Here is a 56,331-nt window from a genome sequence, read left to right as displayed (position 1 = left end):
GAAACAGCGTATCCGCGGCGGCGAGGACCTTGGCCCGGTTGCGTGCGGCATCGGCCCGCTCGCCGGATACCGGCACTGGATTCAGCAGGTCGGGGCGCTTGTCCATGCGCACCACTGTAATGCGTTCGGAGGAAGGTGGACAGTATGTCCACATTGGTTCTATGCTCATCATCAAGCGGACATGATGTCCACTTGATTGGAGATTCGGATATGCCCACCCTGCTGCATTTGGACGCCAGCGCCCGCCGCCACTCGATCAGCCGCGAACTCGGCGCGGCCTTCGCCGAGACCTGGTACGCCGAACATCCGGACGGCGAGCTCCGCTATCGCGATCTGGCGGCCGATCCCGTACCGTTCATCGGCGAGGGCTGGACCGAACTCTGCGATGCCGTACTGGCCTGCGCACGAACCGATCTGGACCGACTGCCCGACTTGGCGCGCACCGACGCCCAGCGCGCGGCGTGGTCGATCGTCGAACCCCTGCTCGCCGATCTGCGCGCCGCCGATGTCGTGCTCATCGCCACGCCCATGTACAACTACTCGATCCCGGCGAGTCTGAAGGCCTGGCTGGATCAGGTGACCTTCCCGCGAATGTCGCTGCCGGACAAGCGTTTCGTGGTCGCCTCGGCGCGCGGCGGATCCTACACCCCGGGCGCGCCCAAGGCCGCCTTCGACTATCAGGAGCGTTATCTGCGCGACTTCTTCGCGGGCCATTTCGCCGTCACCGACACGGTTTTCGTACACGCCGAACTGGCGAACTCCCGCACCGATCCGAACCTTGCCCACCTGCGCGAGGCCTATGCGAACTCCTACGCGCACGCCCTCGAGACCGCGCGGCGACTGGGAAAGGAATACTGAAATGGGCTGGCCGCTACTGGCTTTCGCGGGCCTGATCGAGATCGCCTGGTCGCAGAGCATCAAACCGACCCAGGGCTTCACCCGCCCGCTGCCCACCCTGCTGTGCTTCGTACTCGCCGCCGCCGCGGTGTATCTGCTCTCACTGGCCATGCAGACCCTGCCGGTCGGCACCGCCTACGCCGTATTCACCGGCATCGGCGCGATCGGCGCGATCGGGCTCGGCATCGTGGTGCAGAAGGATCCGCTCAGCGCCGGCCGGGTGCTGGCGCTGACCCTGATCCTCGGCGGCATCGTGCTGGCCCGGGTCACCAACCCGGAGTGAGGAAATCGAACGGGTGGGGCGGGCGCGGCGCGAGACGGTAGGTTCGATCGCGACGGCGACCTATTCCTACTGTGAAAGGACAGTGATGCCAACACGTACCGCGCGCACCGCTTGGACCGGCGGCCTGCAGGACGGATCCGGACAGGTCGAGCTGACCAGTTCCGGCGTCGGCAAATACGATGTGTCGTTCCCCAAGCGCAGCGCCGACAACGCCGACGGCGCCACCAGCCCCGAGGAGCTGATCGCGGCCGCGCATTCGTCCTGCTACGCGATGGCGCTGTCGGCGCAGATCGGCAATGCCGGGGGTACCGTGCAGAGTCTGGATGTGACCGCCGATGTGACCCTGGGTCCGGATCCCGCGGGCGGCTTCCGGATCAGCAAGATCAAGTTGACCGTCCGGGGCAAGGCCGACGGTATCGATGCCGCCGCGTTCCAGCAGGCCGCCGAGGGCGCCAAGGCCGGCTGCCCGGTCAGCAAGGCCCTGGCCGGTGTCGACGATATCGAGCTGGACGCCAGCTTCGAGGGCTGACGAATCGGCGACGGGGCGTCGGCGCGGTGCGTGACCAGCACCGCGCCGACGCCTGGTCCGGCCGTATCTCCCCGTCCGCCAAGGCCGTAGACCGCCGCGCGAATTCATGTGGAAGTAAGCCCGGTACGCTGCCCCTGTGGCGTCCGAAGCGCGACAAGTCTTCGGCGGTCGTACGCGGCTGCTGATCGGTATCGTCGCGGCCGTGGTCATCGCGCTGGTGGCCGCGCTCGTCGTGGTCGTACTGCGGTCGGGCGGCGGCCATCCGGCGCAGGCGCAGCCCTGTCCGGGCGACAGTATTGCCGGACAGGCGGAATGGGCGCCGCATTCGGATTCCTTTGCCGCGACCTATGATCGGCATCCGGTCGTGGGCAACGGCTATCTCGGCCTGCGGATCCCGCCCGCGGGGACGGGCTATGTCGAAACCGGCGAGCGTACCGGATGGCCGCTGTACACCCCGCGCTACGACGGCGCGTTCGTGGCCGGACTGTACGGCGCGCAACCGGATCTGGCCGACGGTCGCATGGTGGCCGCCGCCCTGCCCAACTGGTCCACCCTTCAGGTTGGGGTGGGTGACGAAACTTTCAGCCCCGCAACATCTCCCGATCAGGTCGCCGATTTCCGGCAGACCGAGTATCTGCGCTGTGGCCTGGTGCGCACGACGCTGACCTGGACCACGCGCGACGGCCGGGCCACCGATCTCGAGTACGACCTATTCACCGACCGCGCCGACCAACACGCCGCCGCGGTCCGTGTCACCCTCACCCCGCACTGGAGCGGGCAGGCCACCGTCACCGGTCTGCTCGATATGGCCGGGGCCCGTCGCCTGGACCAGGTTTCGCTCACCGACCCGGCGGCCGACACCCTCGACCTCGAATTCCGTACCAGGACAACCGATGTGGCGGGGCATGTGGTCTCGGTCCTGTCCGCGGGCGACGCGCAGGTGCGACGGCAGGACGCGGGTCAGCGGGTGAATCTGACCGTGGCCCCGGACAAGTCGTACGAGGTCACCAAGTACGTGGGTGTCGATACGAGTCTCACCGCGCCCGATCCGGCTCGCGCGGCCCGCGAGGCCGCCCAGCGGGCCGCCGAGCGCGGCTGGTCGGATCTGCTGGCCGAACAGGCGCGGCAGTGGCAGTCGCTGTGGGCCGCCGATATCGAGGTGCCGGGCAGGCCGGATATTCAGCGCTGGGTGCGTGGGGCGCTGTACTCGCTGTATTCGGCCTCCAATCCGCAACAGGACAACAGTATTTCGCCGACCGGACTCAGCAGCGACAACTATGCGGGGCTGGTGTTCTGGGACGCCGATATCTGGATGTATCCCGGGCTGTTGCAATTGGCGCCGAGCCTGGCCCGATCGGTGGTCGACTATCGCTTCAAGACCCTGCCCGCGGCGCGGGAGAATGCCCGGCGGCTCGGATTGCCCGGCGCGTTCTATCCGTGGACCAGTGCCGCCACCGGCGATCTGAATACCGATTGTCACAGTTGGTCACCGCCGCACTGCCTGACCCAGATTCATTTGCAGGGCGATATCGCACTGGCCGCCTGGCAGTACTACCTGGCCACCAAGGACCTCGGCTACCTGCGCGAGCGCGGCTGGCCGATATTGTCGGCGCTGGCCGAATTCTGGGCCGCGCGGGTCACCGCGAATCCCGACGGCAGCTATTCCATCCGCGATGTCGCGGGCCCGGACGAATACAGCAATGGCGTCGACGACGCCGTCTACACCAATGCCGTTGCGGCCGAGGCCCTGCGCGATGCCACCGCCGCGGCGGGTCTGATCGGGCAGCCCGCGCCGCCGCAGTGGAATGCGATCGCCGATCATCTGCGCATGCCCTTCGATTCGCTGCACGGTGTTTTCCTGCAGTACGAGGGTTATCGCGGATCGCAGATCAAACAGGCCGATACGGTGCTGCTGCAATATCCGCTGGAATGGCCCATGTCGCCGGATACGGCCGCGAAAACACTCGACTACTACGCCGAACGCACCGATCCCGACGGCCCGGCGATGACCGATTCCGTCCACGAGATCGACGCCGCCGCCAATGGCGAGCCGGGCTGTTCGGTCGGTACCTATCTGGATCGGTCCGCGCGGCCGTTCGCGCGCGAGCCGTTCGGCCAGTTCTCCGAGGCGCGTGGCAACAAGGCGGGCGCCAATGATCCGCTCGCGGGTTCGCCCGCCTTCGACTTCACCACGCTCGCGGGCGGATACGTGCAGGAATTCACCAACGGCCTACTGGGACTGCGGTTCCGGGCGGACCGGATCCAGTTGAATCCGCTGCTGCCGCCGCAATTGGCACAGGGCATCACCGTGCGCAAATTGCATTGGCAGGGACGGATTTTCGATATCGCGGTCGGGCCGGAACGGACCACCGTCACGCTGCGCTCCGGTGATCCGCTGCCGATCGACGCCGGATCGCAGACACGCCAACTGGATTCGGGTCGCTCGCTGGATCTGACCACCCGCCGTCCCGATCTGACCGAGACCGTCGACGCGGCCCGCTGCAAACCCGCCGCGGCCAGCAGCGAGCAGGCCGGGGACTACGCCGCGGCGGCCGTGGACGGCGATATCGCCACCAGTTGGCGGCCGGATGCGGCCCAGGCGGATCTGACCGTCGACCTCGGCTCCGAGACGACCCTGGCGCGGATCGCCCCGCGCTGGACCGAACCGGCCCCGGTCACGTCGTCGATCGCGGTATCCGCCGACGATCGCACCTGGTCGACGGTCGTGACCGCGCCGAACGGCGATCTGCTCGAACCGATCACCGCCCGCTATGTGCGCATCCACGTCGACGGCGGCGATCCGACCGCGCGGCCCGGAATTCGCGAGGTCGACATCGCCGCCAAGGGGCGCTGAACGAGTTAGTTCGCGGCCTTGCCGGTGACGTCCAGCACGACCTCGAATTCGAGCAGCGAAGCGCCCGTGGCTACCGGCTTACGCGCCTGACCCGCATGCGCCTCTTTGGCCGGGCCGTCCCGCCACGCCGCGAAGGATTCCTCCGAATCCCACTGCGTCACAACGAAGTACCGGTTCTCACCGGCCACCGGGCGCAGCAACTGAAAGCCGAGGAAGCCGGGGGAGTTCTCCACCGCGTGAGCGCGTGCGGCGAACCGCTTCTCCAGTTCGGGGCCCGCGCCCTCGGGGATCTCGATCGCATTGATCTTCACAACTGCCATGACCTCCAGGCTAGGCCAGCGAGCGGGCGCGGGTCGCGGACCACCCGTATCGTCGGGGGCGATGCTGTACGACGAGGGTGGCGCCGGGGTGCCGATACTGTTGCTGCACGGGCTGATGGGCAGCGCGCGGACCTGGCGTGACCACCTGCCGTGGCTGCGCGAACTGGGGCATGTGTTCACCTTCGACGCGGCGGGTCACGGGCGAGCGGCTCCGGAGGAGTTGAGCACCGAGGCGTTCGTGGCCGATCTGGCGACCGCGACCGCGGCGATCGCCGAACCCATGATCGTGATCGGCCACTCCATGGGTGGCCTGCACGGATGGGTATTCGCGGCCGAATATCCGGATCGGGTGCGGGGATTGGTCGTGGAGGATATGGCGCCGGATTTCCGTGGGCGCACCGCGCGCGATTGGGCGACCATGATCGCGGCGTGGCCGCAGCCGTTTCCCGACGCCGAGGCCGTACTGGATTTCTTCGGTCCGGTGGCGGGACGCTACTTCCTGAACTCCTTCACCGCGGGGCCCGACGGCTATCGCCTGCACGGTGAGGTCGAGACCTTCCGCGATATCTCCGAGGAGTGGGGCACCCGCGATTTCTGGCCGCAGTGGAACGAGGTGCGCGTGCCGGTGCTGCTGATCGAGGGGGAATACAGCATCACTCCGCCCGGTCAGATGCGGGAGATGGCCGCGGGGCATCCGAATGCGCGGCATGTGCTCGTCCACGAGGCCGGACATCTGATCCACGACGACCGGCCCGAGGTCTACCACGCGCACGTCGAGGGATTTCTGCGCGCGATCCGCGAGCACGCCATTTGACGGCAGCCGCCTTCAGTTCCGGGCGCGGCTCGTCGTATGCTCGCGGGACCAAGGTGGTCCCCGCGGACCATTGGCGAAGCTGAAGGGTGTCCCGATGATCGACTTCTCGTTGCCCGCCGACCTCGAGGCCGAGCGCGACCGGATCCGCCGGTTCGTCATCGACAAGATCGTTCCCTACGAGCGCGATCCGCGACTGACCTCGCACGGCCCCAACGACGAGCTGCGCCAGGAACTGGTCGAACTGGCCCGCGCCGAGAAACTGCTGACCATCCAGGCCCCCACCGAACTCGGCGGGCGCGGTCTCACCCATGTCGAACAGGCCGTGCTCTACGAGGCCGCGGGCTGGTCCACCCTCGGCCCGGTCGCCATGAACTGCGCCGCCCCCGACGAGGGCAATATGTTCCTGCTGTCCAAAGTCGCCAACGCCGAACAGATCGACCGCTATCTGATGCCCGTGATCACCGGTCGCCAGCGCTCGGTCTTCGCCATGACCGAACCCGACGGTGCGGGATCCGATCCCGATCAGCTCGCCACCACCGCGACCTTCGACGGCGAGAACTTCACGATCAACGGCCGCAAGTGGCTGATCACCGGTGCCGACGGCGCGAAGACCTGGATCATCATGGCCCGCCTGGCCGCCAATCCGCATCTGCCCGAAGGCCCCACGCTGTTCCTTACGGATGGCGACGTTCCCGGAATCGTCATCGAACGCACCATGAACACAATGGATCGCAACTACGTCGGCGGCCACGGCGTGGTCCGCTTCGACAATCTGACCCTGCCGCGCGAAGCGGTCCTCGGCGAAACCGGTCAGGCGCTGCGGTACGCGCAGCTGCGGCTGGCTCCGGCTCGGCTCACGCACTGCATGCGCTGGCTCGGCGCGGCCGAACGCGCGCAGAGCATTGCCGTGGAACACGCCCGCACCCGCACCGCCTTCGGCAAGACCATCGGCGAGCACGAGGGCGTGTCGTTCATGTTGGCGGACAACGAGATCGCGCTGCATCAGTGCCGACTGACCATCTGGCACGCCTGCTGGCTCATGGATCAGGGGCACAAGGCCCGGCACGAGAGTTCGATGGCGAAATCCTTCGTCTCCGAGGAGCTGTTCCAGGTCGCCGACCGCTGCGTGCAGGTCCTCGGCGGCATCGGCATCAGCGATGAGACCGTGGTCGAGATGATCTTCCGCGATATGCGCGCCTTCCGGCTGTACGACGGACCGACCGAAGTCCACAAATGGGCGATCGGCCGCAAGGTGTTGCGCCGATAGGCAGATCGCCCGTCTACGTCGGGTTCGGTTGCGGGATTGCGCCCGGCTGTGTTCTGCTCGTTCGCGTACCAGGGCACGACCCGCGCACAGAACTAGGATTTCGTCGCATGAGTTCGGAACTGCACGTCGATGTTTCCTCCGGAGTCGCCGTGCTGACGCTGCATCGTCCCGCGCAGCAGAATGCCTTCACCCCGACGATGGCCTCCGAACTGGGTGCGGCGCTGAGCCGCTGTGATACCGAGGACACCATCCACGCGGTGGTCGTCACGGGTACTCCGCCCGCGTTCTGCGCCGGCGCGGATCTGTCCGGCGTCGGGGACGTCACCGCCACCATCGACCCCGCGCCCTGGCGCATTCGCAAACCCGTGATCGCCGCGGTCAACGGGCATGCGGTCGGCCTCGGGCTGGCGCTCGCATTGCAGTGCGATCTGCGCTACCTGGCGCGCGATGCGGTCTACGGGCTCAACCAGGTTCGGCGGTCCGCGCTGGCCGACGGCTATGCGCACTGGCTGCTGCCCCGGCTGGCCGGAATGGCCACCGCCGCCGACATCCTGTTCACGGGACGCACCTTCGACGGCGACGAGGCCAAGGCAATGGGTCTGGCCAACGCCAGTCTCGATGCCGCCGAGGTGCTGCCGACCGCGCTGTCGGTCGCGCACGATATCGCCACCGGCTCCGCGCCGCTGCCGGTGGCGCTGTCCAAGCGGCTGCTGTGGGAGGGGCTCGGCATGGGCCCGGACTCGGTCGCGGCGCTGGAATCGCAGCTCAATACCTATGTCGCCGACAGCGTCGACGCGGGCGAGGGGATGGCCGCGCTACGCGACCGCCGTCAGCCGCGCTGGACCGGGCGCGTCAGCGCCGAATGGCCCGCCTGGGACGCGCCCGCCGACAAGGAGCGTCCGGGCCTGGACTGAGTCCGGATCAGCCGTGCCCTCCGATCAGGACCAGCAGGAACAGGATCGCCACGAGCACCATCAGAATCGTGCCGATGATGCCGAGGATGTAGCCCACCATGACCTGTGCCCGGCCGCCGTACGCGCCGCCGGAGTACTCGATCTGATCCAGCGCCCGCTTACCCATCGCCCACGCCACCGGACCCAGTGCGCCGCAACAAAATACGCTCAGGGCCCCGAGTAACAGCACGGTGGTGGCGTGCGGATGTTCGACCGGCTGGCCGATCGGCTCATCGGGGAAGTACTGGGGCGGGTAACTGGCCACCAGCCAAGTCTATGGGGGCTCGCGCCGCGAAAGCTCGCTGACGCGCTCGGTTTTCCGGGTCAGGCCCGGCGTTGGCGCGCGATATCCGCGAGTACGACACCCGCGGCTACCGACGCGTTGAGCGATTCGACCTCGCCCGCCATCGGAATGCTCAGGATGCTGTCGCAGGTCTCGCGAACCAGTCGCGACAGACCCTTGCCCTCGGATCCGACCACGACGACGGTCGGCGTGGTGGCCTCGAAATCGTCGAGCGAGGTGTCGCCGCCCGCGTCCAGGCCGACCACCTGCAGTCCGGCGTTGGCCCAATCCTTCAGTGTCCGAGTGAGATTGGTGGCCCGCGCGACCGGTAGCCGGGCGGCCGCACCGGCGCTGGTGCGCCAGGCCACCGCCGTCACGCTGGCGCTGCGGCGCTGCGGAATGACCACGCCGTGGCCGCCGAAGGCCGCCACCGAGCGGATCACCGCGCCCAGATTGCGTGGATCGGAGATATTGTCCAGCGCCACCAGCAGCGGGGGAGTGCCCGAGGCGAGCGCGGATTCGAGCAGATCCTGCGGATGCGCGTAGCGGTACGGCGGCACTTGCAGCGCGAGCCCCTGATGTAAACCGTTGGAGCTCATCCGATCCAGATCGGTGCGCGGCACCTCCAGGATCGAGATGCCGGTATCGGCCGCGATCTTGACGGCCTCGGTGAGCCGCTCGTCGTTCTCGGTGCCGTTGGCCACGTACAGCGCGGTCGCGGGGACCCCGGCGCGCAGGCATTCCACCACCGGGTTGCGACCGAGCACCAATTCGGGGCCGTCGTCGCCCTTGCGGGTGCTCGGACGGCCCGCGGGCCGCCGGGTGGTCTGCTGGGTGGCGGCGGCCTTCTTCGCCGCGGCCGCCCGCTTGGCCGCGGGATGGTACTTGCGCATCTCGGCGGGCGGGGTCGCGCCGCGACCCTCCAGCGAGCGTCGCCGCTGACCGCCCGATCCGACCGTCTGGCCCTTCTTGGTGCCGGACTTGCGGATCGCGCCGCGACGTTGTGAATTGCCTGCCATCAGTTGGCCTTTCCGCTCAGGCTCCACTCCGGGCCGTCCGGGGTGTCGGTGACTTCGACACCGGCCGCTATCAGCCGATCCCGGACCGCGTCGGCGGTCGCCCAGTCCTTGCTGCCGCGCGCCTGCTGCCGCAGCTCCAGTTCGGCCCGCACCAGGACGTCGAGCGCGTCGAGGGCCGCGGAGGAGTCCGCGGGGGCGGCCCAGTGCGGATCCAGCGGATCCACACCCAGAATGCCGAGCATCGCGCGCACCTGACCCGCCAGTTCCCGGGCGGTGTCGATGGCGCCGGATTCCAGCGCTTTGTTGCCCTCGTGCACCACGGCGTGAATCTCCGCCAGCGCCCTGGGAATTCCGAGATTGTCGTCGAGGGCCTCGGCGAACGCGTCGGTCCACTTGCCGATCGTGCTGTCGCCCGTACGCTCGGCGGCGCGGTGTACGAAGGCCTCGATCCGCTGATAGGTCTGGGCCGCGTCGCGCAGCGCCTGATCGGAGTACTCCAGCATCGAGCTGTAGTGCGCGCTGCCCAGATAGAACCGAAGTTCCACGGCCCGAACGTTTTTCAGCACATTGGGTACCGACAGGGTGTTGCCGAGCGATTTCGACATCTTCTCCCCGCCCAGGGTCACCCAGCCGTTGTGCAGCCAGTACCGGGCGAATCCGTCACCGGCGGCGCGGGACTGGGCGATTTCGTTCTCGTGGTGCGGGAACACCAGATCCATACCGCCGCAGTGGATGTCGAATTCGGGGCCGAGGTAGAACTCGGCCATCGCGGAGCATTCCAGATGCCAGCCGGGCCGCCCGGGACCCCACGGCGAGGGCCAGGTGGGCTCGCCGGGCTTGGCGGCCTTCCACAGCGTGAAATCGCGCGGATCCCGCTTACCCTCGCCCGCGTTCTCGCCCTGGTGCACATCGTCGAGCCGATGGCCGGACAACTTGCCGTAGTCGGGGTAGGAGCGCACATCGAAGTAGACGTTGCCGCACGAGGCGTAGGCGTGGCCGCGGTCGATGAGCCGCTGCATCATCTGGACCATCTGGGTGATGTGCCCGGTGGCGCGCGGTTCGGCCGAGGGCGGCAGTACGCCCAGCGCCTCGTAGGCGCGGTCGAAGGCGCGCTCGTGCGTCGCGGCCCACTCCCACCACGGGCGGCCCGCCGCGGCGGCCTTGTTGAGGATCTTGTCGTCGATATCGGTGACGTTGCGGACGAAGGCCACATCGGATCCGTTGGCGGTCAGCCAGCGTCGCAGCACGTCGAAGGCGACGCCGCTGCGCACATGTCCGATATGGGGTTCGCCCTGCACGGTGGCGCCACACAGATACACCGATACACGGCCGGGGACCAGAGGCGTGAAATCACGCAGGGTCCGCGTCTCGGTGTCGAACAGGCGCAGAGTCACGACCAGCCATCCTAGCTGTTGAGAATTTGCAGAGTACGAGGCGGTTTACTGCTGGCTACAACAGTGCAACAGCGCTGTCGCCACCGCCGCGATCCCCTCACCGCGTCCGGTCAGCCCCAGACCGTCGGTGGTCGTACCCGAAACCGAAACCGGTGCGTCGAGTAATTCTCCCAGGACCTGTTGGGCCTCGCCACGGCGTGGACCTATTTTGGGACGATTCCCGATCACCTGGACGGCGGCGTTCACGATGGTGAAACCGGCCTCGTCGAGCAGGCGGCGGACCTCTTTCAACATGGCCGCCCCGGACACGCCCTCCCATTCGGGGCGGCCGGTACCGAATACCGCGCCGACATCGCCGAGTCCGGCGGCCGACAGCAGCGCGTCGCAGAGCGCGTGCGCGGCCACATCGCCGTCGGAATGGCCCGCGCAGCCACTGTCGCCCTCGAACAGCAGACCGGCCATCCAGCAGGGACGGCCGGGTTCGACGGGATGGACGTCGCTGCCGATGCCGACGCGCATATCGGGTGCGGTCATCGCGCCACCGCCCGCGCCGCGGGGCGATCGGCGAGCAGCTCGTCGGCCAGGCGCAGATCGAGCGGGGTGGTGATCTTGAAAGCCATTGGATCGCCGGGGATCACGTGCACGCGCGCGCCGAGGCGTTCGACCAGTCCCGCGTCGTCGGTGGCGGGAAGGTCGAGCGCGTATGCCTCGCGCAGCAGCTGTGCCTCGAAACCCTGCGGGGTCTGGATCGCGCGCAGACCGCCGCGATCCGGGGTACCGGTCACCACACCGTGGGCGTCGACCGATTTGACGGTGTCGGTGACGGGCAGGCCGGGGACGACCGCCCGCTGTCCGGTGCGTAATGCGGCCACCACCCGCGCGATCAGCGACGGCGGCGTCAGGGCGCGGGCCGCGTCGTGCACGAGGATATGGGTGGCCTGCGGCGCGGCCGCGAGTCCGGCGCGCACGGAGTCGATGCGTTCGGCGCCGCCGGCGACCACGCTCACCGAGTTCCGGTCGGCGACCAGAGCTCCGGCTCGCTCGATCAACTCGGCGGGCACCATGATCACGATGTGGTCCACGACCCCGGACGCGATCAAACCGTCGACGGCGAGCGTGAGCATGGGGCTGCCGCCGATCGGGACGAAAGCCTTGGGCATCGACTCACCCAGGCGTACGCCCTGACCGGCGGCAGGCACCAGCGCCACGACACGACTTGCGTCGTGTGAATTGTTCACGGTCAGGAAGCCGCGGCGAGAACCTCGTCGAGCAGGGTCTCGGCCTTGACGTCGTCGGTGCCCTCGGCGAGCGCGAGCTCACCGACGAGGATCTGGCGAGCCTTGGCCAACATGCGCTTCTCGCCGGCGGACAGGCCGCGGTCCTGCTCCCGGCGCCACAGATCCCGCACGACCTCGGCCACCTTGTTCACATCGCCGGAGGCGAGCTTCTCGAGGTTGGCCTTGTAGCGGCGAGACCAGTTCGTCGGTTCTTCCGTATGCGGCGCGCGTAGCACCTGGAAGACGCGATCGAGACCTTCCTGTCCCACGACGTCGCGGACGCCGACGTATTCGGCGTTCTCGGCGGGAACCCGAACGGTGAGGTCACCCTGGGCGACCTTCAGGACCAGATACTCTTTCTGCACGCCCTTGATGGTGCGAGTCTCGATTGCTTCGATCAGCGCCGCTCCGTGGTGGGGGTAAACGACGGTGTCTCCGACCTTAAAAATCATGTGTCCCGTGCCCCTTTCGATGTTCACAGTTTAACATGCGACTCGGTAACGGCGCGATCAACGACGCAGGTCAGGGCCACAACGAGGCGGCGGCGGGGGTTGACAGAACGCCCACGGTGTGCATCCCGTTGTGCCAGAAGGAGTTACGGGTGAGCCCGCTTTCCGCGTACCGAATGGTACTGCGCGTCCGTAGTTGAGCGTACAAGTCCCCTACCCGACACGGGGGGCCGTGGGGCGACTACTACGCTCCCTACTACTACTCTCCATCGTGGAGTGAGCCGGTCGACATGGAGGACAAGCCCGTGACTGCCCTGAAAGCCACCACAGCGTCGAAGGCGCGCCGCCACGCCGTGACCGTCGCCGCGCTCGCCGCGGGCGCGGTGCTCGCGCTGTCGGGGTGCGGCGCCGGTCAGATCTCGCAGACCGCCCAACAGGTCGCGGCCGTGAACGGTAACAGCGCCAACGTCGGCCGGGTGGCGCTGCGCGATGTGCGCCTGCTGCTGCCGCAGTCGGAGGAGTACAACAACGCCAAGGGTGGTAAGGCCGTCCTCGCGTTCAGCGCGGTCAACGCCGGTTCGGCCAAGGCCGACGAGCTCACCAGCATCACCACCGATCTGGGCACGGTGAAGATCTCCCCGGCCAACCCGCAGCTGCCCCCGAATCAGACCCTGGTCGCGTCCGCGCCCAAGCCGGGCTCCCACCCGGCCGCGGCGACCAGCGCCCCGGCCGCCCCGACGAGTTCGGCCGCGCCGACCAGCTCGCCCGCCGCGTCCACCGCCGCCGCGTCGACGGCGTCGGCGAATCACGCCGAGAACCCGGAGTCGGGCGATCTGGCCGCGCAACCGCTGCTGGTGGAGATCACCGGCCTGACCAAGGACGTCAGCGCGGGCCTGACCTACCAGGTGACCTTCAACTTCAAGGACGCCGGCACGGTCGCGGTGAGCGTTCCGGTCGACGCGGGCCCGGATCTGCCCCGCAAGGAGGGCGAGAAGGCCGCAGAGCATTCCGGCCACTGAGTTCGCGCCGTTGCCCGGTCCTGTCGGACCCGCTCTCTAGGCTGCGCACGTGGCCAAGGTGAAATCGCAGTACCGCTGTTCCGCATGCGCGCACGAGGTCGCCAAATGGGTCGGCCGGTGCCCGGGCTGCGGTGAATGGGGTTCGATCGATGAGATGGCCGCCGCGCCCGCGGCGGCGTCGACCGGTCGCCGGGCCCTGCTGCCTTCCACCGCGGCGGCCCCGATCTCGGAGATCGACTCGAAGGTCAGCCGTGCCCGGTCGACCGGTGTGAGTGAACTCGATCGGGTGCTCGGCGGGGGCATCGTGCCCGGATCGGTGGTGCTGCTGTCCGGCGAGCCCGGCGTCGGCAAATCGACGCTGCTGCTCGAGGTCGCGCACCGGTGGGCGCGCGGGCGCGAGGAGCGCGCGCTGTACGTGACGGCCGAGGAGTCGGCCGGTCAGGTCCGGCTGCGCGCGGATCGCACCGGCGCGGTGCACGAAAGGGTCTATCTCGCGGCCGAATCCGATCTGTCGACCATTCTCGGCCATGTCGAGCAGGTGCGCCCCACGCTGCTGGTGGTGGACTCGGTGCAGACCATGCTGGCCGCCGATGTCGAGGGCGTGATCGGCGGCGTGACCCAGGTCCGCGCGGTGACGGCCGCGCTGACCTCGCTGGCCAAGGCGAGCGGGATCGCGGTGCTGCTGGTCGGCCACGTCACCAAGGACGGCCATCTGGCCGGACCGCGCACGCTGGAACATCTGGTGGACGTGGTGCTGCAGTTCGAGGGCGACAAACATTCCACGCTGCGTATGGTGCGCGGTATCAAGAACCGGTTCGGCAGCGCCGACGAGGTGGGCTGTTTCGAGATGCGCGACAACGGGATCGCGTGCGTGGAGGATCCGTCCGGGCTGTTCCTGCACCATCGCGCCGACACCGTGCCGGGTACGGCCGTGACCGTCGCGATGGACGGTAAGCGCCCGCTGCTGGGCGAGGTGCAGGGGCTGACCGTGGAGACCCAGGCGGCCATGCCGCGTCGGGCCGTCAGCGGTCTGGACAACAATCGGGTGTCGATGGTGCTGGCGGTGCTGCAGAGCCGCTGCGGGCTGTATCTGGGCAAATACGAGGTGTACGCGGCCACGGTCGGCGGGATGCGTTTGACCGAGCCGTCCGCGGATCTGGCCGTGGCCCTGGCCATCGCCAGCGCCGAGCGCGGTCGCCCGCTGCGGCCGGGGACGGTCATCCTCGGCGAGGTCGGACTGGCCGGTGAGGTTCGTCGCGTTGCCGGGGTCGGTCGTCGCCTCGCCGAGGCCGAGCGGCTAGGTTTCACCCAGGCGCTGGTGCCGCCGGGGGCCGAATGCTCCGGACTCGGTATCAAGGTGCACGAGGTGACGGATGTTCGTGCGGCGCTCGCGCTGACCGGTTTGTCGAAGCGCGGACAGGCACGTCTGGAGGCTGTCGAATGAATTGGGTCGCCAACCTGCTCGGCAAACCCGCGGTGAACCCGCTGCCCGAGGTCGCTCCCGCCCCCGCGCCCCGGCCGGAGATCGCGGCGAGTTCGCCCGCCCGGGATGTCGTGGCCCGGCTCGTACCCGGAACCGATCTGCGCGACGGGATCGATCGCATCCTGCGGGCGCGTACGGGCGCGCTGATCGTCCTGGGCTACGACGAGTCGATCGAGCAGATCTGCGACGGCGGCTTCGACCTGGATGTGGAATTCTCCCCGACCCGGCTGCGGGAACTGTCGAAAATGGACGGCGCGGTGGTGCTGTCCGGCGACGGCGGGCGCATTCGGCGCGCCAATGTCCACCTGGTCCCCGACCCGCTGGTGCCGACCACCGAAACGGGCACCCGGCACAAGGCCGCCGAGCGTACCGCGGCGCAGATCGGCTGCCCGGTGGTATCGGTGAGTCGGTCCACGGGCATCGTGACCGTCTACGCGCACGGCTCCCGGCATCTGATCCAACCCTCGGAAACCATTCTGGCGCGGGCCAATCAGGCCATGGCGACACTCGAGCGCTATCGGTCGCGCCTGGACGAGATGCTGCGGCAGCTGTCGGTGGTGGAGTTGGGCGATGTGGTCACCGTGCGCGACGTGCTGACCGTGGTGCACTGCCTCGAGTTGGTGCGTCGAGTGGCCCACGAGATCCGCTCCGATGTCGGCGAACTCGGTGTCGACGGCCGTCAGCTGGCCTTACAACTGGCCGAGGTGGTGGGCGATACCGACGATGTGCGTCGATTGATCGTGCGCGACTACGTCAGGCCGGTGTCACCGGGCGGGGTCGAGGAGGCGCTGGCCGACCGCGCCTTGGACGCGCTGGATCAGCTGCTCGAGGTGGAACTGCTGGAGTTGACGAATCTGGCCCAGCCGCTGGGCTTTCCGGCCGCCCTGGAGGCCCTGGACACCGCTACGGCCCCGCGCGGCTACCGACTGCTCGAGGAGATCCCGCGGGTGCCTCGTCAGCAGGCGCGCGGACTGGTCGCCGCCTTCGGGTCGCTCACGGCCCTGCTCGACGCCGACGTGGCCGATCTGGCGGCCGTGGAGGGTATCGACGACGATCTGGCGCGGCGAATCCACGAGGCGCTGGCGCGCCCGCACTGATTCAGGCGATATTGAACGGCTCCGGTGAGCTGCGCACCGAACCGAACTGCGCCACAACGGCATAGCCTCCCGGCGGCACCGGCACCCGCTCACCCGCGCAATTGGCCTGCGAGGTGGTTCCCGACCAGGTCAGGGTGAATTCCGCCTGCTGCCCGCCGCCCAGGGTGCGCAGATCGGCCGGACCGCCCTGATCGCAGTCGGTGCTCGACCATAATTTGCGCTGCCCGTCGAGGGACTGCACCCACACCTGTTGCAGCCCCGAACCCATATCCCGGGTACAGGACGCGGTGGAGATATTGGTGACCACGATATGGAACACCGGCTGCTCGCCCGATTTGTAATTGGGCTGGGCCACCGAGACCTTCACCGCCAGCGACTGATCCGGGCACGGCGCGGGCGAACCGCTGGCCGCCGCGTTCACCGAGGCGCTGGCCGAGACCGTCCCCGAGGCCGATGTTCCCGCGGCCGCCGTGCCCGAGGAGGTCGCCGCGGGCTTGGCGGCCGTGGATCCGGATGTCGAGGCCGCCGCGGCGCTGTCGTCCTTACCGCCCTTGTGCAGCAGGAAGAACGCCAGCGCGATCACCACCACGAGCGCGATCACCAGCGCTGCGATGGCGAGCAGGCGACGCCGCCAGTAGATCTCGGGAGGCAGTGGTCCAGTCGGTTCCAGCACGGCAACAACGGTAAGCGCCCGATCGAGCCGGTCCGGCTCAGGGGCACGGCGTGTCGACCGGCCTCAGGCCACTTCGCCGATGTTGCCCACCGCGCGATGCAGCTGCACCCTGCCGTCTTCGAGTTTGTATGTGACGCAGGCGATCGCGCATTCGCCGGTGGCCACCCGCTGGGAGATGATCATCGAACGCTGCATGAGCAGCCGCGCGGTCTCCACCACGTGCCGGGCCTCGAGCTCGTCGACCCCGGTGAGGCCCTCGCGCCGGCCGACCAGAATGGACGGGGTGACCCGTTCGACCACGCTGCGGATGAAGCCGCCGGGGACGTCACCGCCGTCGAGGGCGTCGATGGTGGCCCGCACCGCGCCGCAGCTGTCGTGGCCGAGCACGATGATCAGCGGTACGTGCAGGATCTCCACGCCGTATTCGATCGAGCCGAGCACCGAGGCGTCGATGACATGGCCCGCGGTGCGGACCACGAACATATCGCCGAGGCCCTGGTCGAAGATGATCTCCGCGGCCACCCGGGAGTCACCGCACCCGAACAGAATCGCTGAAGGCTGCTGGCCGCTCACGAGCTTGGCCCGGTCGGCGGCGCCCTGGCTAGGATGCTGCAGCGTGCCACTGACGAACCGCTCATTGCCCTCGCGGAGGGCCTTCCAGGCACTGATCGGGTTTGTTTGAGGCATGTGTCCCATTTTCCACACGGGCCGGGTTACCGGCGAGTCCGTCAAGTTACGACCGGGCAAATGATCCGTACCGGGGCGTGGTGAGTGTACGGAGCGAACCGGCATCGCGAGGGCAAATAGGAGAGGACGAATACGCGCGTGAGCATCGATTCCGATGCGCTGATCGACTGGTATGCCGAGACCGCTCGCGATCTGCCGTGGCGTCGGCCCGGGGTGAGCGCCTGGCAGATCCTGATGAGCGAGATCATGCTGCAGCAGACCCCGGTGGTCCGGGTCGAACCGATCTGGCGGGAGTGGGTGGCGCGCTGGCCGGTGCCCTCGGCGATGGCCGCGGCCGCACAGGGTGAGGTGCTGCGAGCGTGGGGCAAACTCGGCTATCCGCGCCGTGCGCTGCGCCTGCACGAATGCGCCCAGGTGCTGGCCGCCGAATACGGCGACCAGGTGCCCGCCGATGTCGACGTGCTGCTGGGACTGCCCGGTATCGGGGCCTATACCGCCCGCGCGGTGGCCTGCTTCGCCTACGGGCAGCGAGTTCCGGTGGTGGACACCAATGTTCGCCGGGTGGTCGCCCGCGCCGTACACGGCCGCGCGGACGCCGGTAATCCGGCCGCCCGCGATCTGCGCGAGACCGAGGCGCTGCTGCCGGGCAGCGTCCCGCGCGCCGCGCGCTTCTCCGCGGCCCTCATGGAATTGGGAGCGCTGATCTGCACGGCCCGCACTCCGGCCTGCGATCTGTGCCCGCTGCCGCGCTGCGCCTGGGTCAGCGCGGGCCGCCCGGCCTCGGACGTGGTCCGCCGCACTCAGAAATACGACGGCACCGACCGCCAGGCTCGCGGCCGCCTGCTCGACGTCCTGCGCGCGGCGGCGGGCCCGGTGGAACGTTTCGCCCTCGACCTGGCCTGGACCCGCGATCCGGGCCAGCGCGACCGCGCCCTGGATTCCCTGCTCACCGACGGCCTGATCGAGCAGACCTCGGACGGCCTGTTCGCCCTGGCGGGCGAGGGCGGGCACTGACCTCGCGCACCTCGGGAGTGCGGCGATCGATCAGGCGGGAACGGGAATCGGGCTCGGGCGACGTGTGCGCGTGCGGGCGCCGATGACGCGGCAGGCCAGATAGATGGCGAAGGACAGGGCGGTGACGAACGTCGATACCGGGACGCCGGGGGCCAGGGACAGCACGATGCCGCCGACGGCCGAGATCTCGGCGAAGACGACGGCCAGGATGGTCGCGCGCACCGGGTCGGCCGTGAGCTGGGCGGCCGCGGCGGCCGGCGTGATCAGCAGTGACAGCACCAGCAGCGCGCCGACGATCTGCACGCCGAAGGCGGCGGTGACGCCCAGCAGGACCGCGAAGATGATCGACAGAGCGCGTACCGGAACTCCGCGCGCCACAGCCACTTCCGGATCGGTGCTCGCGAACAGCAGCGGCCGGTAGATCAGCGCCAGCACCAGCAGGACGCCGATCGTGCACACGCCCAGTGAGGTCAGCCCGCTGCTGCCGACGCTGACCACCTGGCCGGTCAGCAGCGAGAACTTCGAGCCCGCCCGCGTCGGCCCGAGCCACAGGAACAGCACCGACAGTCCGAGCCCGAACGACAGCACCACCGCGATCGACGAATCCCGCTGTCGCGCACGCGCACCCAGCACGCCGAACAGCACCGCCGCCACCACCGATCCGGCGATGGCCCCGAACCCGACGCCCACCCCGGCCAGCAGCGCGGCCGCGGCCCCGGTCAGCGACAGCTCGCTGGTGCCGTGCACCGCGAACGACATCTGGCGGCTCACGATCAGCGGCCCGATCAGCCCGGACAGCAGGCCGAGCAGCGCCGCGGCCAGGACCGCCTGCTGAACGAAGTCGTAGGACAGCAGATTCACGGTGGTGTGGACGTCGAGCAGTTTGGTGAAAACATCGGCCAGCTTGTCGTTCACAGCGCGTCCTCCCCGGCTCCCACGACCACCAGACGCCCGCGTACCCGCAGCACATCGATCTGCGTGCGGTACAGCTCCGAGAGGACCTCCGAGGTCATCACCTCGTCCGGCGTGCCGATCCGGAACTTCCCGTCGACCAGATACAGCACCCGATCCACCAGCGGCAGTACGGGATTGATCTCGTGGGTCACGAACAGCACGGCCGTATCGTGAGCACGGCGGCGCGCGTCGATGAGTTCGGACACCAGTCGCTGATTGGCCAGATCCAGGCTCAGCAGCGGTTCGTCGCACAGCAGCACCCGGGGATCCCCGGCCAGTGCCTGCGCCACCCGCAGCCGCTGCTGTTCGCCGCCGGACAGCGCGTCCAGCGGCGCGTACGCGAACCGCTCGGCGCCGACCTGGGCGATGGCGTCGGATACCTTGCGCCGCCGCTCCTTTCGGCCACGCCAGCCCAGACCCCAGCAATGCCCGTCGACGCCGAGGCCGACCAGATCCACCCCGCGTAACTGCACGCCGGGCTCGAACGTCTTCTGCTGCGGAACATAGCCGATATGCGGATTGCCCAGGCGCGCGGGCGAACCCGCGATCTCGACGCTGCCCGCGCTGGGCGCGATCTGGCCGAGCAGCATGCGCATCAGCGAGGTCTTGCCCGAGCCGTTCGGGCCCAGTACGGCGACGAATTCACCGGGCGCGATCTCCAGATCCAGTCCCTCCCAGAGGGTCCGCTCGCCGAAGCTCAGGCGCGCCTCGCGCAGCCGGACCGCGGGCTCGACGGACGCGGGCGCACAATCCGGATCGAACGGGCAGTCCGGCGCGGTGTGGACGGATTCGAGGTCCGGGGTCACTGACACACCGGTTGCAACACGTTCGCTGGTATCGACGTTCCCGGACATCGCAGTTTCCCCTCGTCAGCCCAGGGCCTTGGCCAGCGCCTGGGCGTTGTCGATCTGCCACCGCAGGTAATCGGTATCCACCGGCAGGGTCTCGGTTACCTCGACCACCGCCACACCGGCCGCGCGCGCGACGGCAGCCAACTCCCGGGTGGCCTTGTCCTCGGTTTGCTTGTTGTAGACCAGCGCTCGGACCCGCTTGCCGCTCAACAGATCACGCACGGCCGCGACATCGGCGGGCGCTGGATCGGTGCCCTGTTCGATCGCCTCCTCGAAGGCGTGCGGCGTGCGGTCCTCGGCGTCGGCGGCGAGCAGCAGATAATGCGCGATCGGCTCGGTCTGCAGCACCGGAGATTTCGGATGTTCGGCGGCGATCCTCGCTGTCACCGCGGTGATCTCGGCCAGTTTCGCGCGGAACGCGCTCGCGCGGTCGGTGTATCCGCGGGCGTGGTCGGGATCGATCGCGCCCAGTTCGGCGGCGATCTTGTCGGCCACCGCGCCCACGGTGTTCACGTCATACCAGATGTGTTCGTTGTCATCGGATTTCGCCGCACCCGTGCGCAGGTCGAAGGCGTTCACGGTGGGCTTGCCGCGACCCTCGACGGCCTTCTCGGCGAATTCGTCGTAGTGGCCGCCGTTGACGATCACCAGCGCCGCGTCGCGCAGCTTGGCCGCGTCCGACGGATTGGTCTGGTACTCGTGCGGATCGTCGGTGGGCTTGCTGATGATGGATTCGACGGTCATATCCGGCCCGGCGACCGCGGCGGCGACACTGCCCCAGGCGCTGGTGGAGGCGACCACGGTATGCCCGCCCGACTCACCGGTCGAACCCCCGCACCCCGCAAGCGCCGCCGCGCTCGCGATCCCCAACGCCGCGGCGGCTGATCGAACGACATAACTTCTGGTCACGCGGGGTACTCCTGCACAGCACACTTAACGGAAACGATTTCCATTTAAATGTAGCGTACGTGTCCATGTCCAGTGGCATCGATTCGCCCGATTTGCCCTGTGGGGCTGGACACGGAACGGGCCCGCCCTCTGATCTCCCGGCGAAAAGCGTGCCGGGAGATCAGAGGGCGGGAAGTCAGAGGGCTGCCCGGCAGGCCGGAGGGCGGGAAATCGGGGGGTGGCCGGGAGGTCGGAACTTCAGGGAGGGCTGCCCGGCCAGTGTGGAGCCCGGGCGGGCAGCCGAATTCCCTACTGCACCAGCGCCGGAACGGGCTGGCTGAGCAGTTGCGCGCAGCGCAGCAGGCCGAGGTGGCTGTAGGCCTGGGGGTGGTTGCCCAGTGAGCGCTCGGCCACCGGGTCGTACTCCTCGCTCAGCAGTCCGGTCGGTCCGGCCACATCCACCAGCTGGGCGAACAGGGCCTCGGCGTCGGAGCGCTTGCCGATCAGCAGGTACGCCTCGACCAGCCAGGCCGCGCAGAGGTGGAAGCCGCCCTCACCGCCGGGCAGGCCGTCGTCGTGGTGGTACCGGTAGACGGTCGAACCGCTGCGCAGTTCGGCCTCGGTGGCCACGACGGTCGCGGCGAAGCGCGGATCGGACGGATCGATCAGGCCGCTGAGCCCGATGTGCAGGGTGGCCGCGTCCAGATCGGTGCCGTCGTAGGCCGCGGTGTAGGACTGGACCTCGTCGTTCCAGCCCTTGGTCTTGACCTCGTCGGCGATGGTGTCGCGCAGCTCGGCCCAGGCCGTGTCCACCCGGCGGTCGAATCGCTCCGCCAGCTTCAGCGCGCGATCGATGGTCAGCCAGCCCATCACCTTCGAGTACACGTGATGGCGCGGATTGCCGCGGATCTCCCAGATGCCGTGGTCCGGTTCGCGCCAGCGCCGCTGCACCGCGGAAACCATGGCGTGCACCAACTCCCAATCCCGATCCGGCAGGGCCTTGGCGGGATCGGAGATGCCCTTGTGCTCGCGGGCCTGTGCCAGGGCGGCGATCAGATCGACGATCGGACCGAACACGTCCAGCTGCACCTGCATATTCGCCGCGTTGCCCACGCGCACCGGCCGCGATCCGGCGTAGCCCGGCAGCGAATCGATGACCGCCTCGGGCGGCAGCGTCTCGCCGTAGAGGGTGTAGAGCGGATGCAACCGCTCCGGCCCGGCCAGCGTCTCCAGCACCCGGTGCACCCAGGCCAGGAACTCCTCGGCCTCCCCGAGGGAGCCGAGAGTCACCAGCGCGTGCGCGGTCAGCGAGGCGTCGCGCAGCCAGCAGTAGCGGTAGTCCCAGTTGCGCACGCCGCCGATGTCCTCCGGCAGCGAGGTGGTGGCCGCGGCCAGAATCGAACCCGAGGGCTGATGCACCAGACCGCGCAGGGTCAGCGCGGAGCGCTTCATCAGATCGGGTTTGAGCGGCGGCAGCTCGAGCGTCTCGGCCCAGTCCCGCCAGTACCGCTCGGCCTCGCGGCGGCGCTCGACCTCACCGACCATGGCCGGGGCCAGGTCCGAGGTGCCGCAGCGCATTTCGAGTACGACCGGACCGAGTGAGGGATCGATCACCGCGTGCGCGGAGTGATGGATACCCTCCTCGACGATCTCCCACCGCACCCCGGGCGAGCGCAGCACGATCGGATCATTGGTGCCATGCACGCGCAGGCCCGCGGCCTCCTGGTGGATGGTCACCGGCACCTGACCGAATTCCGGTCGCGGCGCGAAGGTCACCACCGCGCGCGCGTCACCGGTGATGACACGGGTCAGATCGGTGCGCTCGGGCGAGACGTCGTGCGGCAGATAGTCGACCACTTGCAAACTGGACCAGCGGGTTTCGACGGTCATGGTGCCGTCGACATAGCGCTGGGACAGTGGCAGGCCGGGCCGCTCGGGCGAGATGGTGAAATGTCCGGCGGCCGGACCGCCGAGTAGATGGGCGAATACCGCGGCCGAATCCGGCTCCGGATGGCAGAACCAGGTGACCGTACCGTCCGGTGTGACAAGGGCTTTGGTGCGCGGGCTGGCCAGCATGGTCAGCCGCTCGATTCGGGGGGCGGAGGCGCCGGCCAACCAGGTGCGCCGCTCCTCGAGCAGGAACGCCAGGGCCTTCGCCACCTCCTCGGTGCTGCCCACGCGATATCCGGCGAGGCTCTCGCCCTCGCCCACCTTGATTCCGACGTCCGGACCCGCCAGCCGGGCGAAGGCCTTCTCGTCGGTCACGTCGTCGCCGAAGAAGACCGCCGCGGACGCGCCCTCCTGATGGCGAATGAGGTCCAGCGCATCGCCCTTGTCGGTCTGGATGACCGCGAGTTCGATAACCGCCTTGCCCTCGGTGACCTGCACGCCGACCCAGCTGGCCGGGCCGAGGCGGGCCTGCTGCAATGCGCGCCTGCCCACTTCGGGCGCGGCGTTGCGCACATGCAGTGCGACGCTGGCGGGTTTGATCTCCACCGCGGCGCCCGGATTGTCCTGAGCGATGCCCGCGAGAGAGTTCTGCACTTCCTGCAGTAGCTGTTTGGCGTCGTTATCGATGGCGTGTACGAAGCCGACGTCGAATTCCGAACCGTGGCTTCCGATCAGCTGCACCTCGACCGGTAGCCGGGACAGCGCCGCGAGATCGCGCAACGCCCGGCCGGAGATGACGGCCGCCGTGGTGGCGGTGAGGCCGGCGAGGGCGCGCAGCGCGCTCACCGATTCCCTATGGGGATAGGCCTTCGTCGGGTCGGAGACGATGGGCGCGATCGTCCCGTCGTAGTCCGAGGCGACCAGTAGCCGCGGCATGCGGGCAACGGCCGCCAGGGCGCGGCGAAGTTCCTGTGGCAAATCCTGTGCGCTCACGCATCCAACCTAGTGATCGGAGGAGAAATGTCAGGGCGCGAGAAACTCTACTGGGTCAGGTTTGCTCGCATGTTCGCGCAGTGATACGAGACGTTTACGTACGCCTCGCCGTGCGCATCCCAGATTGTGCGGTCTCCTGCCGTACGTTAGCTGGTTTGCCACGCGGAACGGTGGGCAAACTTCTCAGGATTTATCGCCCAGCAGCAGGTCGACGGTCAGTTCGAGGCGCTCTGTGACATCGGTCGCGGAGGCCCGTCGGGTCAGCCACGCCACCAGGTTGGACAGCCACACATCACTGATGACGCGAGCGATGGCGAGATCGCGATCGGTCGGTTCGCCGTCCTCGATGGCACGGGCGAAGAAGCGGTCCATCACGCGTCCGACCCGGTCGACCTCGGCCGCGGCCGACGCGTCGGCGAACATGAACGCGCGCGTCATGGCCTCGGTCAGCAGCGGATCGCGCTGCATGGCGCGGGTCACCTGGGTGAGCAGCAGATGCATTCGTTCGCGGGGAGTTTGCCCGGCCACCGGTTTGCGTTTGCTCTCGAACTGTTCGAACTCGCGGGCCAGCGCCGAAACCAGCAGATGCACCTTCGACGGGAAATACCGGTAGAGCGTGCCGACGGCCACATCCGCGCGCTCGGCGACCGCACGCATCTGCACCGCGTCGTAGCCGCCCTTGGAGGCCAGGGCGAGGGTGGCGTCGAGGATCCGCTTGCGCCGCTCCCGCTGCGCGGCCGAGCTCAGCTCGTCCTCGCTGAGCGTGCTGACCGGCGTGGCCCGGGGGCGATTGCCGTTCGGCGCACCCGAGTCGGCTGCCTGCTCTCGGGAGGGACTGGCCATCGGTGAAAGTCCTTTCCTGCAAACGTCGTATCTGCGGCTGAGGTGCGTCGCTGCCCGGAGCGGGATCATCTCTTGACTTCCGCCCGGCTCGAATATTAGAACATGTTCTAGGTGTGGGAGTCACGCCGGAAAGGCGGTATGCAGTGTGAGCATCGCCACCACTGACGAGCATAAAGCCGTCCAGGAGTCGATGCGCGGATGGGCCGCGTCGATCCGACCGATTGCAACCATGCGCAACGGCGCGTCCGACCACTGGCGCTCGTACTGGCCGAGTCTGGTGGGCCTCGGCGTCTTCCGGGTGGCCGTGCCCGAGGCCGCCGGGGGTGCGGGCGGATCCGTGGGCGATCTGGCCGTCCTCATCGAACAGGCTGCCCACGATCTGGTCGGCGGACCGGTTCTGGCCACCGCCCTGGCGGGCCTGATCACCGGCGGAGCGCTCGACGAGGATACCCCGTGCGGTGTCGCGCTGGGTGAGCCGGTTGCGCTGAGCGCCAACGGGACCGAGTTGACCGGGGTCTGGGATACGGTGATCGGCGCGGCCGACGGCACCGCCGTGCTCTTGCCCGTGGCCGCCGGTCGCTGGTGTCTGTTGTCCGCGAATACCGCTGGGCTGCGCATCGATTCGCTGCCGCCGCTCGATGCGAGCACGCCCCTTGCCCGCGTCGAATGCGCCGGTGTCGCGATCGCGACCGAGCGACTGTTCGAAACCCCGTACGACGTCACCGATCTCACCGCGGCGCTGGTCGCCGCCGAGGCCGCGGGCATCGCCGGATGGTGTCTCGAGACCGCGACCGAATACGCCAAGGTGCGCGAGCAGTTCGGGCGCAAGATCGGTGAGTTCCAGGCCGTCAAGCACATCTGCGCCTGGATGCTGTGCCGCGCCGAGCTGATCCGCGCGGTCGCCGCCGATGCCGCCGCGGCCGTGGACACTCGCACCGACGAACTGCCGCTGGCCGCCGCCATCGCGATGACCATCGCCCTGGACGCGGCCGTGGAGACGGCCAAGGATTGCATCCAGGTGCTCGGCGGGATCGGCTTCACCTGGGAGCACGACGCGCATCTGTATCTGCGCCGGGCGGTGGCGCTGCGCCAGCTGCTCGGCGGATCCGCCCGCTGGCGGGCCCGGGTCGCGGAGTTGGTGCGCAGCGGTCGCCGCCGGACCGTCGGCGTGGATCTGGGCCTCGACGAGGGGCCGGGCGCGGCGGCCTGGGACGGGGTCGGCCTCGATGCCGCGAGCGCCGCGGAACTGGCGGCCGATCTCGCGCAGATCGCCGCGCTGCCGCCCGATCGGCAGCGAGACGCGTTGGTGGACACCGGATTGCTGGCGCCGCACTGGCCGCGTCCGTACGGTCGCGGCGCCGGTCCGATTCTGCGCACCCTCATCGACGAACAGGTGCGCCGCGCGGGAATCACGGTGCCCGACATACAGATCGGCAACTGGGCGGTGCCCACGCTGCTGCAGTACGGCACCCCCGAACAGATCGAGCGTTTCGTGGATCCGACACTGCGCGGCGAGACGATCTGGTGCCAGCTGTTCAGCGAACCCGACGCCGGATCGGATCTGGCGGCCTTGCGCACCACGGCCACCCGGGTCGAGGGCGGCTGGCGACTGCGCGGGCAGAAGGTCTGGACCTCGCTGACCAATGTGGCGAATTGGGCGATATGCCTGGCGCGCACCGACGGCTCGGCGCCCAAACACCGTGGCATCAGCTACTTCCTGGTGGATATGTCCAGCCCGGGAATCGAGGTGCGGCCACTGGTACAGATCACCGGTGAGGCGCGTTTTTCCGAGGTGTTCCTCGACGATGTCTTCGTACCCGAAGACGGTCTGGTCGGTGAATTGGGCGCCGGATGGAAAATCGCGCGCTCCACATTGTCCTCGGAACGAGTGGCAATGGGCGGAAGCGGTATCGGCGATGAACTCGAGCGTTTGATCGAAACGGCTCCGACACACGGTCCGGGCGCGGAATTGATCGCCGATCGCCTCGGCGCACTGGTATCGGACGCCGTGGCGGGACTACTGCTGGAAACCCGCGCCGCCCAGCGCATGCTGGCCGGAGTCGATCCGGGACCGCAAAGCAGCGTACGCAAACTGGTCGGTGTCCGACACCGTCAGCAGGTCGCCGAATTCGCCGTCGAACTCGCTGGTGTGGCGGGCGCTCAGGAATCGGATGTGGTGAAAGAATTCCTGCTGACACGCTGTTTGTCGATCGCGGGGGGTACCGAGCAGATCCTTTTGACCGTGGCCGGTGAACGGATTCTCGGACTCCCGCGCGAATCGCACAGCTGACACCACACCTCAACCGGGAGCATTGAATTGGATTTCGACTACGACGAGAGCCAGGACGCGGTCGCCGAGGTTGTCGTGAGTTTGCTGGAGCGCCACAGCGAGCGTGACGACGCGCTGTGGCCGGCGGTGGTGGACAGCGGGCTGCTATTGGTGGCGCTGCCGGAGCGATTCGGCGGTGACGGTATGGGCCTGCCCGAGGTGGCCGCCATGCTGACCGAATTCGCCACCGACGCCGCGCAGATCCCCGCGCTGGCGACACTGGGCTTCGGATTGCTGCCGCTGCTGGACGTCGCACCGGATGCCCTGGCGGATCAGATCTTTCCGGCCGTCGCCAAGGGCGCGGTGCTCACCGCGGCCCTGAGCGAACCGGGCGCGCCGTTCGCCGTGAAGCCGGAGACCGCCGCGGTCGCCGAGGGCGGTACCGTGCGCATCACCGGTCACAAGGTGGGCGTGCCCTATGCCGCGCAGGCTCGCTGGATACTGGTGCCGACGGATTCGGGTATCGCGGTGGTGCCGACCGAGACACCGGGCGTCACACTGCTGGAAACCCCGGCCTCGACCGGAATGCCGGAGTTCTCGGTACATCTGGAGGACGTCCGGATTCCGGCCGAGCAGCTGCTGCCCGGCGGTCCGGGCGAACTGCACCGGCTCGCGCTGGCCTCGATCGGCGCGGTCGCCGACGGTCTGGTCAAGGGTGCGCTCACCCTGACCGCGGAACATGTGCGCACCCGTCACCAATTCGGCCGTCCGCTGGCCGAATTCCAGGCCGTGGCACAGCAGATCGCCGATCTGTACGTCATCTCGCGCACCCTGCACGTGGCCGCGGCCTCGGCGAATTGGGCACTGGCCCAACCGGATCCGAGTCCGGAGCAACAGGAACGGATCGACGACGATCTGGACGTGCTGGCCTTCTCGGTGGCCTCGGAACTGCCCGCGGCCATGCAGAAATGCCATCACCTGCACGGCGGCATCGGGGTCGATATGACCCATCCGCTGCATCGCTACTACTCACAGGCCAAGGACATCGCCCGCTGGCTCGGCGGCGCGTCGTTCCGGCTGGATCGTTTGGGAGCTCGATGTTCATCGACCTGACCGTCGAGCAGCGCCGGCTGCGCGACGAATTGCGTTCCTATTTCGCCGATCTCGTCACTCCCGAGGAGGAGGCCGAGATGGCGGTCAACCGGCACGGCGACGCCTACCGCGCGGTGGTGCGCCGGATGGGTCGCGACGGCCGCCTCGGCGTCGGCTGGCCCGAGGAGTACGGCGGCCAGGGCTTCGGCCCGCTCGAACAACAGATCTTCTACAACGAGGCGGCGCGCGCGGATGTCCCGCTGCCCCTGGTGACGCTGATGACCGTCGGTCCGACCCTGCAGCAGTTCGGCACCGATACGCAGAAGCGAAAGTTCTTGCCCGCCATCCTCTCCGGCGATGTGCACTTCTCGATCGGCTACTCCGAACCGGAGGCCGGAACCGATCTCGCGGCCCTGCGCACCAGCGCTGTGCGCGATGCCAACGGTGATTGGATCGTCAACGGGCAGAAGGTTTTCACCACCGGCGCGCACGAGGCCGACTACATCTGGCTGGCCTGCCGCACCGGTTCGGTCGAATCGCGCCACCGCGGCATCACGATTCTCATCGTGGACACCTCCGATCCGGGTTATTCGTGGACCCCGATCATCACCTGCGACGGCGCGCACCACACCAATGCGACGTATTTCGACAACGTCCGCGTCCCGGCCGACATGCTCGTCGGCGAGGAGAACGGCGGCTGGAAGCTGATCACCACCCAGCTCAATCACGAGCGGATCAGCCTGGGCCCGTCGGGCAAGATCGAACAGCTCTACGACCGGGTGCGCGAATGGGCGCTGCGCCGAGGCGTACTCGGCGATCCGGACGTGCGCCGCTCGCTCGGGCGCATCCGGGCCATGGTGCGGCTCAACGAATTGCTGAACTGGCAGGTCGCGGCGAATGCCGATCACGCGGCCGAGGATCCCGCCGGTGTGATCGCCGATGCCTCGGCCACCAAGGTCTATTCGACCGAGGCGCTGCAGGAGGCCGGTCGGCTGGTCGAGGAGATCGTGGGCCGGCACGGCGATTACGCGGATCCGGCCACCGCGGAGCTGTTGGGCTGGCTGGACCGGCGCACCAAACAGAATCTGGTGGTCACCTTCGGCGGCGGCGTGAACGAGATCATGCGCGAGCTGATCGCCACCGCCGGACTGAAGCTGCCGCGCGTACCGAGATAGGAGTCTCCCGTGCCGGAAACCATGACAGCGGAGCAGATTCGCGCCGCGGGCGAGCGCGTCGAGGCGCTGGGGGAGTGCGCCCCGCGGGTGGCCCGCGATCCGGTGAACCAGCCGATGATCAACAACTGGGTCGAGGCCATCGGCGACCACAATCCGATCTACGTCGACGCCGAGGCCGCTCGCGCGGCCGGACATCCCGGTATCGTCGCCCCGCCCGCCATGGCCCAGGTGTGGACCATGCCGGGCCTGCACGGCGCGCGTCCGTCCGACGATCCGATGAACGCCGTCAACGATCTGCTCGACCAGGCCGGGTACACCTCGGTGGTGGCCACCAACTGCGAGCAGATCTATCACCGCTACCTCGAGCTCGGTGAGCGAGTGCAAGCCCGCACCCGGCTGCAGGATCTGGTCGGCCCCAAGCGCACCGCGCTCGGCGAGGGCTGGTTCGCGACCTACGTGCTGACCTGGTACGTCGGCGACGAGGCCGTTACCGAAATGCGTTTCCGCATGCTGAAATTCGCGCCCGGCACCGGGAAACCTGCCGAACCGCAAGAGGATCCGAGCAAGCGTGTGCGGCCCATCGTGTCGCGCGATACCGAATTCTTCTGGGAGGGCGCGAAACTCGGCGAGCTGCGCATTCAGCGACTGCCCGACGGCTCGCTGCGGCATCCGCCGATTCCGGCGCTGTGGCAGGACAGGTCGCAGGAGCCGGACTATGTGGTCGCGTCCGGTCGCGGCACGGTGTTCAGCTACGTCGTGCACCACGCCCCGAAGGTGCCCGGCCGGAAGCTGCCGTATGTGGTGGCGCTGGTCGAGTTGGAAGAGGGCGTGCGGGTGATGGGTGAGTTGCGCGGGGTCGAACCCGATGCCGTGCGCGTGGATCTGCCCGTCGAGGTGGCCTTCGAAAAGCTCGACGAGGACAATGTACTGCCGTATTGGAAGGTGATCGCATGACCGAGTCAGGGCCCGGAGGAGGCAGCTTGCGTAACCACGTAGGGCCCCTCGGTCGTGCGAAGGGAGGCGTAGCATGACCGCGACCCTGGCCGTCGAGGTCGGAACAACCCTGCCCGAGTTGGTGATTCATGCCGACCCCACCTTCGTGGTCTCGACCGCGCTGGCCACCAGGGACTTCCAGGACGTGCACCACGATCGCGACAAGGCGGTGGCGCGCGGTTCGAAGGACATCTTCGTCAACATCCTCACCGATATGGGTTTGGTGCAGCGGTTCGTCACCGACTGGGCCGGGCCGGGCGCGGTGGTGAAGTCCAATACCGTGCGCCTGGGCGTGCCGCTGTACGCCGGGGATACGCTGACGCTGACCGGGACCGTGACCGCGGTCGAGGGCGACGAAATTCAGCTCGAGGTGGTCGGGCGGGACAGTCTCGGTGAGCATATTCAGGCGAAAGTCGTTATCGCACTGCGTGCCTCGAGTGCGGGCGAGGTGTCGAAATGAGCGTCGCGCTGAGCGGCTCGGCCGCGATCGTCGGAATCGGCGCCACCGACTTCTCGAAGGATTCGGGCCGCAGTGAACTGCGGCTGGCCGCCGAGGCGGTCACCGCGGCCCTCGCCGACGCCGGGCTGCGGCCCGAGGATGTGACCGGGCTGACGACGTTCACCATGGATACCAACACCCAGGCCGCGGTGGCCCGGGCGGTCGGCATTCCGAATCTGACCTTCTTCAGCAATATTCCGTTCGGCGGCGGCGCGGCGTGCGCGACCGTGCAGCAGGCGGCGATGGCCGTGGCCACCGGAATCGCGGATGTGGTGGTGGCCTACCGCGGCTTCAACGAACGATCCGGACACCGCTTCGGCCAGTTCTCCACCCAATTGGCGACCGCCCCGACCTCCTCGGGCGTCGATGCGGCCTGGGGTTATCCGCAGGGGCTCGGCACGCCCGCGGCGCAGGTGGCCATGGTGGCCCGACGCTATATGCACGTCTACGGCGCGACCAGTGAGGATTTCGGCCGGGTGGCCGTGGCCGATCGCAAACACGCGGCGGTCAATCCGGCCGCGCACTTCTACGGCAAGCCGATCACACTGGAAGAACACCAGAACTCGCGCTGGATCGCCGAACCGCTGCATCTGCTGGACTGCTGCCAGGAGACCGACGGCGCGGTCGCGATCGTGGTCACCAGCGCCGAACGGGCCCGCGATCTGCGCCAGCCCGCCGCCGTGATCTCCGCCGCCGCCCAGGGCTCCGGAGCCGATCAGTACGTCATGACCAGCTACTACCGCGACGCCATGACCGGCCTCCCGGAAATGGGCCTGGTCGGCGAACAACTCTGGGCCCAAAGCGGTTTGCGCCCCGACGACATGCAGGCGGCCATCCTCTACGACCACTTCACCCCCTTCGTCCTCATGCAACTGGAGGAACTGGGCTTCTGCCCCCGCGGCGAGGCCCGCCACTTCATCGCCGACGGCGCCATCGAACTCGGCGGCCGCCTCCCCCTCAACACCCACGGCGGCCAACTCGGCGAGGCCTACATCCACGGCATGAACGGCATAGCCGAAGCGGTCCGCCTCATCCGCGGTGATTCGGTGAATCAGGTCGAGGGTCTACAAAACGTCGTAGTCACAGCAGGGACCGGTGTTCCGACCTCGGGCCTGGTGCTGAGCGTCGCTTAGTCCTTGTCGAACGGCAGGAGGGTGAACGAGCTCGCACCCCAGAGGGGTGCGAGCTGCCGGAAGTGCCGTTGATCGAGAGTCAGCAAGGTCGTGGTGTGATAACGATCGGCCAGTACGACATTCGATGCGTCGGCTATACCGATGTAGTCTTTGCCGCTGCCGAAGCGGCTCGCGATATCCATCGCGGTCGAGTGGTCCTCTGCGGTCCATTCGGGGAGTTCGTATGCGCCCGTTGCGACATCGCGTGAGAAATTCAACGCGGCTCGAGCGCCGAAGCGCGAGGAGAGCATGTAGTCGGCCTCTGCCACGATGAACGGCGATACGACCAGCAGGCGATCGTCATCGCGCAGTACTCGTGCGACGGCTTCGTGCTCGGGATGTGCCTCGTCGAATGCTGTGACGATGGCGCTCGTATCTACGACGAGTGCTGTCACTCGCCGAAGCCCCCCGCGAGTTGGTCGTCGATCTCCTCGGCGCTCAGCGGATGCTCGCTCCGATAGCCGCCGATCGTGGGCTTGGGGCGGGGAGCCTGTTCGTCCATGAGCTTGTCGATCTGCTGGGCCAGCGTCAGTCCGTGGGCCGCCGCCAGACGATGCAGCCTGTCACGCGTGGCCTTGGGAACCTTGATGGTCGTGGCGGTCATACCGATCAGTATACCGGGATTCGTCGGTGATCACAGACACTTTCCTGGTCTGTCGCCTCCGTTCTGCACTACCTCTGGATCCAGAGGATCGAGGAGGTCGTCATGAAACTGATCCTGGACGATCGGCAACAGGCGGCGGCGCGGCGATTGGCCGAGGTGGCGGGTCGGGTCGGCAGTCGGTGGCGGTCGCCGCGCGGGGTGTATCTGTATGGTCCGGCGGGGCGGGGAAAGACCATGCTGATGGACGAGTTCTTCGCTCGGACCGCCGTCGCGCGCAAGCGGCGCTGGCACTTTCACACCTTCTTCGCCGATCTGCACGCCCGGATCGCTGCGGCCGGATCCTTCGAGGCCGGGCTCGGGGCCGTGATCGGCGATGCCGCGCTGATCTGCTTCGACGAGTTCCACGTGCACGACATCGCCGACGCGATGCTCATCGCGCGGCTGCTGCGGCGCCTGTTCGACCGGCGCGTCACCGTCGTGGTCACCTCGAACTATGCGCCCGAGGGTCTGCTGCCGAATCCGCTGTGGCACGACCGCTTCGTGCCGACGATCGAGCGAATTCGCGCGCATATGGATGTGGTGGCGGTCGACGGAACTCGCGACTATCGCGAGGGCAAGGAACATTTGTCCGGATTCTCGGCGGGGCGTTACATCATCGGTCCGGCACCGTATGCGGGCGCGGTGGAAATTCCGGTCGGGCACAGTCGGATTCGCGCCCGCGCTGTGACCGCGGATGAGATAATTATCGATTTCGATCAGCTGTGCGGAAATATATTGTCGGCCGCCGACTTTCTGGAATTGTCGCGGCGGTTCCGGCGCTGGACGGTATGCGCGGTACCCCCGCTGCGCACGGTGCCGATGGACTGGGGCACCCGCTTCGTGAACCTGGTCGACATCCTCTACGACGCGGATTCGGAGCTGAACCTCTATGCCGGGACCAGCCGCGAGGAGCTCACCCGAGCGGTCGCGTCGGTGCGCGATCTGTACCGGACCGCGAGCCGATTACGGGAACTTGAGGTATGCGAAACGTATATGAATCTGATTGTGCCGCAAACGGATCGGTAGGAGTCGGTGATTGTGGACTTTCACAGGTGATTGCGGAATCAACCAGGGGGTGGCAGGTATGTCGTATCGGTGTTTCGATTTTCCCGCTGACGAACCGTCCGGCATGTAACGATGTGGCTGTTTACAGCAGTCGCGAGTTTCCTGGGAGAGTCCGGTGGGCCGGGTGGGCACGGCAATACCGCGCGCGATCGGTTCGATCGTGCTGCTGGCGCTGGCCGTAATCGCCCTGCGCGGATTCGTACCGGGAACCGGTGGGCCGCATGCCGTCTCGCCGCCGTCGGCGGTCAGCGTCGCGCTCATGCCCGTGCTGTCGCTGGTATCGGTGGTGATCCTGCTGGCCGGGGTGATCACCAGCAGGCACCGGCTGCCGCTGGCCATGCCCGCGCACGAACCGGCCCGCGACCGAACGCCCCGGCGGCTGCGCCGCACGGTGTCCGCGGTGTTGATCGCGCTGGCGCTGCTGGCCCTGTTCGCGGCCGTGGTCTGGGCGATTCACCTGATCGCGCCGGGTGATTCGACGACCCAGTCCCCGCCGCCCACCGCGGCCCCGACCGCGCCCGGCACCTCGCCGCCGCCACCGCCCAATCCGTTCTCCGGCACACCGCATCTCACCGATCGAGAGTTGGTGCTGGTCATCGGATCCGCCATCGCGCTGGTCGTCGTGGCCCTGGCCGGATTGGTGGTCGTGGCCCTGGGCACCCGCCGCCCCCCGACTCCCGAACCCGCCGTGCCCGCCCCCGCCGCGGTGGAGGCCCCGGTATCCCTGGCCGAGGTCGCCGAGATGGGCCTGGCCGCCATGACCGCCCCGGGCCAGGATGCGCGCGAGGCGATCATCTCCTGCTATGTGGCGATGGAACAGGGCCTGGCCCTGGCCCGCGAGGTCGCGCCGCTGATCTCCGATACGCCCTCGGAGGTGCTCGCCCGCGCCTTCGAACGCGGTGCGCTGCACGATGCCTCGGCGCGGGAGTTGGTGGCGCTGTTCGAGGAGGCCCGCTTCAGTCCACACGCCATGCTGGAGTGGCAGCGCATGCGGGCCGAGCAACTGCTGCGGATCGTGTTGAAGGATCTGCAGGGAGAGGTGGTCCGATGACCCGTGCGGTGATCGTCGGCGGCGCGATCGTGCTGATCGCGCTCATCGAGTTGGCGGCGCTGGACGGTCAGCGCGCGCTGATCCCGCTGCTGGTCGGCGTGCCGCTGGTCGGCGCGCTCGGCCTGCTGATCTGGACGCTGGTCGAACGCGGCCGCGCCGAGGGCCGAAGCGATCCGGCCGACAACGAGATCGACAACGGTCCCGCCGATATGCTGCGCCGCTGGCGGGCCCGGGCCCAGATGCTCGCCGAGCGGTCCGAGGGCACCCGCGCGGAATGGGACCGCCATCTACGCCCCCTGCTGGCCAAGGAATTCGAACTGTCCAGCGGCCACCGGATCGCCAAGAATCGCCGGGCCACCGAATCGGCCGGACTGATGCAGTTCGGCCCGGAGCTGTGGCGCTGGGTGGATCCGGCCAACTCGGCGTTGCGTGATCAGCAGACCCGCGCTCCCGGCCGCGCGGCTCTGGACGAGATCCTGCGCCGGCTCCAGTCGATGTGAAAAGGTTGCTACGAGTGTGAGTTCGAATATGACGACCCCGATGGACGCCGCCGTCAAGCGCACCGACGCGGTCCTGCGCGAAATCGCGCGGGTGGTGGTGGGCAAACGCGATGAGCTGCAACTGATCATGATCGCGGTGCTGGCGGGCGGTCATGTGCTGATCGAGGATCTACCGGGGCTCGGTAAAACGCTGATCGCCCGATCCTTCGCCGCCGCACTGGGTTTGCAGTTCACCCGGGTCCAGTTCACCCCGGATCTGCTGCCCGCGGATCTGATCGGCTCGACCATCTACGATATGAATTCCGGCCGCTTCAACTTCCGGCGCGGCCCGGTCTTCGCCAATATGCTCCTGGCCGACGAGATCAACCGCACCCCGCCCAAGACGCAGGCGGCCCTGCTGGAGGCGATGGCCGAGGGGCAGGTGAGCATCGATGGCGAAACGTTCCCGCTGCCACAGCCTTTCATCGTGCTGGCCACCGACAATCCGATCGAGTACGAGGGCACCTACCCGCTGCCCGAGGCCCAGCTGGATCGTTTCGCCCTGCAGTTGCGGTTGGGCTATCTGTCCGAGCAGGACGAGACGCAGATGATCCGCCGCCGCCTCGAACGCGGGTCGGTGCCGCCGCAGGTCGGTCAGGTGGTCGACGCCCAGGGGCTGCTGGAAATGCGACAGGCGGTCGAATTCGTCACCGTACATCCGGATGTCGTCACCTATGTGGTGGCGCTGGCCGGAGCTACGCGAGGTCATCCGCAGGTCGAGGTCGGCGCGAGCCCGCGCGCCGAGCTGGACCTGGTGCAGATGGCCCGCGCCCGTGCCCTGCTCATGGGGCGCGACTACGTGATCCCGGAAGATGTGAAGGCCCTGGCGATTCCGGCGATGGCCCACCGCATAACCCTGCGTCCGGAGATGTGGGTGCGCCGCATACGCGGCGAGGACGTGATCGCCGAACTGCTGCGCCGCCTGCCGGTGCCGCGCGCGACCGTGACATGAGACATCGCGATACCGCGTCGATCGCCGAGGCCGAATTGCGCTGGCGGCCCGCGGCTCTGGTGTTCATGCTGGCCGTCGCTGCCGCGCCCGCGCTCGCCCTGGCGGTGATCCTCGGCCGCTGGCAGCTGGTGATCTTCGCCGCGCCGATGCTCGGTGTGCTCGCCACGGCTCCGATCCAGCTCTCGCGCACCAGAATTCAGGTCGACGGCGCGGATGTGCTGCGCTGCTTCGAATCCGAGGAGGTGGTGCTCGGCGTCGCGGCCTTCGTCGAGGACGGGCACGCGCTGCTGCGCTGCACACCCGAACCGGTCGAGGGACTCGAGGTGCGGGTCGAGGAGGCGGTGGATTCCGGAGCCGCGCCCGCGGGGCTGCGGCTGGCGCTGTCGACCGGGCGCTGGGGCCGCTATCCGGTGACGATCCGGGTCACCGCGCTCAGTCCGGCCGGACTGGCGGTGGCCTCGGTATCGCTGCCAGCGGGGCGGGTGTACGTCTACCCGATCGCCGATCCGCAGCGAATGCGATTGCCGCGCACCGAACTTCCGGAGCGCATCGGCACGCACCTGACCCGGCGGCACGGGCCGGGCGTCGAATACGCCGATATTCGCGCCTACGCCCCGGGCGATCAGCTGCGCACGGTGAACTGGCCGGTCAGCGCTCGGCGGGGGCGGCTCTACGTCACCGAGCGGCTCACCAATCGAGCCGCGGATGTCGTTGTGCTGGTGGACACCTCGCTGCAGGCGCCGGGTCCGGCCTCGGAATCGCTGGAACTGTCGGTGCGCGGCGCGGCCCAGGTCGCGCAGTCGGCGCTGCAGGCCGGTGATCGCACGGCCGTGGTCTGCCTCGGACAGACTCCGCGCTGGCTGCGGCCCGATATCGGGCGGCGGCAGTTCTATCGCATCGTCGACACCGTGCTCGATGTGGGCGATGAGCACATCACCACCTCGGGCACACTGGCCCCGCACGCCGCGGTGCCGCTCGGCGCGATAGTGGTGGCGTTCTCCACGCTGCTCGACACCCAGTTCGCGCTGGCGCTGATCGATCTGCGCAAGCGGGGACATGTGGTGGTGGTCGTGGATGTCTTGCGCGGCACGCCTTTTCGCGAGGATCTCGATCCGATTCTGGCCCGCATGTGGCAGCTCGAGCGCACCGCCATGTACCGGGACATGGGTACGGTCGGCGTCGATATCGTGGGCTGGCCCGACGACGCCCGACTCGACCAGATCATGCGGCTGCTGCCCCAGCATCGCCGAGTGGTGCGGGTGCGCCGATGACCCGATTCCTCGCCGTGCTGTCCGGTCTGCTGCTCACCGCGGCCGTGGCGATCGTGCTGCCGTGGGCGGCGATACCCGCGCTGATCCTCGTGGTGGCGGGCTGGTGGTGGCGGATCGCCGCGGTGGGCGCGGTGCTGGTGGCGCTGGCCGCGGTGGCCTGGGACGACACCGGCGCCGCGGTGGCCGCCGCGACCGGCGTGGTCGCGACGACCTATCTGCTCAATACCGCGACCGTCCGCGCTCCGAAGGGTGTGGTTCCTACCACAGTGCCGTCTGTGGCGGGCGCGCTGATCGCGGCGGCCGCGGCTGCGGCGGCGAGCCTGGTTCCGATGCGTTTGGCCTGGTTACCGCTGGTTGCGCCGGTTCTGCTGATCCTGGTCTACGCGCTCGTGGTGCACGGAGTGGTACCCGAACGAATAGACCGGTCGGACGACCAGTAGGGTTGTGACGACTGGACGTAATACTACATTGTGTAGTATTCGGCGCATGTGGATTATCCCGGTTGTCGCCGTCGCCTGTTCCGTCGCCATCGCGATTCTGTTCGCGACCGGCTTCCCGGAGTGAATCGCCGCCTCTCGATCAGGAACTGAAGGTCAATCGCACATCGGCGAGTACGGGCGCGTGTTCGCGCTCGGGAACCGATGCGGCGATATGCACCTCACCCGTACCCAGCCACATCCGTGAGCGGATCGACTCGCCCGGATAGAGCACGCCCGCGAACCGCGCGCGAAAGCCGGTGACCCGGGCGGCATCCGAGCCGAGCACCGTATCCACGGCCGTCTTGCAGACGATTCCGTAGGTGCACAGCCCGTGCAGAATGGGATCGGGAAAGCCCGCGTCATGGGCGAATTCGGGATCCGAATGCAGCGGATTGCGGTCTCCGCACATGCGGTAGAGCAGCGCCTGCTGCGGCAGTGTCGGCGTGGTCACATCGAAATCCGGTGCGCGATCGGGCAATTCGGAGCGGGTGCTCGGCCCGCGCTCGCCGCCGAAACCGCCCTCGCCCTTGGCGAAGATCGACGAGCGGGCCGTCCACAGCGGCTGTCCGTCGGAGCCGGTGACCGCGGTCTCCTGCACGACCACCGCGGCCGAACCCTTGTCCCACAGCTCGCTGATCCGCCCGGTGCTCGACGCCTTGCCCTCGGCCGGGATCGGCCGATGCACCACAACCTCCTGACTGGCGTGTACGACCTTCGCCAGGTCGATCTCCACGCCGGGCATACTCACCCGCGGCGCCTCGGTCGCGCGCAGCGTGGCAGCGACGGTGGCGAAGGTCGGCAGCACCTGTGGCGAGCGGTCGTCGAGATAGCGCAGTTCGGCCGGGTCGGTCCAGCGCGCACCCGCGCCGAGGCCGAGGTGATACAGCTGCACATCCGACGGCGACCAGGCGAACTTCTGGCCCGGAAGCGTGGCTCCCAGTGCGATTTTCGGATCGATCGGCACAGTGTCCTCCTCAGTTGTCCGCGGCGCTGGACACCGGCTCGCGGCGCGCGCGCTCGACGATATCCAGTACGGCGAGATATCCGAATGTGATCGCGGGTCCGATGGTCGCGCCCGGACCGGCGTAGGTGTGGCCCATGACCGGGGCGGAGGTATTGCCCGCGGCGTAGAGGCCGTCGATGACCGATTCGTCCTCGCGCAGCACCCGCCCGGCCGTATCGGTGACCAGGCCGCCCTTGGTGCCCAGATCGCCGGGGAACATCTTGGCGGCGTAGTAGGGTCCCTGTACAAGTCCGGCCAGGCACGGATTCGGTTTGACCGTGGGATCGCCGTAGTAGCGGTCGTAGGCGCTGTCGCCGCGGCCGAAATCCTCGTCGACGCCGGTTTCGGCGAAGCCGTTGAAGCGCCGCACGGTGTCGGTCAGACTCTGTTCCGGCACACCGATTTTCGCGGCCAGTTCGGCCAGCGTCGGGGCCTGGACGATATTGTCGTTTTCCAGCCAGCGCTTCGGGAACCGTTGTCCCGGTTGCAAAGTGGCGAAGATGTAGCGGTTGCGGTAGCGCTGATCGAAGACCAGCCAGGCGGGTACGTGCTCGCCCGGGCCCGTGCCCTGGCCGAATTCGCCGCCGTACATCTTGTGTACGGCCTCGACATAGGGCAGGCATTCGTTGAAGAACCGCTTACCGTGCACGTCGACGATGAGTCCGCCCGGCAGATTGCGTTCGGCCAGGCAGAACCACGGGCGGCTGCCGCGGAAGACGGTCGGGCCCCACCAGGCGTCCTCCATGAAGGCAACGGCCGCACCGAGTTCCTGGCCCGCGCGGATGCCGTCGCCGGTATTGGCCTTCGCGCCGGTGGTCCATTCGGTGCCGATGGGTTCGCGCTGATACTTGTGCCGCATATCGGCGTTGTGCTCGAAGCCGCCCGCGCCGAGGATCACGCCGTAGCGGGCGCGGAAGGTGACCGGCTCGCCGTTCGAAGTGGCCTCGACGCCGACCACGCGGCCGTTCTCGACCACCAGGCCGGTCAGCGGAGTCTCCAGCAGCACAGGGACATTCGCGTCGAGCAGGCCCTTGCGCATACCCGCGATGATGGCCTGGCCCATACCCAGCAGATGTTTGCGGGTGGCCTTGGCCCAGTAGGTGCGCGCGCCGACCCGCAGCGCGCGCAACATGCCCTTGGGGTGGCGGCGAATCATGCTCAGACGGACGAAGTCGGCCTGGGTGGTCACGACGTTCAGCGGGGCCTTGGCGTAGGGGGGTTCCAGTTTGAACCGCTCCTCGCCGAGCACCATGGCGTCGAACGGTTTCGGCTCGCACGAGCGGCCCAGCGGTGCGCCGCCGGGCGCCTCCGGGTAGTAGTCGGGGTAACCGGGGACCCAGCGCAGTTTCAGCGCGCTGTGATCGAGGACGAAGCCCAGCGCCTCCGCGCCGCGATCGATATAGGTATCGATCCGCTCCTTGGGCACGGCGTCGCCGATGATGCTGTACAGGTAGGTGCGTGCCGCTTCCCGGTCATCGGGACGCCCCGACGCGAGCAGCGCCTTGTTGCCGGGGATCCATACGCCGCCGCCACTGCGCGCGGTCGACCCGCCGTAGTGCGCGGCCTTCTCCAGGATCACCACGCGCAGGCCGTGATGTGCGGCGGTGAGGGCGGCCGTCATTCCGGCGGCGCCACTGCCGACCACCACCACATCGTATTCCCGATCACTCATGTAGAACACGTTATAGAATCGGGCCAGGTTCGGTCTATATTGATCTGGCAGATGGGACTGCTGGAGCGAGAACTCGCAGGAAAACTCGTTACAGTTTCCCTGGCGGAAGGGAATGAGCGTGCTGTCGGATGCGGTACGGAGTGAACTGGCGGATCGGCTCGCGGCCGCCGAGCGGGACCGGGTGTCGATCGATCCGCTGGTCGTCGGGTATCCGGAGATCGATGTCGTCGACGCCTACGAGATCCAGCTGATCAATATTCGGCGTCGGGTCGAGGGCGGAGCGCGGATCGTCGGGCACAAGGTGGGCCTGTCGTCGAAGGCGATGCAGCAGATGATGGGGGTCGACGAGCCGGATTACGGACATCTGCTCGCCGAGATGCAGGTATTCGAGGACCAGCCGGTGCCCGCCTCGCGATATCTGTATCCGCGGGTGGAGGTGGAGGTCGGATTCGTCCTGGGGGCGGATCTGCCCGGCGAGGACTGCACCGAGGCCGATGTGCTGGCCGCGACCGTCGCCTACGCGCCCGCGATCGAGCTCATCGATACCCGCATCACGGACTGGAAGATCGCGCTCTGCGACACCATCGCCGACAACGCGTCCTCGGCGGGCTGGGTGCTCGGGCCCGAGCGGGTGCGCCCGGAGTTGTTGGATATCACCGGGATCGACGCTCGATTGACCCGCAATGGTGAGGTGGTCGCCGAGGGGCGCAGTGACGCGGTGCTCGGGGATCCGACGATCGCGGTGGCGTGGCTGGCGCGCAAGGTGGCCTCGTTCGGGGTGCGGTTGCGGGCCGGGGACATCGTGCTACCCGGTTCGTGTACGCGCGCGATCGATGCCCGGCCGGGTGACGCCTTCCATGCCGAGTTCACCGGGCTCGGTTCCGTCCGTTTGGAATTCAGCTGAGGAGCATCTGTGCCTGTCAACGGAAAGGTCGCGGCCGCCATTGTCGGCTCCGGCAATATCAGTACCGATCTGCTGTACAAGCTGCTGCGTTCGGACAAGATCGAACCGCGGTGGATGATCGGGATCGATCCGGCCAGTGAGGGTTTGAAGCGCGCGGCCGGGCTCGGGCTGGAGACCTCGCACGAGGGGGTGGACTGGCTGCTCGGGCAGTCCGAGCTGCCGGAGCTGATCTTCGAGGCGACCTCGGCCTATGTGCATCGCGACGCCGCGCCGCGCTACGCCGAGGCGGGGATTCGGGCGGTGGATCTGACGCCCGCGGCCGTCGGGCCCGCGGTGGTGCCGCCGGTGAATCTGGACGCGAATCTGGACGCGCCGAACGTCAATATGATCACCTGCGGTGGGCAGGCGACGATTCCGATCGTGGCGGCGGTCTCGCGCGTGGTCGAGGTGTCGTATGCCGAGATCGTCGCGTCGGTGTCCTCGGTGTCGGCCGGGCCGGGCACGCGGGCCAATATCGATGAGTTCACCAAGACCACCAGCCGGGGCGTGGAGACCATCGGCGGGGCGGCGCGGGGTAAGGCGATCATCATCCTGAATCCGGCCGAGCCGCCGATGATCATGCGCGACACCATCTTCTGCGCGATTCCCGACGATGCCGATACGGGCGCGATCGCGGAGTCGATCCATCGGATGGTCGCCGACATCCAGCAGTACGTGCCCGGGTACCGGCTGCTCAACGAGCCGCAGTTCGACGAGCCGAGCGTGGTTTCCGGTGGGCTGGCGCGGGTTTCGGTGTTCGTGGAGGTGGAGGGGGCCGGGGATTTCCTGCCGCCGTATGCCGGGAATCTCGACATCATGACCGCCGCCGCCACTCGGGTCGGCGAGGTCGTCGCCGATCAGATCGTCTCGGCCCGGGTATAGGAGGACCGAATATGCCGTACTCATCAGAAATCGACATCCGCGTCACCGACACCTCGCTGCGCGACGGATCCCATCACAAGCGTCATCAGTTCACCGCGACCGAGGTCCGCGATATCGTCGCCGCCCTCGACGGCGCGGGAGTGCCCGTGATCGAGGTGACCCACGGCGACGGTCTGGGCGGCTCCTCGTTCAACTACGGCTTCTCCAAAACCCCTGAGCAGGAACTGATCACGATCGCCGCGCGGACCGCGAAGCAGGCGAAGATCGCGGTGCTCATGCTGCCCGGCGTCGGGGTCAAGGAGGACATCAAGGTTTCCCAGGACAATGGGGCCTCGATCGTGCGTATCGCCACCCACTGCACCGAGGCCGACGTCTCCATCCAGCATTTCGGTCTGGCCCGCGAGCTCGGCCTGGAGACCGTTGGCTTCCTGATGATGTCGCACAGCCAGCCCCCCGAGGTGCTCGCCCGGCAGGCCCGCATCATGGCTGACGCGGGCTGTCAATGCGTCTACGTCGTCGACTCCGCCGGAGCCCTTGTCCTGGACCAGGTTTCGGACCGCGTGGCCGCGCTGGTCGCCGAACTCGGCGACGACGCCCAGGTGGGCTTTCACGGCCACGAGAACCTCGACCTCGGCAATGCCAACTCCATCTACGCCATCCGCGCCGGAGCCACCCAAATCGACGGCAGCGCACGTCGTTTCGGCGCGGGCGCGGGCAATACTCCCGTGGAGGCCCTAGTGGCGGTCTGCGACAAACTCGGCGTCAAGACCGGCATCGACTTCTACGCCATAGCCGACGCCGCCGAAGACGTGGTCCGCCCCGCCATGCCCACCGAATGCCTGCTCGACCGCCAAGCCCTCATGATGGGCTACGCCGGCGTCTACTCCAGCTTCCTCAAACACGCCGAACACCAAGCCGCCCGCTACCACGTCTCCGCCGCCGAAATGCTCGTCCGAGCGGGCAAACGCAAACTGGTGGGCGGGCAGGAAGACCAGCTCATCGATATCGCCCTGGAACTCCAGCGCGAGGTTTCGTCCTGACCGCGTCAGAGCGATACGACTTCCAGCATGCTCTCCAGGCCGCGGAAGTCTTTGGCGTTGCGGGTGTACAGCGGTAGACCTCGAGCTGATGCGATCGCTGCGATGAGGAGGTCGAAGCGTCGTGGTCGGGGGTTGCGGTTGGCTGCGATGGTCAGGGCCACGAGGGTTCCGTAGCGGGTTGCCGCCTCGTCGTCGAAGGGTAGGGCGTCGAATTCGACGATGGCGGTTCCCAGTTGCTCCGAGCGGGCCGCGCGCGTCGCGGGATCCTTGGCGGCGGCGATTCCCTGGTGCAGCTCCGCCAAGGTGATGGTCGTGATCTCCGGAAGCTTCGGGAGGGATTCGGGATCGAGGATGTCCAGGTCGAGATAGGCGCAGGTATCCAGCACGCCCGACGGGTGACGGTCGGTCACGAACGACCTGCCCAGGGATCATCGTCGCCGAGTCGGTCCTCGGTTCCGAAGAACTCGTCGGCCTCCGCGCGCATCTGCGCGTAGTCCACGCGGGGGAGCCTGCGGTGGCGCTGGACGAGTTCCTCGGCGGTGTGGCGACGCTTCTGCCTGACCGGACGCACCTCGGCGATCTCCACGCCGTTGCGGGTGACTCGAAATGTCTCTCCGGCTTCCACGGCGTCCATGACCGCCGCCGAGTTGTTGCGGAATTCCCGCTGGCTGATCACCTTCATACCACTAACGTAGCCCCGTGTAGCGCATTGTGCTACACGGGGGGCGTGATGCGGCGCAACCCCTCGGTGAGGTCCTCTGCGGTGGGGGCCGTGGCGGGGTCTATCAGGTGTTGGAGGGCCAGGCCCGTCAGGAGGGTTTGGTAGATCGCGCCCATTCGGCGGGTCGAATCGTTGGGCTGATCGGGGCCGTCGAGGAGGTGGGCCAGTCCGGTTTGGGCCTCGGGTTGGTTGGTGGCCAGGTGGGGGCGGAGGTCGGGGTTGGCGGCCGATTCGAAGGTTGCCGCCCAGACGGCTCGGTGGGTGGTGATGGACTCGATGATGGCTGTCCACTGGGCTGTGAAGTGCTGCAAGGGTTCTCGTGATGTGGAAGCGGTTTCGGCCAGGGCCCGCGACAGTTCCTCGCCCCATTCCCTGGTTGCCGCGGCCAGGGCCTCGTTCAGTAGCGCCTCCTTCGAGCCGAAGTGGTAGCCGATGGCGGCCATGCTCACCCCGGCGGTGGTGGCTATATCTCGCACGGTGGTGCGGGCGTAGCCCTTGGTCAGGAGACAGTGGCGAGCGCCGGCCAGTAGATCCTCGCGGTTTCCCATGGTGAACAGGGTAGCGCAAATGCCTTAGACAAAAGTATTGCGCAAATGCCTAAGACATTCGTACAGTTCTTGGCATGGCTGAGATGAAGAACCAGAACGTCCTGATCTCCGGTGCGAGCATCGCGGGGCCGGCCCTCGCCTTCTGGCTGAAGCGGTACGGATTCACCCCGACCGTTGTGGAAAAGGCCCCGGCGCTGCGCGAGGGCGGGCAGGCGATCGATGTGCTGGGCACCGCGACCGAGGTGGTGCGGCGGATGGGACTGCTCGAGCGCGTGCAGGAGTTCAGCACGGGTAAGCGCGGTACGTCCTACGTCGATGCCGACGGGCGGACGCGGGCCACCGTGAGCAGCGAGGTGTTCAACGGCGTGGGCGCCAACGGGGATACCGAGATTCAGCGCGGCGACCTGGCGCGGGTGCTCTACGAGGCGACCCGCGACGATGTCGAATACATCTTCGGCGATTCCATCGCCGAACTGTCCCAGGACGACAACGGCGTGCACGTCACCTTCGACCACGGCGCGCCACGCACCTTCGACCTGGTGATCGGCGCCGACGGCGTCCACTCCCACACGCGTGGACTGGTTTTCGGCCCCGAGTCGCGATTCGTCCGGCACATGGGCTACTACATCTCGATCTACACCATCCCGAACTTTTTGAACCTCGACCACTGGGAACAGGACTACAACACCCCGGGCAAGATCGCCGGAGCCTACAGTGCCCGCGAGAACACCGAAGCCAAGGCCATTTTCGCGTGGGCGAGCGATGAACTCGACTACGACTACCGCGATATCGCGGCCCAGAAGCGCATCGTCGCGCAGACGTACGCCGATCAGGGCTGGCAGGTCCCGCGATTGCTGTCGCATCTGGACGCCGCGCGGGACTTCTACTTCGACGCCATGGCCCAGATCCGGATGGACAGCTGGCATCGCGGCCGGGTGACGCTGGTCGGCGACGCCGGATATTGCGCCTCACCGCTGTCGGGCCAGGGCGCGGACCTGTCGCTGGTCGGCGCGTATGTGCTGGCGGGCGAATTGGCCGCCGCCGCAGGAGATCACGTCGTCGCCTTCGCTCGCTACGAGCGGGAGATGCGGCCCATGGTCGACGCCTGCCAGAAATTCGCCGAGGGCGTCGGCGCCTGGTACGCGCCGCCGAGCAACGCGATGATCCGCATCCGCAACCTGAATGTCCGTCTGCTGCCGTACCTTCCGTGGCGCGGCCTCATCGGCGGCGCGCCGCAGAAGGTCGCCCGTACGGTCGAGGCTCGCGACTACGCGGCCTAGAGCCAGGTGTCCTGGGTCGTGGTGGTGAGGAAATGCTCCAGGTCGGCGCGCCAGGGAGCGGGCGTGGTCTTGTCCGGCTCGATGGCGGTGTACTGACCGCGATAGAACAGCAGCGGCCTGCCGGAATCCGTGGACTCCGACAGGGCCGCCACCCGGCCGATCACGATGTAGTGATCGCCGCCGTCGACGACACTCGCCACAGTGCACTGGATCGTGGCCAGTGCGTCGTCGAGGAGTGGAAGTTTCAGATCCGAAGTGCGCCAGCCGATCTCGGCGAACTTATCGGGCTCGCGCGAGCCGAACCGCGCGCAGACCTCACGCTGTTCCTCGGCGAGCACATTCACGCAGAACCGCCCGGCCGCCTCGATCGCCGCCCAGGTGCGCGATTGTTTGGTCGGGCAGAACAGCACCATGGGCGGTTCCAGTGAGAGCGCGGCGAACGACTGACAGGCGAATCCGACCGGACCACCCTCGGAGTCGAGGGTGGTGATCACGGTGATGCCGGTGCAGAACTGCCCCAGCACATTACGGAACCGACGCGGATCGATCTCCGCGAAACCGTCCGTCGTCATCTCGTTCACCCCTGCCGGAATTGGATGCTGAAGTCGTGGCCCCACAGGCTGACCGCGGTGGATTCCCGCGCGATCCAGCTCTCGTCCTCGACTTCCAGTCCCTCGCAACCGAATTCGATATCGAATCCGCCGGGCGTCTTCATGTAGAACGACAGCATCTTGTCGTTGATGTGCCGCCCGAGGGTGGCCGACATCTTGACCTTCCGCCGCAGCGCGCGGTCCAGGCACAGTCCGACATCGTCGGAGTTCTCCACCTCGACCATCAGATGCACGATGCCGGTCGGATTGGGCAGCGGCAGGAATGCCAGCGCGTGATGACGCGGATTGCAGCCGTAGAACCGCAGCCAGGCGGGATCGCCGTCGGCCGGGCGGCCCACCATCTGCGGTGGCAGCCGCATCGAATCGCGCAGCCGGAAGCCGAGCACATCCTGATAGAACGCCTGGGCCGAGGCATCGTCGGTGCAGGTCAGCACGACATGCCCCAGACCCTGCTCCGCGGTGACGAACCGGTGCCCGTAGGGACTGACGAACCGCCGCGCGACGTACTGTGCCCCGTGGAAGGCCTCGAGCGTATTGCCGTCGGGATCCTCGAACCGGATCAGCGCCTCGACGCGGCGTTCGGCGGCCTCCTCCTTGGAACCCTCCTTGAACGCCACCCCCGCATCGGACAGCCGATCCCGAAGCCGTTGCAGCGCAGGGGAATCGGCGACCTCCCAGCCCGAAACCTGGAGCCGATCGGTCTCGCCCGGCACGATCACCAGCCGCGCGGGGAACTCGTCCATGCGCAGATACAGCGCATCCTTGTCGGGCCCGTCCCCCTCCATCATGCCGAGCACCTTCGTACCGTACTCGCGCCAGGCGGGGATGTCGGTGGCCTCGATGCGCATGTAGCCGAGCGCGCGAATACTCATGTCCTACTTCTCCTTCGGCGACAGAAAGTCGATCGCCAACCGGTTGAACTCGTCGAACTTCTCGAGCTGTGCCCAGTGCCCGCAACCACCGAACACATGCAACTGTGCGCGTGGAATGGTCTTGAGCGCAACCAGCGCACCGTCGAGCGGGTTCACCCGATCCTCGCGACCCCAGATGAGCAGTACCGGCTGCCGCAGCTTGTAGCCCTCACGCCAGAGCATGCCCTGCTCGAAGTCCGGTCCCGCGAACGATTTACCCATCGCGCGCATGGCGGCCAGCGACTCCGGCGTGGCGGCGTATCCGAACCGCTCCTCGATCAACTCCGGGGTGATCAGCGACTGATCGAACACCATGATCCGCAGGAAGGTCTCGATGTTCTCGCGGGTCGGATCGATATTGAAGCGTGACAGCGCCTTCACGCCCTCGGTCGGATCCGGCGCGAACAGATTCGTGCTCAGCCCGCCCGGCCCCATCAGGATCAGCTTGCCCGCCCGATCGGGATAGTCCAGCGCGAATCGCACGGTGGTCCCACCGCCGAGCGAATTGCCGAGCAGGTGAACGCGATCGGTGATCCGCAGGGAGTCGAGCAGATCCTTCAGCGCCGAGGAGCTGTGCACGAAGTACTGCGGATGGTCGGTCGGCTTGTCGGACAACCCGAATCCGGGTTGATCCACTGCCAGCACATGGAACTCGCGCGCCAGCACCGGGATGTTGCGGGCGAAGTTGGACCAGGAGGAGGCGCCGGGCCCGCCGCCGTGCAGCAGCACGATGGTCGGGCCGTTGCCGACACCCGCCTCGTGATAGTGCAGCCGCAGATCCGGCCGCACCTGGGCATAGCGAGAGGTGGATTCGAAGGTCAGCTCAGCTGTGGAAGTCATCGTCTACACCATCGTGTCGCCGACCGGCAGGCCGAATGCGTGTGTTCCGTACATGACATAGGCCCGCTCGGCGTCATTGGCGGCGTGTACGCGGCCCGCGTGCGCGTCGCGCCAGAACCGTTGCAGCGGAGTCCCATTGGCGAGCGCGGTCGCGCCCGAACTCTCGAACAGCCGGTCGATCGAGGCGATCGCTCGTCCGGTCGCCCGAACCTGATCGCGGCGCGCCCGCGCCCGCAGGTCGAACGGAATCTCGTTGCCCGCCACCAGATATGCGTACTCGTCGGCCACATTGCCCGCCAGCTGCCGCCACGCGGCGTCGATATCGCTGGCCGCCTCGGCGATGCGCACCTTGGCGAACGGGTCGTCCTTGGCCTTCTCGCCCGCGTAGGCCGCGCGAATGCGCTTGCCCTGGTGCTCGATATGCGCCGCCAGCGCGCCGTAGGCCATGCCGACGATGGGGGAGGAGATGGTGGTGGGGTGGATCGTGCCCCAGGGCATCTTGTACAGCGGATCCGTATTTTGTTCCAGCCCCGGCGATTTCAGCTCGTTCATCGTCTTGTAGGACAGGAACCGGTGGCGTGGCACGAAAACGTCCTTCACCACCAGCGTATTGGATCCGGTTCCGCGCAGGCCCACCACATTCCACACATCGTCGATGCGGTATTCCGAGCGCGGGATCAGGAAGCTGCCGAAGTCGACCGGCTTACCGTCCTTGATCACCGGGCCGCCGACGAAGGTCCAGTCGGCGTGATCGCACCCCGAGGACCAGTTCCATGCGCCGTTGACGAGATAGCCGTCGTCGGTCACCACGCCCGCGCCCATGGGCGCGTACGAGGATCCGATGCGGACCTCGGTGTCCTCGCCCCAAACCTCTTCCTGGGCCTTCTGATCGAACAGTGCGATGTGCCAGTTGTGGATGCCGATGATGCCCGCGACCCAGCCGGTCGAACCGCAGGCACTGGCGATCTTGCGAACCGAGTCGTAGAAGACGCCCGGATCGGCCGCGAGGCCGCCCCACTGGCGCGGCTGCACCAACCGGAAGAAGCCGGTGGCCTGCAGGGCCTTCATCGTCTCGTCGGGGATGCGGCGCAGATCTTCTGCTTCCTGTGCGCGCTCGCGCAGCATCGGCAACAGCGCATCGACCCGCTCCGTTACTTCTCGCGTCGTCATCTCGGGGGCTGCTCCTGCCTGGTCGATCGGACCGGGTACCTAGTCATACTGACACTGAGACTAGAACACGTTCCTATTCCTGTCGAGAACGGGTATCGGTCGTTGGGACCGAACGGCCTTTGCCTGGTAGTAGAGCCAATAGCTGGCGCCAGGTCGGAACTTTTTGTAACGTGTTCTAGTACTTCCAGAGGAGGGATCACAATGGCGGAAACCGCACCTGCGCGTGGCGGGAAGGTCCGGGAGATCGATGTCGGGGCCACGCCGACGCGGTACGCGCGGGGCTGGCATTGCCTGGGCCTGGCCGCCGCGTTCCGGGACGGCAAGCCGCACGCCGTACAGGCGTTCGGTACCAAGCTGGTCGTATGGGCCGACAGTGGGGGCCAGCTCAAAGTGCTCGATGCCTACTGCCGGCACCTCGGCGGCGATCTGAGCATGGGCGAGATCAAGGGCGATTCGGTCGCCTGTCCGTTCCATGACTGGCGCTGGGGTGGCAACGGCCGCTGCACCTCGATTCCCTACGCCCGTCGCGTGCCGCCGCTGGCGCGCACCCGGTCCTGGGCCACGTTGGAGCGCAACGGTCAGCTGTTCGTCTGGCACGACCACGAGGGCAACCCGCCGCCGGAGGATGTGACCATCCCCTACATCGAGGGCGCCTACACCGACGCGGACGGCAACAACACCGAGGAACTCAATCCCGGCTGGACCGAGTGGACCTGGAACTCGATGCTGATCGAGGGCGCCAACTGCCGCGAGATCATCGACAACGTGGTCGATATGGCGCACTTCTTCTACATCCACTTCGCGTATCCGACGTACTTCAAGAACGTCTTCGAGGGCCATATCGCCACCCAGTACCTGGAGACGAAGAACCGGCCCGATGTCGGCATGGGCACGCAATACGGTGAGACGCTGCTGAAGTCGGTCGCCGCGTACTACGGGCCCTCCTACATGATCAACCCGCTGCACAATTATTACGGCGGATTCGAGGTCAAGAGCGCCCTGATCAACTGCCACTACCCGGTGACCCAGGATTCGTTCGTGCTGCAGTGGGGCATCTCGCTGGAGAAGCCCAAGGGCATCGACGACGAGGCGTCGAAGAAGTTGGCGGCCAAGATGACCGAGGGCATCAGCGTCGGCTTCCTGCAGGATGTGGAGATCTGGAAGCACAAGTCCAAGATCGACAATCCGCTGCTGTGCGAGGAGGACGGCCCGGTCTATCAGCTGCGGCGCTGGTACGACCAGTTCTACGTCGACGTCGCCGAGGTGGATCCGAAGTCGGTGCAGCGCTTCGAATTCGAGGTCGACACCACCAAGGCCAACGAGGCGTGGGAGGCCGAGGTCGCGGAGAATCTGCGACGCAAGCGGGAGCAGGACGCCGCGCAGGAGGCGAACGCCTGATGACCAAATGGGCGAAGGCACCGGATTTCGCGGATCGTCCGGATCGGCTAGCGCAGGTGCGCGCCCAGACGGTCGTCGACAAGCGGCGCTATCTCGAGGACGGGATGACCCCGCTCTCCTGCGCCACCTGCGGCACCGGGGTACTGGTGCGCAAGGCCAGCTCACATCAGCAGTCGGTGCAGTGGACGGTCGATCCGGCCGTCCACTGCCCGATATTCAAGGAACTGGGCGGCGGCCCCGGCCGCCCGGAATCCTGTCCGAATCTCGAACGGACCATCGATCACGCGGTGAGCGAGGGCATGCTCACCGTCGACGATCGAGGCGAATCCGCCTCAGTCCATCCGGAAGTCGGCGAAGTCGAAGCCCGGTGAGACGATACAGCTGACCAGGACGTACTCGTCGGTGGCCGGGTGGGCCCACTGGCTCACTCCGCCGGGGACGACCGCCTGCAGCAGCTGACCGTGTTCCACGTCGGGGCCCAGGACGATCTCCTGGCCGCCGATGTTCAGGGCCAGCGGGCCGCCCCGGTGCCACAGCCACAGCTCGTCGGAGGCGACGGTATGCGGCGCGGACTTCTCACCCGGCATCAGCAGGAAGTGGATCGCGGTCGCGGACGAGCGAGGCCCGCTGTAGCCCTGCGGTTCGAATTCGACAGAACTGCGCCAGGTTTCGCGAAACCAGCCGCCTTCCGGATGCGGTTGCAGATCGAGCGCCGCCGCGAGTGCCGGCCGGTCGGACATGGGATCTCCTCGGGGTTGTCGCACTATTTCAGGCCGAGCTGGGCGGCCGTGATCTTCTCCATCATGGTTCTGGGCAGCAACCGTCGCAGCGCGAACGCCAGCGGGGCGCGGCTGCCGACGGCGACGAAGGATCGGGGCGAGTCGATCACCCGGATGAGGGTGCGGGCCACCTTCTCGGCCGAGATTCCCGCGGCCTCCTTATGCTTCAACGCCGCGAGCACCGCATCCAATTCCGCCTTGTAGGGGGAGTTCTCGTCGCTGTAGACATAGCGCCGGGTGGTGATGCCGGTATTGATGGAGCCGGGTTCGATTGTGGTGACCTCGATCCCGAACGGGGACACCTCGCGGCGCAGGGATTCGGCGAAGCCCTTGATCGCGGCTTTCGTTGCCACATAGGAGGATCGGTAGGCCACCGGGAAGCTGGCCAGCATGGAACCGACCATCACGATATGGCCGCGTCCGCGGGCCCGCATACCGGGCAGCAGCAGCTGCGCGAGCCGCACCGGGCCGAAGACATTGACCTGGAACAGCCTTTCGATCGCATCGATCGGCATCTCCTCGAGCGCCCCGGCCTGGCTCTCCCCGGCATTGTTGATCAGAATATCGATCTCGCCGAGTTCGGTCGCGAACGTTTCGATCGCCGCGGGATCGCTCATGTCCAGCGCCCGGTATTCCACGCCCGGCACCCGCGCGTCCGCGGCGATGGTCTCGGGTTTGCGGCTGGTGCCGATGACGCGGAAGCCGCGGGCGGCCAAGGCCGCGGCGGTCGCGGCGCCGATGCCGGAGGACGCGCCGGTGATCAGGACGTTTCGGTCGCTCATGGGTGCTCAGTCTAGGCGGGCCGGGCTGGCGGGAAATGAACGTCGAGCCGATCGGTCGGATGTCCAATTGGTGCCGATTATCGATGAATTTACATTCCGGTCCGGCCTGTTCAGTGGACTGAAAATCCGACCGTTCATTTGGTGTACTGCCTGGTAGGGGGACTGTGTGACCACGAAAAGCCCTCCAGGTGTCAAGAATTCGTATGGATTCCGTAGGGATTTCGTATTGATGCGTAATCCACATCACAACTTCCGTTTGGAAATTTCTGTTGTAGATTGGCCACACATCTTCAGATCGATCATTGGCATCGAAGCCAAAGTCTCCGGTAACCGTACCGATCGAATCACGCCATCTACGCCTCCGAGCTGCGGCCCTCGATCGTCCGGCACAGTGCAAATCTCGAAGGAGCGAAGATGGCAGCGGAAACGCAACCTGTCGCGGTAGTGGGTTTGGGCGGTTTGTTCCCCCAGGCCCGGAATGTGCGGGAATTCTGGTCGAACATCGTGGCGGCACGGGACTGCATCGAGTCCGTGCCGGAAAGTCATTGGCGGATCGGGGATCACTACGATCCCGACCCCAAGGCGCCCGACAAAACCTATTGCAAGGTAGGCGGATTCGTCCCGACGATCGATTTCGATCCGATGGAATTCGGCATACCGCCCACGGTGCTCGAGGTCACCGACACCGTGCAGCTGCTCAGTCTCACGGTGGCCAAGCAGACCTTCCTCGACGCGGGCGCGTTCGATTCGGACTGGTACGACGCCAGCCGGGCGGGCGTGGTCCTCGGCACCATCGGCGGCGCCGCGATCTCCGAGGGTTTCAACGCCCGGTTGGTCACCCCGCAGATCCGCGAGGCGGTCCTGGCCTGCGGACTCTCCGAGCGCGACGCCGCGGAGATCGTCGCGAAGTACAGCTCCGCGTTCGCGCCCTGGGAGGAGAACTCGTTCCCCGGCGCGCTCGGCAATGTGATCGCCGGTCGGATCGCGAACCGGTTCGATCTCGGCGGTACGAACTTCGTGGTGGATTCGGCGTGTGCGAGTTCGCTCACGGCGGTGCGGCTCGCGGTCGACGAACTGCTTTCGGGTCGGGCCGATTTCATGCTCACCGGCGGCGCCGAGTTCAAGAATACGATCTTCAACTATCTGTGCTTCTCCAAGACGCCCGCATTCTCGCGGGAGGGCCGGGTGCGGCCGTTCGACGAATCGGCGGACGGCACGCTGAGCGGTGAGGGAATCGGGATGCTGGCATTGAAGCGTCTCGACGATGCCGAACGTGACGGAAATAGGATCTATGCCGTTCTTCGCGCCATCGGTTCGTCGAGCGATGGACGTTTCAAGAGTATTTATGCCCCGCGCCGCGAGGGTCAGGTCAACGCATTGCATCGCGCCTATGCCGAGGCGGGTTTCGACGCCGATCAGGTCGGTCTGGTCGAATGTCACGGCACCGGAACCTCGGTCGGCGATGCCATCGAGGTGTCCGCGCTGCGCGAGGTATTCGAGGCGGCCGGATCCGGACCGCGTGCGGTGGCGCTCGGATCGGTGAAATCGCAGATCGGGCATACGAAAGCAGCCGCCGGTGTGGCGGGGATGATCAAGGCCGTCCTCGCGCTGCACGAGCGGGTGCTGCCGCCGACCATCAATGTCGATCGGCCGCACGGGAGTTTCGACGGGTCGCCGTTCTACGTGAATACCGCCGCCCGGCCGTGGATCCTCGATCCGAACCGGACGCGGCGGCGCGCGGCGGTCTCGGCCTTCGGATTCGGCGGTACCAACTTCCACTGCGTGCTCGAGGAATACGACGGCGCGACCGTGCCGGTGTCGCATGCGGTATCGGCCGTGTACGTCTGGCATGCGGCCACCGCCGCCGAACTGGTGCGACAGCTCGAATCCGGTGTCGGCGGCGGTGATCCGGCCGAGGCGGTCCCCGACGATCACGCACGATTGGCGATTGTCGCCTCGACCCCGGACGAGTTGGCCGCACTGGTGGCCAAGGCCGTCGAGCGTCTGCGGGCCGATACCGCGGCTGTCGAATTCACCGTCGACCGCGCGATCTTCTACCGCGGTCGTGCCCTTCGCGGGGGCAAGGTCGCGGCGCTGTTCGCCGGACAGGGCAGCCAGTACCCCGATATGGGTGCGCGGGCGGTGATGGCATTGCCGCCGCTGCGGCTCGAATTCGACACGGCGGCACTGGATTTCGCGGGTTCCGAGGCGCTCGGCGCGGTGGTCTTCCCGCCACCCGCCTTCGACGCCGCGCAGCGGGCCGAACAGGACGCGGCGCTGCGGCGCACCGAATACGCGCAACCGGCGATCGGCGCGCTGTCGGCCGGACAGTTCAAATATCTGACCGAACTCGGCTTCCGGGCCGACGGCGCGATGGGACACAGTTTCGGCGAACTCACCGCGCTGTGGGCGGCGGGCAGTCTGACCGATGCCGAATTCCGCCGTCTGGCCTGGGAGCGCGGGGCCGCGATGGCCGCCCGCCCGGCCGATAGTGCCGATCCGGGCGCGATGGTCGCCGTGGCCTGCGGTATCGATCGGGTGCGCGAACTGCTGGCCGGACATCCGGATGTGTACTTATGCAATATCAACGCCCCGGATCAGGTGGTGCTGGGCGGCGGTTCGGCCGCGGTATCGGCCTTCGCCGCGTCCTGCGCCGCGGTCGGTATCACGACCCGGGAACTGTCGGTTGCCACGGCCTTCCACACGCCCTATGTCGCGCACGCGGTCGAGTCCTTCCGGCGCGCGGTGGCCGAGGTGGAGATCCGGGAGCCGAGTATTCCGGTGTATCCCGATATGGCCACCGCTCAGTACGGGCCGGATGTGGTCGCGAACCGGGAGAGCCTGGTGCAGCAACTCATGTCGACGGTGTATTTCTCCGCGCGCATCGCGCAGATGTACGACCACGGCTTCCGCGTCTTCGTCGAATTCGGTCCGGGCACGGTGCTTTCCGGTCTGGTTCGCAAGATCCTGGCCGATCGCGACGATGTCGTGGTGCTCAGCGCCGACGGCGGCCGCGGCTCCGATTCCGACCGGGCGATCAAACAATTGGCGGCGCGGCTGCTCGTGCTGGGTATGCCCCTGACCGGAATCAACCGCTACACCGCGCCGCTGCCGCCCGAGCAGCAGGCCGGGCGGATGCGGATTCCGCTGAACGGCGCGAATTACATTCCGCCGAAACGGGTCGAGGAACACAACCGGCTGCTGCACAACGGCTATCGCGCGAGCGTGGTGGCGGCCAATGGATCACCGGCGGCCGAGCCCGCCGCCCTGCTGAACATTCAATCCACGATCCCCGTCCCGTCTCCGGCTGCCTGACGGAATCTCCCATCCCCCACCGTAATACACGAATGGAAACGATATGACCACCACGCTTGCTTCGACCAATGGCCTGTCCAACGGCAATTCCGCCAACGGTTCCGGCCGGTCGCCGGGTTCCGGCGCGCTCGACGACTATCTGGCGCTGCACCGGGAATTCCTCGCCTCGCAACTCGGCGTCGGCGAACGGCTGACGGCGCTGCTGTCGGCCGAGATCGAAAGCGGCAGTCCGCGCAAGGATGTCCTCGACAGCATCGGCGCGGTGGCCTGGCAGAGCGTCGCCCTCGGCCAGGCGCACGCCAATGCCAACAACGCGCTGAGCACCCTGGCGGGCGGGCCCGCGATCGTCACGCCGCCGATCGAACCGGCGACTCCCGCGGCCCCCGTACCCGCCGCGCCCGCTCCCGCCGCGAACACCGCGCAGCCCGCGCCCCTCGTGATCGAAACGCCCACGCCCGCACCGGCTCCGGTATCGCCGCCGCCCGCACCGGCGGCCGTGGCCCCC

General features: G+C 67.6%; 58 protein-coding genes and 1 pseudogene (1 of these 59 only partly in view). 31 read left to right on the top strand and 28 right to left on the bottom strand.

Annotated features, from left to right (window positions below):
* Positions 1 to 106, bottom strand: partial view of a TetR/AcrR family transcriptional regulator gene (locus NP4_RS14275; RefSeq protein ID WP_067997694.1) — the 5' portion only. It extends 485 nt beyond the left edge of the window; the window shows 106 of its 591 coding nt (coding positions 1–106); the start codon lies at positions 104 to 106; the stop codon falls past the left edge of the window.
* Between the two features lie 104 nt (positions 107 to 210).
* Between NP4_RS14275 and NP4_RS14270 the strand changes: the two genes are divergently transcribed.
* The 4 genes from NP4_RS14270 (at position 211) to NP4_RS14255 (ending at position 4,563) form a co-directional block, all read left to right on the top strand.
* Positions 211 to 858, top strand: a complete 648-nt coding sequence (locus tag NP4_RS14270) for an FMN-dependent NADH-azoreductase (RefSeq protein WP_067997691.1) — start codon at positions 211 to 213, stop codon at positions 856 to 858.
* Position 859: 1 nt separating this feature from the next.
* On the top strand, positions 860 to 1,180 hold the full coding sequence (locus tag NP4_RS14265) for a DMT family transporter (protein WP_067997688.1): 321 nt from the start codon (positions 860 to 862) through the stop codon (positions 1,178 to 1,180).
* Positions 1,181 to 1,265: 85 nt separating this feature from the next.
* Entirely contained in the window at positions 1,266 to 1,709 is a 444-nt protein-coding gene (locus NP4_RS14260; protein ID WP_067997957.1) for an OsmC family peroxiredoxin, read from the top strand.
* A gap of 136 nt (positions 1,710 to 1,845) precedes the next feature.
* Positions 1,846 to 4,563: a discoidin domain-containing protein gene (locus NP4_RS14255; RefSeq protein WP_245997862.1), complete on the top strand. Its 2,718-nt coding sequence runs from the start codon at positions 1,846 to 1,848 to the stop codon at positions 4,561 to 4,563.
* Between the two features lie 5 nt (positions 4,564 to 4,568).
* On the opposite strand, the gene NP4_RS14250 is transcribed toward NP4_RS14255, so the two are convergent.
* Entirely contained in the window at positions 4,569 to 4,883 is a 315-nt protein-coding gene (locus tag NP4_RS14250; RefSeq protein ID WP_067997686.1) for an antibiotic biosynthesis monooxygenase family protein, read from the bottom strand.
* Positions 4,884 to 4,944: 61 nt separating this feature from the next.
* On the opposite strand from NP4_RS14250, the gene NP4_RS14245 reads away from it, so the two are divergent.
* The 3 genes from NP4_RS14245 to NP4_RS14235 all read left to right on the top strand — a co-directional run bounded on the left by NP4_RS14245 (position 4,945) and on the right by NP4_RS14235 (position 7,878).
* Positions 4,945 to 5,697, top strand: coding sequence for an alpha/beta fold hydrolase (locus tag NP4_RS14245; RefSeq protein WP_067997684.1), 753 nt, complete (start codon positions 4,945 to 4,947; stop codon positions 5,695 to 5,697).
* 94 nt (positions 5,698 to 5,791) lie between these two features.
* Positions 5,792 to 6,964 carry an acyl-CoA dehydrogenase family protein gene (locus tag NP4_RS14240; RefSeq protein ID WP_067997951.1) on the top strand — a complete coding sequence of 391 codons (1,173 nt, stop codon included), beginning with the start codon at positions 5,792 to 5,794 and terminating at the stop codon, positions 6,962 to 6,964.
* Between the two features lie 107 nt (positions 6,965 to 7,071).
* Entirely contained in the window at positions 7,072 to 7,878 is an 807-nt protein-coding gene (locus NP4_RS14235; protein ID WP_067997682.1) for an enoyl-CoA hydratase/isomerase family protein, read from the top strand.
* 7 nt (positions 7,879 to 7,885) lie between these two features.
* Here NP4_RS14235 and NP4_RS14230 read toward each other — a convergent pair whose 3' ends face one another.
* From NP4_RS14230 to carD, 6 genes are read right to left on the bottom strand one after another with little or no spacing between them, the layout of a single operon-like run.
* On the bottom strand, positions 7,886 to 8,182 hold the full coding sequence (locus tag NP4_RS14230) for a DUF4190 domain-containing protein (protein ID WP_067997678.1): 297 nt from the start codon (positions 8,180 to 8,182) through the stop codon (positions 7,886 to 7,888).
* 59 nt (positions 8,183 to 8,241) lie between these two features.
* Positions 8,242 to 9,219 carry a 23S rRNA (guanosine(2251)-2'-O)-methyltransferase RlmB gene (gene rlmB / locus NP4_RS14225; RefSeq protein WP_067997676.1) on the bottom strand — a complete coding sequence of 326 codons (978 nt, stop codon included), beginning with the start codon at positions 9,217 to 9,219 and terminating at the stop codon, positions 8,242 to 8,244.
* Positions 9,219 to 10,613, bottom strand: a complete 1,395-nt coding sequence (gene cysS / locus NP4_RS14220) for a cysteine--tRNA ligase (protein ID WP_067997673.1) — start codon at positions 10,611 to 10,613, stop codon at positions 9,219 to 9,221. The genes rlmB and cysS overlap by 1 nt, the downstream gene beginning before the upstream one ends.
* Positions 10,614 to 10,658: 45 nt before the next feature.
* Positions 10,659 to 11,132, bottom strand: coding sequence for a 2-C-methyl-D-erythritol 2,4-cyclodiphosphate synthase (gene ispF / locus NP4_RS14215; RefSeq protein ID WP_067997948.1), 474 nt, complete (start codon positions 11,130 to 11,132; stop codon positions 10,659 to 10,661).
* A gap of 11 nt (positions 11,133 to 11,143) precedes the next feature.
* Positions 11,144 to 11,851, bottom strand: a complete 708-nt coding sequence (ispD, locus tag NP4_RS14210) for a 2-C-methyl-D-erythritol 4-phosphate cytidylyltransferase (protein ID WP_067997671.1) — start codon at positions 11,849 to 11,851, stop codon at positions 11,144 to 11,146.
* A 2-nt stretch (positions 11,852 to 11,853) separates the two neighbouring features.
* A complete protein-coding gene (gene carD / locus NP4_RS14205; protein WP_019931623.1) occupies positions 11,854 to 12,342 on the bottom strand; it encodes an RNA polymerase-binding transcription factor CarD in 489 nt (162 codons plus the stop codon).
* Between the two features lie 302 nt (positions 12,343 to 12,644).
* Between carD and NP4_RS14200 the strand changes: the two genes are divergently transcribed.
* The 3 genes from NP4_RS14200 to disA are packed head-to-tail and all read left to right on the top strand — an operon-like array spanning position 12,645 to position 15,938.
* Positions 12,645 to 13,358 carry a copper chaperone PCu(A)C domain-containing protein gene (locus NP4_RS14200; protein WP_067997945.1) on the top strand — a complete coding sequence of 238 codons (714 nt, stop codon included), beginning with the start codon at positions 12,645 to 12,647 and terminating at the stop codon, positions 13,356 to 13,358.
* A 49-nt stretch (positions 13,359 to 13,407) separates the two neighbouring features.
* Complete coding sequence (radA, locus tag NP4_RS14195) at positions 13,408 to 14,802, top strand: DNA repair protein RadA (protein ID WP_067997667.1); 1,395 nt, start codon at positions 13,408 to 13,410, stop codon at positions 14,800 to 14,802.
* Positions 14,799 to 15,938 (top strand): DNA integrity scanning diadenylate cyclase DisA, encoded by a 1,140-nt coding sequence (gene disA, locus NP4_RS14190; protein ID WP_082875856.1) that lies wholly within the window; start codon positions 14,799 to 14,801, stop codon positions 15,936 to 15,938. Before radA ends, disA begins: the two co-directional genes overlap by 4 nt.
* 1 nt (position 15,939) lies before the next feature.
* Here the strand turns inward: disA and NP4_RS14185 are convergent, their stop codons facing one another.
* Positions 15,940 to 16,611 (bottom strand): DUF4232 domain-containing protein, encoded by a 672-nt coding sequence (locus NP4_RS14185; protein WP_067997665.1) that lies wholly within the window; start codon positions 16,609 to 16,611, stop codon positions 15,940 to 15,942.
* Positions 16,612 to 16,674: 63 nt separating this feature from the next.
* Positions 16,675 to 17,298 carry a carbonic anhydrase gene (locus NP4_RS14180; RefSeq protein ID WP_067997661.1) on the bottom strand — a complete coding sequence of 208 codons (624 nt, stop codon included), beginning with the start codon at positions 17,296 to 17,298 and terminating at the stop codon, positions 16,675 to 16,677.
* Positions 17,299 to 17,436: 138 nt separating this feature from the next.
* Here NP4_RS14180 and NP4_RS14175 point away from each other — a divergent pair, with 138 nt between their 5' ends.
* A complete protein-coding gene (locus NP4_RS14175) occupies positions 17,437 to 18,312 on the top strand; it encodes an HhH-GPD family protein (protein ID WP_067997658.1) in 876 nt (291 codons plus the stop codon).
* A 30-nt stretch (positions 18,313 to 18,342) separates the two neighbouring features.
* Here NP4_RS14175 and NP4_RS14170 read toward each other — a convergent pair whose 3' ends face one another.
* The 5 genes from NP4_RS14170 to kstR form a co-directional block, all read right to left on the bottom strand.
* The gene (locus NP4_RS14170; RefSeq protein ID WP_067997654.1) at positions 18,343 to 19,227 is read right to left on the bottom strand and encodes a metal ABC transporter permease; all 885 of its coding nucleotides are present in this window, start codon (positions 19,225 to 19,227) and stop codon (positions 18,343 to 18,345) included.
* The gene (locus tag NP4_RS14165) at positions 19,224 to 20,120 is read right to left on the bottom strand and encodes a metal ABC transporter ATP-binding protein (protein ID WP_082875855.1); all 897 of its coding nucleotides are present in this window, start codon (positions 20,118 to 20,120) and stop codon (positions 19,224 to 19,226) included. The genes NP4_RS14170 and NP4_RS14165 overlap by 4 nt, the downstream gene beginning before the upstream one ends.
* A gap of 15 nt (positions 20,121 to 20,135) precedes the next feature.
* Positions 20,136 to 21,026 carry a metal ABC transporter solute-binding protein, Zn/Mn family gene (locus tag NP4_RS14160; protein ID WP_067997650.1) on the bottom strand — a complete coding sequence of 297 codons (891 nt, stop codon included), beginning with the start codon at positions 21,024 to 21,026 and terminating at the stop codon, positions 20,136 to 20,138.
* A 288-nt stretch (positions 21,027 to 21,314) separates the two neighbouring features.
* Positions 21,315 to 23,888, bottom strand: a complete 2,574-nt coding sequence (gene otsB, locus NP4_RS14155; RefSeq protein ID WP_067997647.1) for a trehalose-phosphatase — start codon at positions 23,886 to 23,888, stop codon at positions 21,315 to 21,317.
* Positions 23,889 to 24,071: 183 nt separating this feature from the next.
* Positions 24,072 to 24,731: a cholesterol catabolism transcriptional regulator KstR gene (gene kstR / locus NP4_RS14150; protein WP_062510782.1), complete on the bottom strand. Its 660-nt coding sequence runs from the start codon at positions 24,729 to 24,731 to the stop codon at positions 24,072 to 24,074.
* A gap of 145 nt (positions 24,732 to 24,876) precedes the next feature.
* On the opposite strand from kstR, the gene NP4_RS14145 reads away from it, so the two are divergent.
* The 6 genes from NP4_RS14145 to NP4_RS14120 all read left to right on the top strand — a co-directional run bounded on the left by NP4_RS14145 (position 24,877) and on the right by NP4_RS14120 (position 31,892).
* Complete coding sequence (locus tag NP4_RS14145) at positions 24,877 to 27,021, top strand: acyl-CoA dehydrogenase family protein (RefSeq protein WP_067997644.1); 2,145 nt, start codon at positions 24,877 to 24,879, stop codon at positions 27,019 to 27,021.
* A 27-nt stretch (positions 27,022 to 27,048) separates the two neighbouring features.
* Positions 27,049 to 28,113 carry an acyl-CoA dehydrogenase family protein gene (locus tag NP4_RS14140; protein ID WP_067997642.1) on the top strand — a complete coding sequence of 355 codons (1,065 nt, stop codon included), beginning with the start codon at positions 27,049 to 27,051 and terminating at the stop codon, positions 28,111 to 28,113.
* Positions 28,098 to 29,267 (top strand): acyl-CoA dehydrogenase family protein, encoded by a 1,170-nt coding sequence (locus NP4_RS14135; RefSeq protein WP_067997638.1) that lies wholly within the window; start codon positions 28,098 to 28,100, stop codon positions 29,265 to 29,267. The genes NP4_RS14140 and NP4_RS14135 overlap by 16 nt, the downstream gene beginning before the upstream one ends.
* Positions 29,268 to 29,288: 21 nt before the next feature.
* Positions 29,289 to 30,221, top strand: a complete 933-nt coding sequence (locus tag NP4_RS14130) for a bifunctional MaoC family dehydratase N-terminal/OB-fold nucleic acid binding domain-containing protein (protein WP_082875854.1) — start codon at positions 29,289 to 29,291, stop codon at positions 30,219 to 30,221.
* A gap of 73 nt (positions 30,222 to 30,294) precedes the next feature.
* Positions 30,295 to 30,720: a MaoC family dehydratase gene (locus NP4_RS14125; RefSeq protein WP_067997631.1), complete on the top strand. Its 426-nt coding sequence runs from the start codon at positions 30,295 to 30,297 to the stop codon at positions 30,718 to 30,720.
* On the top strand, positions 30,717 to 31,892 hold the full coding sequence (locus NP4_RS14120) for a lipid-transfer protein (RefSeq protein WP_067997627.1): 1,176 nt from the start codon (positions 30,717 to 30,719) through the stop codon (positions 31,890 to 31,892). Before NP4_RS14125 ends, NP4_RS14120 begins: the two co-directional genes overlap by 4 nt.
* Here NP4_RS14120 and NP4_RS14115 read toward each other — a convergent pair.
* Positions 31,889 to 32,326: a PIN domain-containing protein gene (locus NP4_RS14115; RefSeq protein ID WP_067997625.1), complete on the bottom strand. Its 438-nt coding sequence runs from the start codon at positions 32,324 to 32,326 to the stop codon at positions 31,889 to 31,891. The two genes, NP4_RS14120 and NP4_RS14115, sit on opposite strands and share 4 nt — an antisense overlap.
* A complete protein-coding gene (locus NP4_RS14110; RefSeq protein WP_067997621.1) occupies positions 32,323 to 32,535 on the bottom strand; it encodes a hypothetical protein in 213 nt (70 codons plus the stop codon). Before NP4_RS14110 ends, NP4_RS14115 begins: the two co-directional genes overlap by 4 nt.
* Positions 32,536 to 32,637: 102 nt before the next feature.
* On the opposite strand from NP4_RS14110, the gene zapE reads away from it, so the two are divergent.
* From zapE to NP4_RS14080, 6 genes are all read left to right on the top strand, one after another.
* Positions 32,638 to 33,600, top strand: coding sequence for a cell division protein ZapE (gene zapE / locus NP4_RS14105; protein WP_067997617.1), 963 nt, complete (start codon positions 32,638 to 32,640; stop codon positions 33,598 to 33,600).
* Between the two features lie 163 nt (positions 33,601 to 33,763).
* Positions 33,764 to 34,690, top strand: a complete 927-nt coding sequence (locus NP4_RS14100) for a DUF4129 domain-containing protein (protein ID WP_245997863.1) — start codon at positions 33,764 to 33,766, stop codon at positions 34,688 to 34,690.
* Positions 34,687 to 35,190, top strand: coding sequence for a hypothetical protein (locus tag NP4_RS14095; protein ID WP_067997614.1), 504 nt, complete (start codon positions 34,687 to 34,689; stop codon positions 35,188 to 35,190). The genes NP4_RS14100 and NP4_RS14095 overlap by 4 nt, the downstream gene beginning before the upstream one ends.
* Positions 35,191 to 35,218: 28 nt before the next feature.
* A complete protein-coding gene (locus NP4_RS14090) occupies positions 35,219 to 36,181 on the top strand; it encodes an AAA family ATPase (protein WP_067997612.1) in 963 nt (320 codons plus the stop codon).
* A complete protein-coding gene (locus NP4_RS14085) occupies positions 36,178 to 37,452 on the top strand; it encodes a DUF58 domain-containing protein (RefSeq protein WP_067997609.1) in 1,275 nt (424 codons plus the stop codon). The genes NP4_RS14090 and NP4_RS14085 overlap by 4 nt, the downstream gene beginning before the upstream one ends.
* Positions 37,449 to 37,892 (top strand): hypothetical protein, encoded by a 444-nt coding sequence (locus NP4_RS14080; RefSeq protein ID WP_067997606.1) that lies wholly within the window; start codon positions 37,449 to 37,451, stop codon positions 37,890 to 37,892. The genes NP4_RS14085 and NP4_RS14080 overlap by 4 nt, the downstream gene beginning before the upstream one ends.
* Positions 37,893 to 38,031: 139 nt before the next feature.
* Here NP4_RS14080 and chsH3 read toward each other — a convergent pair whose 3' ends face one another.
* Together chsH3 and kstD are read right to left on the bottom strand one after the other, a co-directional pair.
* Positions 38,032 to 38,895, bottom strand: a complete 864-nt coding sequence (gene chsH3 / locus NP4_RS14075) for an enoyl-CoA hydratase ChsH3 (RefSeq protein WP_067997603.1) — start codon at positions 38,893 to 38,895, stop codon at positions 38,032 to 38,034.
* Between the two features lie 10 nt (positions 38,896 to 38,905).
* Entirely contained in the window at positions 38,906 to 40,615 is a 1,710-nt protein-coding gene (gene kstD, locus NP4_RS14070; RefSeq protein WP_067997600.1) for a 3-oxosteroid 1-dehydrogenase, read from the bottom strand.
* A gap of 109 nt (positions 40,616 to 40,724) precedes the next feature.
* Here kstD and NP4_RS14065 point away from each other — a divergent pair, with 109 nt between their 5' ends.
* Genes NP4_RS14065 through dmpG form a run of 3 tightly spaced genes read left to right on the top strand, consistent with a single transcriptional unit; the run spans position 40,725 to position 43,471 of the window.
* Complete coding sequence (locus NP4_RS14065) at positions 40,725 to 41,510, top strand: 2-keto-4-pentenoate hydratase (RefSeq protein ID WP_067997931.1); 786 nt, start codon at positions 40,725 to 40,727, stop codon at positions 41,508 to 41,510.
* 9 nt (positions 41,511 to 41,519) lie between these two features.
* A complete protein-coding gene (locus NP4_RS14060; RefSeq protein WP_067997598.1) occupies positions 41,520 to 42,431 on the top strand; it encodes an acetaldehyde dehydrogenase (acetylating) in 912 nt (303 codons plus the stop codon).
* A gap of 11 nt (positions 42,432 to 42,442) precedes the next feature.
* Positions 42,443 to 43,471 (top strand): 4-hydroxy-2-oxovalerate aldolase, encoded by a 1,029-nt coding sequence (dmpG, locus tag NP4_RS14055; RefSeq protein ID WP_067997595.1) that lies wholly within the window; start codon positions 42,443 to 42,445, stop codon positions 43,469 to 43,471.
* Between the two features lie 5 nt (positions 43,472 to 43,476).
* On the opposite strand, the gene NP4_RS14050 is transcribed toward dmpG, so the two are convergent.
* The 3 genes from NP4_RS14050 to NP4_RS14040 are packed head-to-tail and all read right to left on the bottom strand — an operon-like array spanning position 43,477 to position 44,740.
* Positions 43,477 to 43,881: a type II toxin-antitoxin system VapC family toxin gene (locus NP4_RS14050; protein WP_067997593.1), complete on the bottom strand. Its 405-nt coding sequence runs from the start codon at positions 43,879 to 43,881 to the stop codon at positions 43,477 to 43,479.
* Entirely contained in the window at positions 43,878 to 44,153 is a 276-nt protein-coding gene (locus tag NP4_RS14045; RefSeq protein WP_067997590.1) for a type II toxin-antitoxin system Phd/YefM family antitoxin, read from the bottom strand. The genes NP4_RS14050 and NP4_RS14045 overlap by 4 nt, the downstream gene beginning before the upstream one ends.
* Positions 44,154 to 44,185: 32 nt before the next feature.
* Complete coding sequence (locus tag NP4_RS14040) at positions 44,186 to 44,740, bottom strand: TetR/AcrR family transcriptional regulator (RefSeq protein WP_067997586.1); 555 nt, start codon at positions 44,738 to 44,740, stop codon at positions 44,186 to 44,188.
* 74 nt (positions 44,741 to 44,814) lie between these two features.
* On the opposite strand from NP4_RS14040, the gene NP4_RS14035 reads away from it, so the two are divergent.
* A complete protein-coding gene (locus NP4_RS14035; RefSeq protein WP_211335868.1) occupies positions 44,815 to 46,020 on the top strand; it encodes an FAD-dependent monooxygenase in 1,206 nt (401 codons plus the stop codon).
* Here the strand turns inward: NP4_RS14035 and hsaB are convergent.
* The 4 genes from hsaB to hsaA are packed head-to-tail and all read right to left on the bottom strand — an operon-like array spanning position 46,017 to position 49,552.
* Positions 46,017 to 46,592 (bottom strand): 3-hydroxy-9,10-secoandrosta-1,3,5(10)-triene-9,17-dione monooxygenase reductase subunit, encoded by a 576-nt coding sequence (hsaB, locus tag NP4_RS14030; protein ID WP_067997927.1) that lies wholly within the window; start codon positions 46,590 to 46,592, stop codon positions 46,017 to 46,019. The two genes, NP4_RS14035 and hsaB, sit on opposite strands and share 4 nt — an antisense overlap.
* A gap of 5 nt (positions 46,593 to 46,597) precedes the next feature.
* Positions 46,598 to 47,503 (bottom strand): iron-dependent extradiol dioxygenase HsaC, encoded by a 906-nt coding sequence (gene hsaC / locus NP4_RS14025; protein ID WP_067997581.1) that lies wholly within the window; start codon positions 47,501 to 47,503, stop codon positions 46,598 to 46,600.
* Between the two features lie 3 nt (positions 47,504 to 47,506).
* Positions 47,507 to 48,382, bottom strand: coding sequence for a 4,5:9,10-diseco-3-hydroxy-5,9,17-trioxoandrosta-1(10),2-diene-4-oate hydrolase (gene hsaD / locus NP4_RS14020; RefSeq protein WP_067997578.1), 876 nt, complete (start codon positions 48,380 to 48,382; stop codon positions 47,507 to 47,509).
* A gap of 3 nt (positions 48,383 to 48,385) precedes the next feature.
* A complete protein-coding gene (gene hsaA, locus NP4_RS14015; protein WP_067997575.1) occupies positions 48,386 to 49,552 on the bottom strand; it encodes a 3-hydroxy-9,10-secoandrosta-1,3,5(10)-triene-9,17-dione monooxygenase oxygenase subunit in 1,167 nt (388 codons plus the stop codon).
* Between the two features lie 201 nt (positions 49,553 to 49,753).
* Between hsaA and NP4_RS14010 the strand changes: the two genes are divergently transcribed.
* Positions 49,754 to 50,950: a 3-ketosteroid-9-alpha-monooxygenase, oxygenase component gene (locus NP4_RS14010; protein ID WP_067997572.1), complete on the top strand. Its 1,197-nt coding sequence runs from the start codon at positions 49,754 to 49,756 to the stop codon at positions 50,948 to 50,950.
* Entirely contained in the window at positions 50,950 to 51,321 is a 372-nt protein-coding gene (locus tag NP4_RS14005; RefSeq protein WP_067997570.1) for a hypothetical protein, read from the top strand. Before NP4_RS14010 ends, NP4_RS14005 begins: the two co-directional genes overlap by 1 nt.
* Here NP4_RS14005 and NP4_RS14000 read toward each other — a convergent pair.
* Together NP4_RS14000 and NP4_RS13995 are read right to left on the bottom strand one after the other, a co-directional pair.
* Positions 51,283 to 51,690 (bottom strand): cupin domain-containing protein, encoded by a 408-nt coding sequence (locus NP4_RS14000; RefSeq protein WP_067997565.1) that lies wholly within the window; start codon positions 51,688 to 51,690, stop codon positions 51,283 to 51,285. The genes NP4_RS14005 and NP4_RS14000 overlap by 39 nt on opposite strands.
* 23 nt (positions 51,691 to 51,713) lie before the next feature.
* Entirely contained in the window at positions 51,714 to 52,511 is a 798-nt protein-coding gene (locus tag NP4_RS13995) for an SDR family oxidoreductase (protein WP_067997562.1), read from the bottom strand.
* A 414-nt stretch (positions 52,512 to 52,925) separates the two neighbouring features.
* Here NP4_RS13995 and NP4_RS13990 point away from each other — a divergent pair, with 414 nt between their 5' ends.
* Positions 52,926 to 55,826, top strand: a complete 2,901-nt coding sequence (locus tag NP4_RS13990; protein ID WP_082875853.1) for a type I polyketide synthase — start codon at positions 52,926 to 52,928, stop codon at positions 55,824 to 55,826.
* A gap of 43 nt (positions 55,827 to 55,869) precedes the next feature.
* Positions 55,870 to 56,331: pseudogene (locus NP4_RS13985) on the top strand (hypothetical protein); the annotation flags it as partial.

It is taken from the genome of Nocardia pseudobrasiliensis NBRC 108224 (genome assembly GCF_001613105.1).
GTDB lineage: Bacteria > Actinomycetota > Actinomycetes > Mycobacteriales > Mycobacteriaceae > Nocardia > Nocardia pseudobrasiliensis.
This window is presented reverse-complemented; position numbering and strand designations above follow the sequence as displayed.

Coding starts and splice junctions, on each gene's coding strand:
- NP4_RS14005 (WP_067997570.1), top strand. CDS start 50,950: ATGACCAAATGGGCGAAGGCACCGGATTTCGCGGATCGTCCGGATCGG.
- NP4_RS14165 (WP_082875855.1), bottom strand. CDS start 20,120: ATGTCCGGGAACGTCGATACCAGCGAACGTGTTGCAACCGGTGTGTCA.
- hsaA (WP_067997575.1), bottom strand. CDS start 49,552: ATGACGACGCGAGAAGTAACGGAGCGGGTCGATGCGCTGTTGCCGATG.
- ispF (WP_067997948.1), bottom strand. CDS start 11,132: ATGCGCGTCGGCATCGGCAGCGACGTCCATCCCGTCGAACCCGGCCGT.
- NP4_RS14090 (WP_067997612.1), top strand. CDS start 35,219: ATGACGACCCCGATGGACGCCGCCGTCAAGCGCACCGACGCGGTCCTG.
- NP4_RS14260 (WP_067997957.1), top strand. CDS start 1,266: ATGCCAACACGTACCGCGCGCACCGCTTGGACCGGCGGCCTGCAGGAC.
- NP4_RS14245 (WP_067997684.1), top strand. CDS start 4,945: ATGCTGTACGACGAGGGTGGCGCCGGGGTGCCGATACTGTTGCTGCAC.
- NP4_RS14085 (WP_067997609.1), top strand. CDS start 36,178: ATGAGACATCGCGATACCGCGTCGATCGCCGAGGCCGAATTGCGCTGG.
- hsaD (WP_067997578.1), bottom strand. CDS start 48,382: ATGACTTCCACAGCTGAGCTGACCTTCGAATCCACCTCTCGCTATGCC.
- NP4_RS14120 (WP_067997627.1), top strand. CDS start 30,717: ATGAGCGTCGCGCTGAGCGGCTCGGCCGCGATCGTCGGAATCGGCGCC.
- NP4_RS14270 (WP_067997691.1), top strand. CDS start 211: ATGCCCACCCTGCTGCATTTGGACGCCAGCGCCCGCCGCCACTCGATC.
- NP4_RS14010 (WP_067997572.1), top strand. CDS start 49,754: ATGGCGGAAACCGCACCTGCGCGTGGCGGGAAGGTCCGGGAGATCGAT.
- NP4_RS14135 (WP_067997638.1), top strand. CDS start 28,098: ATGTTCATCGACCTGACCGTCGAGCAGCGCCGGCTGCGCGACGAATTG.
- NP4_RS14000 (WP_067997565.1), bottom strand. CDS start 51,690: ATGTCCGACCGGCCGGCACTCGCGGCGGCGCTCGATCTGCAACCGCAT.
- NP4_RS14130 (WP_082875854.1), top strand. CDS start 29,289: ATGACAGCGGAGCAGATTCGCGCCGCGGGCGAGCGCGTCGAGGCGCTG.
- zapE (WP_067997617.1), top strand. CDS start 32,638: ATGAAACTGATCCTGGACGATCGGCAACAGGCGGCGGCGCGGCGATTG.
- disA (WP_082875856.1), top strand. CDS start 14,799: ATGAATTGGGTCGCCAACCTGCTCGGCAAACCCGCGGTGAACCCGCTG.
- NP4_RS14240 (WP_067997951.1), top strand. CDS start 5,792: ATGATCGACTTCTCGTTGCCCGCCGACCTCGAGGCCGAGCGCGACCGG.
- NP4_RS14180 (WP_067997661.1), bottom strand. CDS start 17,298: ATGCCTCAAACAAACCCGATCAGTGCCTGGAAGGCCCTCCGCGAGGGC.
- NP4_RS14040 (WP_067997586.1), bottom strand. CDS start 44,740: ATGGGAAACCGCGAGGATCTACTGGCCGGCGCTCGCCACTGTCTCCTG.
- NP4_RS13990 (WP_082875853.1), top strand. CDS start 52,926: ATGGCAGCGGAAACGCAACCTGTCGCGGTAGTGGGTTTGGGCGGTTTG.
- NP4_RS14250 (WP_067997686.1), bottom strand. CDS start 4,883: ATGGCAGTTGTGAAGATCAATGCGATCGAGATCCCCGAGGGCGCGGGC.
- NP4_RS14265 (WP_067997688.1), top strand. CDS start 860: ATGGGCTGGCCGCTACTGGCTTTCGCGGGCCTGATCGAGATCGCCTGG.
- NP4_RS13995 (WP_067997562.1), bottom strand. CDS start 52,511: ATGAGCGACCGAAACGTCCTGATCACCGGCGCGTCCTCCGGCATCGGC.
- NP4_RS14235 (WP_067997682.1), top strand. CDS start 7,072: ATGAGTTCGGAACTGCACGTCGATGTTTCCTCCGGAGTCGCCGTGCTG.
- hsaC (WP_067997581.1), bottom strand. CDS start 47,503: ATGAGTATTCGCGCGCTCGGCTACATGCGCATCGAGGCCACCGACATC.
- NP4_RS14095 (WP_067997614.1), top strand. CDS start 34,687: ATGACCCGTGCGGTGATCGTCGGCGGCGCGATCGTGCTGATCGCGCTC.
- NP4_RS14080 (WP_067997606.1), top strand. CDS start 37,449: ATGACCCGATTCCTCGCCGTGCTGTCCGGTCTGCTGCTCACCGCGGCC.
- NP4_RS14110 (WP_067997621.1), bottom strand. CDS start 32,535: ATGACCGCCACGACCATCAAGGTTCCCAAGGCCACGCGTGACAGGCTG.
- dmpG (WP_067997595.1), top strand. CDS start 42,443: ATGCCGTACTCATCAGAAATCGACATCCGCGTCACCGACACCTCGCTG.
- hsaB (WP_067997927.1), bottom strand. CDS start 46,592: ATGACGACGGACGGTTTCGCGGAGATCGATCCGCGTCGGTTCCGTAAT.
- rlmB (WP_067997676.1), bottom strand. CDS start 9,219: ATGGCAGGCAATTCACAACGTCGCGGCGCGATCCGCAAGTCCGGCACC.
- kstR (WP_062510782.1), bottom strand. CDS start 24,731: ATGGCCAGTCCCTCCCGAGAGCAGGCAGCCGACTCGGGTGCGCCGAAC.
- NP4_RS14045 (WP_067997590.1), bottom strand. CDS start 44,153: ATGAAGGTGATCAGCCAGCGGGAATTCCGCAACAACTCGGCGGCGGTC.
- NP4_RS14035 (WP_211335868.1), top strand. CDS start 44,815: ATGGCTGAGATGAAGAACCAGAACGTCCTGATCTCCGGTGCGAGCATC.
- NP4_RS14125 (WP_067997631.1), top strand. CDS start 30,295: ATGACCGCGACCCTGGCCGTCGAGGTCGGAACAACCCTGCCCGAGTTG.
- carD (WP_019931623.1), bottom strand. CDS start 12,342: ATGATTTTTAAGGTCGGAGACACCGTCGTTTACCCCCACCACGGAGCG.